53 protein-coding genes (2 of these 53 running past the window's edge) are annotated in these 56289 nt (G+C 60.3%); 19 read left to right on the top strand and 34 right to left on the bottom strand.

Translation table 11 applies throughout. The features are described from left to right. The 3 genes from EA797_RS07035 to EA797_RS07025 form a co-directional block, all read right to left on the bottom strand. Positions 1 to 215, bottom strand: the beginning of a protein-coding gene (locus EA797_RS07035) for a mechanosensitive ion channel family protein (RefSeq protein ID WP_167468776.1). The gene continues 1072 nt to the left of window position 1, outside the view; the window shows 215 of its 1287 coding nt (coding positions 1–215); the start codon lies at positions 213 to 215; the stop codon falls past the left edge of the window. Positions 216 to 345: 130 nt separating this feature from the next. Next, complete coding sequence (locus tag EA797_RS21785; protein ID WP_167468775.1) at positions 346 to 537, bottom strand: small membrane protein YohP; 192 nt, start codon at positions 535 to 537, stop codon at positions 346 to 348. A 20-nt stretch (positions 538 to 557) separates the two neighbouring features. Then, on the bottom strand, positions 558 to 1292 hold the full coding sequence (locus EA797_RS07025) for a sulfite exporter TauE/SafE family protein (protein WP_122164399.1): 735 nt from the start codon (positions 1290 to 1292) through the stop codon (positions 558 to 560). A 168-nt stretch (positions 1293 to 1460) separates the two neighbouring features. On the opposite strand from EA797_RS07025, the gene EA797_RS07020 reads away from it, so the two are divergent. Beyond that, the gene (locus EA797_RS07020; RefSeq protein ID WP_122164398.1) at positions 1461 to 2360 is read left to right on the top strand and encodes a CAP domain-containing protein; all 900 of its coding nucleotides are present in this window, start codon (positions 1461 to 1463) and stop codon (positions 2358 to 2360) included. Between the two features lie 9 nt (positions 2361 to 2369). Here EA797_RS07020 and EA797_RS07015 read toward each other — a convergent pair whose 3' ends face one another. Continuing rightward, the gene (locus EA797_RS07015) at positions 2370 to 2741 is read right to left on the bottom strand and encodes a SpoIIAA family protein (protein WP_122164397.1); all 372 of its coding nucleotides are present in this window, start codon (positions 2739 to 2741) and stop codon (positions 2370 to 2372) included. A 293-nt stretch (positions 2742 to 3034) separates the two neighbouring features. Here EA797_RS07015 and EA797_RS07010 point away from each other — a divergent pair, with 293 nt between their 5' ends. Next, positions 3035 to 4630, top strand: coding sequence for a methyl-accepting chemotaxis protein (locus tag EA797_RS07010; RefSeq protein WP_122164396.1), 1596 nt, complete (start codon positions 3035 to 3037; stop codon positions 4628 to 4630). Between the two features lie 118 nt (positions 4631 to 4748). On the opposite strand, the gene EA797_RS07005 is transcribed toward EA797_RS07010, so the two are convergent. From EA797_RS07005 to EA797_RS06945, 13 genes are all read right to left on the bottom strand, one after another. Further along, positions 4749 to 5030 carry a peptidylprolyl isomerase gene (locus EA797_RS07005; RefSeq protein ID WP_122164395.1) on the bottom strand — a complete coding sequence of 94 codons (282 nt, stop codon included), beginning with the start codon at positions 5028 to 5030 and terminating at the stop codon, positions 4749 to 4751. A 179-nt stretch (positions 5031 to 5209) separates the two neighbouring features. Continuing rightward, positions 5210 to 6178: a PstS family phosphate ABC transporter substrate-binding protein gene (locus EA797_RS07000; protein WP_122164394.1), complete on the bottom strand. Its 969-nt coding sequence runs from the start codon at positions 6176 to 6178 to the stop codon at positions 5210 to 5212. A 53-nt stretch (positions 6179 to 6231) separates the two neighbouring features. Beyond that, a complete protein-coding gene (locus EA797_RS06995) occupies positions 6232 to 6459 on the bottom strand; it encodes a hypothetical protein (RefSeq protein ID WP_122164393.1) in 228 nt (75 codons plus the stop codon). 19 nt (positions 6460 to 6478) lie between these two features. Continuing rightward, entirely contained in the window at positions 6479 to 7642 is a 1164-nt protein-coding gene (locus EA797_RS06990) for a Na/Pi symporter (RefSeq protein ID WP_122164392.1), read from the bottom strand. Between the two features lie 111 nt (positions 7643 to 7753). Then, positions 7754 to 8302: a hypothetical protein gene (locus EA797_RS06985; protein WP_122164391.1), complete on the bottom strand. Its 549-nt coding sequence runs from the start codon at positions 8300 to 8302 to the stop codon at positions 7754 to 7756. 154 nt (positions 8303 to 8456) lie between these two features. Next, complete coding sequence (gene glpD / locus EA797_RS06980; RefSeq protein WP_122164390.1) at positions 8457 to 10025, bottom strand: glycerol-3-phosphate dehydrogenase; 1569 nt, start codon at positions 10023 to 10025, stop codon at positions 8457 to 8459. A gap of 444 nt (positions 10026 to 10469) precedes the next feature. Further along, positions 10470 to 11228 carry a DeoR/GlpR family transcriptional regulator gene (locus tag EA797_RS06975; RefSeq protein ID WP_122164389.1) on the bottom strand — a complete coding sequence of 253 codons (759 nt, stop codon included), beginning with the start codon at positions 11226 to 11228 and terminating at the stop codon, positions 10470 to 10472. Between the two features lie 144 nt (positions 11229 to 11372). Continuing rightward, positions 11373 to 12884 carry a glycerol kinase GlpK gene (gene glpK / locus EA797_RS06970; RefSeq protein WP_122164388.1) on the bottom strand — a complete coding sequence of 504 codons (1512 nt, stop codon included), beginning with the start codon at positions 12882 to 12884 and terminating at the stop codon, positions 11373 to 11375. Between the two features lie 12 nt (positions 12885 to 12896). Next, positions 12897 to 13781 (bottom strand): MIP/aquaporin family protein, encoded by an 885-nt coding sequence (locus EA797_RS06965; RefSeq protein WP_122164387.1) that lies wholly within the window; start codon positions 13779 to 13781, stop codon positions 12897 to 12899. Between the two features lie 235 nt (positions 13782 to 14016). Continuing rightward, positions 14017 to 14439, bottom strand: coding sequence for a DUF1810 domain-containing protein (locus EA797_RS06960; RefSeq protein WP_122164386.1), 423 nt, complete (start codon positions 14437 to 14439; stop codon positions 14017 to 14019). Positions 14440 to 14927: 488 nt separating this feature from the next. Further along, the gene (locus tag EA797_RS06955; protein WP_122164385.1) at positions 14928 to 17363 is read right to left on the bottom strand and encodes a helicase-related protein; all 2436 of its coding nucleotides are present in this window, start codon (positions 17361 to 17363) and stop codon (positions 14928 to 14930) included. Positions 17364 to 17536: 173 nt separating this feature from the next. Continuing rightward, a complete protein-coding gene (locus tag EA797_RS06950) occupies positions 17537 to 18589 on the bottom strand; it encodes a serine hydrolase (RefSeq protein ID WP_122164728.1) in 1053 nt (350 codons plus the stop codon). 26 nt (positions 18590 to 18615) lie between these two features. After that, a complete protein-coding gene (locus EA797_RS06945) occupies positions 18616 to 19653 on the bottom strand; it encodes a serine hydrolase (RefSeq protein ID WP_122164384.1) in 1038 nt (345 codons plus the stop codon). A gap of 238 nt (positions 19654 to 19891) precedes the next feature. Between EA797_RS06945 and EA797_RS06940 the strand changes: the two genes are divergently transcribed. The 3 genes from EA797_RS06940 (at position 19892) to EA797_RS06930 (ending at position 22909) form a co-directional block, all read left to right on the top strand. Further along, positions 19892 to 21232, top strand: coding sequence for an acyltransferase family protein (locus EA797_RS06940; RefSeq protein ID WP_122164383.1), 1341 nt, complete (start codon positions 19892 to 19894; stop codon positions 21230 to 21232). Positions 21233 to 21245: 13 nt separating this feature from the next. Continuing rightward, a complete protein-coding gene (locus EA797_RS06935; RefSeq protein ID WP_122164382.1) occupies positions 21246 to 21977 on the top strand; it encodes a DUF72 domain-containing protein in 732 nt (243 codons plus the stop codon). Between the two features lie 185 nt (positions 21978 to 22162). Further along, positions 22163 to 22909: a dienelactone hydrolase family protein gene (locus EA797_RS06930; RefSeq protein ID WP_425275566.1), complete on the top strand. Its 747-nt coding sequence runs from the start codon at positions 22163 to 22165 to the stop codon at positions 22907 to 22909. 71 nt (positions 22910 to 22980) lie between these two features. Here EA797_RS06930 and EA797_RS06925 read toward each other — a convergent pair whose 3' ends face one another. Together EA797_RS06925 and EA797_RS06915 are read right to left on the bottom strand one after the other, a co-directional pair. After that, the gene (locus EA797_RS06925; protein ID WP_122164380.1) at positions 22981 to 23577 is read right to left on the bottom strand and encodes a hypothetical protein; all 597 of its coding nucleotides are present in this window, start codon (positions 23575 to 23577) and stop codon (positions 22981 to 22983) included. 208 nt (positions 23578 to 23785) lie between these two features. Then, entirely contained in the window at positions 23786 to 24649 is an 864-nt protein-coding gene (locus tag EA797_RS06915; protein ID WP_122164378.1) for an SDR family oxidoreductase, read from the bottom strand. Between the two features lie 237 nt (positions 24650 to 24886). Here EA797_RS06915 and EA797_RS06910 point away from each other — a divergent pair, with 237 nt between their 5' ends. Next, complete coding sequence (locus EA797_RS06910) at positions 24887 to 25324, top strand: hypothetical protein (RefSeq protein ID WP_122164377.1); 438 nt, start codon at positions 24887 to 24889, stop codon at positions 25322 to 25324. A 447-nt stretch (positions 25325 to 25771) separates the two neighbouring features. Then, on the top strand, positions 25772 to 26968 hold the full coding sequence (locus EA797_RS06905; protein ID WP_122164376.1) for a sugar transporter: 1197 nt from the start codon (positions 25772 to 25774) through the stop codon (positions 26966 to 26968). A 44-nt stretch (positions 26969 to 27012) separates the two neighbouring features. Here EA797_RS06905 and EA797_RS06900 read toward each other — a convergent pair whose 3' ends face one another. The 4 genes from EA797_RS06900 to EA797_RS06885 all read right to left on the bottom strand — a co-directional run bounded on the left by EA797_RS06900 (position 27013) and on the right by EA797_RS06885 (position 32106). Then, on the bottom strand, positions 27013 to 28326 hold the full coding sequence (locus EA797_RS06900) for a PAS domain-containing methyl-accepting chemotaxis protein (protein ID WP_122164727.1): 1314 nt from the start codon (positions 28324 to 28326) through the stop codon (positions 27013 to 27015). Positions 28327 to 28507: 181 nt separating this feature from the next. Next, the gene (locus EA797_RS06895) at positions 28508 to 28927 is read right to left on the bottom strand and encodes a septal ring lytic transglycosylase RlpA family protein (RefSeq protein WP_122164375.1); all 420 of its coding nucleotides are present in this window, start codon (positions 28925 to 28927) and stop codon (positions 28508 to 28510) included. A 243-nt stretch (positions 28928 to 29170) separates the two neighbouring features. Continuing rightward, positions 29171 to 29947 (bottom strand): transporter substrate-binding domain-containing protein, encoded by a 777-nt coding sequence (locus EA797_RS06890; protein WP_122164374.1) that lies wholly within the window; start codon positions 29945 to 29947, stop codon positions 29171 to 29173. A gap of 158 nt (positions 29948 to 30105) precedes the next feature. Beyond that, positions 30106 to 32106: a peptidase U32 family protein gene (locus EA797_RS06885; protein WP_122164726.1), complete on the bottom strand. Its 2001-nt coding sequence runs from the start codon at positions 32104 to 32106 to the stop codon at positions 30106 to 30108. A gap of 322 nt (positions 32107 to 32428) precedes the next feature. Between EA797_RS06885 and EA797_RS06880 the strand changes: the two genes are divergently transcribed. Both EA797_RS06880 and EA797_RS06875 read left to right on the top strand, forming a co-directional pair. Next, positions 32429 to 34549, top strand: coding sequence for a TonB-dependent siderophore receptor (locus EA797_RS06880; protein WP_122164373.1), 2121 nt, complete (start codon positions 32429 to 32431; stop codon positions 34547 to 34549). Between the two features lie 501 nt (positions 34550 to 35050). After that, positions 35051 to 37282: a TonB-dependent siderophore receptor gene (locus EA797_RS06875; protein WP_122164372.1), complete on the top strand. Its 2232-nt coding sequence runs from the start codon at positions 35051 to 35053 to the stop codon at positions 37280 to 37282. Positions 37283 to 37609: 327 nt separating this feature from the next. On the opposite strand, the gene EA797_RS06870 is transcribed toward EA797_RS06875, so the two are convergent. The 6 genes from EA797_RS06870 to EA797_RS06845 all read right to left on the bottom strand — a co-directional run bounded on the left by EA797_RS06870 (position 37610) and on the right by EA797_RS06845 (position 44138). Further along, positions 37610 to 37945: a DUF3325 domain-containing protein gene (locus EA797_RS06870; RefSeq protein ID WP_122164371.1), complete on the bottom strand. Its 336-nt coding sequence runs from the start codon at positions 37943 to 37945 to the stop codon at positions 37610 to 37612. Continuing rightward, entirely contained in the window at positions 37942 to 39507 is a 1566-nt protein-coding gene (locus EA797_RS06865) for a PepSY-associated TM helix domain-containing protein (RefSeq protein WP_122164370.1), read from the bottom strand. Before EA797_RS06865 ends, EA797_RS06870 begins: the two co-directional genes overlap by 4 nt. Continuing rightward, the gene (locus EA797_RS06860; protein WP_122164369.1) at positions 39504 to 39806 is read right to left on the bottom strand and encodes an iron transporter; all 303 of its coding nucleotides are present in this window, start codon (positions 39804 to 39806) and stop codon (positions 39504 to 39506) included. Before EA797_RS06860 ends, EA797_RS06865 begins: the two co-directional genes overlap by 4 nt. Before the next feature lie 187 nt (positions 39807 to 39993). Beyond that, positions 39994 to 41967 carry a ligand-gated channel protein gene (locus tag EA797_RS06855; protein ID WP_122164368.1) on the bottom strand — a complete coding sequence of 658 codons (1974 nt, stop codon included), beginning with the start codon at positions 41965 to 41967 and terminating at the stop codon, positions 39994 to 39996. Positions 41968 to 42105: 138 nt separating this feature from the next. After that, entirely contained in the window at positions 42106 to 43437 is a 1332-nt protein-coding gene (locus tag EA797_RS06850; protein WP_122164367.1) for a sensor histidine kinase, read from the bottom strand. After that, a complete protein-coding gene (locus EA797_RS06845) occupies positions 43437 to 44138 on the bottom strand; it encodes a response regulator transcription factor (protein ID WP_122164366.1) in 702 nt (233 codons plus the stop codon). The genes EA797_RS06850 and EA797_RS06845 overlap by 1 nt, the downstream gene beginning before the upstream one ends. Positions 44139 to 44296: 158 nt before the next feature. Between EA797_RS06845 and EA797_RS06840 the strand changes: the two genes are divergently transcribed. From EA797_RS06840 to EA797_RS06835, 4 genes are all read left to right on the top strand, one after another. Then, positions 44297 to 45142, top strand: a complete 846-nt coding sequence (locus EA797_RS06840; protein WP_122164365.1) for a CAP domain-containing protein — start codon at positions 44297 to 44299, stop codon at positions 45140 to 45142. Positions 45143 to 45282: 140 nt separating this feature from the next. Continuing rightward, a complete protein-coding gene (locus EA797_RS21780; RefSeq protein WP_167468774.1) occupies positions 45283 to 45435 on the top strand; it encodes a hypothetical protein in 153 nt (50 codons plus the stop codon). A gap of 122 nt (positions 45436 to 45557) precedes the next feature. Next, positions 45558 to 45701, top strand: a complete 144-nt coding sequence (locus EA797_RS21775; protein WP_167468754.1) for a hypothetical protein — start codon at positions 45558 to 45560, stop codon at positions 45699 to 45701. 223 nt (positions 45702 to 45924) lie between these two features. Beyond that, the gene (locus EA797_RS06835; protein ID WP_122164725.1) at positions 45925 to 46527 is read left to right on the top strand and encodes a DJ-1/PfpI family protein; all 603 of its coding nucleotides are present in this window, start codon (positions 45925 to 45927) and stop codon (positions 46525 to 46527) included. A gap of 56 nt (positions 46528 to 46583) precedes the next feature. Here EA797_RS06835 and EA797_RS06830 read toward each other — a convergent pair whose 3' ends face one another. The 3 genes from EA797_RS06830 to EA797_RS06820 form a co-directional block, all read right to left on the bottom strand. Next, positions 46584 to 46931 (bottom strand): cupin domain-containing protein, encoded by a 348-nt coding sequence (locus tag EA797_RS06830; protein ID WP_122164364.1) that lies wholly within the window; start codon positions 46929 to 46931, stop codon positions 46584 to 46586. Between the two features lie 183 nt (positions 46932 to 47114). Further along, positions 47115 to 47603: an RNA methyltransferase gene (locus tag EA797_RS06825; RefSeq protein ID WP_122164363.1), complete on the bottom strand. Its 489-nt coding sequence runs from the start codon at positions 47601 to 47603 to the stop codon at positions 47115 to 47117. A 79-nt stretch (positions 47604 to 47682) separates the two neighbouring features. Next, a complete protein-coding gene (locus EA797_RS06820) occupies positions 47683 to 48744 on the bottom strand; it encodes an SDR family oxidoreductase (protein WP_122164362.1) in 1062 nt (353 codons plus the stop codon). A gap of 87 nt (positions 48745 to 48831) precedes the next feature. On the opposite strand from EA797_RS06820, the gene EA797_RS06815 reads away from it, so the two are divergent. Then, the gene (locus tag EA797_RS06815) at positions 48832 to 49224 is read left to right on the top strand and encodes a winged helix-turn-helix transcriptional regulator (protein WP_122164361.1); all 393 of its coding nucleotides are present in this window, start codon (positions 48832 to 48834) and stop codon (positions 49222 to 49224) included. 239 nt (positions 49225 to 49463) lie between these two features. Continuing rightward, on the top strand, positions 49464 to 50240 hold the full coding sequence (locus tag EA797_RS06810) for a hypothetical protein (RefSeq protein WP_244214067.1): 777 nt from the start codon (positions 49464 to 49466) through the stop codon (positions 50238 to 50240). 116 nt (positions 50241 to 50356) lie between these two features. On the opposite strand, the gene EA797_RS06805 is transcribed toward EA797_RS06810, so the two are convergent. Next, positions 50357 to 51460, bottom strand: a complete 1104-nt coding sequence (locus EA797_RS06805) for a DUF2855 family protein (protein ID WP_122164360.1) — start codon at positions 51458 to 51460, stop codon at positions 50357 to 50359. A gap of 75 nt (positions 51461 to 51535) precedes the next feature. Here EA797_RS06805 and EA797_RS06800 point away from each other — a divergent pair, with 75 nt between their 5' ends. From EA797_RS06800 to katG, 4 genes are all read left to right on the top strand, one after another. Further along, positions 51536 to 52162, top strand: coding sequence for a TetR/AcrR family transcriptional regulator (locus EA797_RS06800; protein ID WP_244214066.1), 627 nt, complete (start codon positions 51536 to 51538; stop codon positions 52160 to 52162). 118 nt (positions 52163 to 52280) lie between these two features. Beyond that, entirely contained in the window at positions 52281 to 52727 is a 447-nt protein-coding gene (locus EA797_RS06795) for an SRPBCC family protein (RefSeq protein ID WP_122164359.1), read from the top strand. Positions 52728 to 52810: 83 nt separating this feature from the next. Beyond that, on the top strand, positions 52811 to 53554 hold the full coding sequence (locus EA797_RS06790; RefSeq protein WP_122164358.1) for a class I SAM-dependent DNA methyltransferase: 744 nt from the start codon (positions 52811 to 52813) through the stop codon (positions 53552 to 53554). Positions 53555 to 53843: 289 nt separating this feature from the next. Next, positions 53844 to 56075 carry a catalase/peroxidase HPI gene (katG, locus tag EA797_RS06785; RefSeq protein WP_122164357.1) on the top strand — a complete coding sequence of 744 codons (2232 nt, stop codon included), beginning with the start codon at positions 53844 to 53846 and terminating at the stop codon, positions 56073 to 56075. A 161-nt stretch (positions 56076 to 56236) separates the two neighbouring features. Here the strand turns inward: katG and EA797_RS06780 are convergent, their stop codons facing one another. Then, positions 56237 to 56289: the end of a GNAT family N-acetyltransferase gene (locus EA797_RS06780; protein WP_122164356.1), read on the bottom strand. It continues 640 nt past the right edge of the window; only the last 53 of its 693 coding nucleotides appear in the window; the start codon falls outside the window, past its right edge; it ends in the stop codon at positions 56237 to 56239.

The raw sequence follows: 56289 nt of genomic DNA, 5'->3' as shown, positions 1-56289 counted from the left end.
GCCGCCAGCTGCCGTTCGATCTGCCGTGCTCGCGGTCGGGCCTCGAGCTCTTCGGTCGGGCCGATACGAAACAGCGCCCGGCCATCCAGGCGTACCGTGGCGACACCTTCCTGTGCAGACACGTCCAGGCTGGGCATGAACGCTACGCACAGCAGAACGAGCAGCGCGACGGGTCGCCAGGCGAGGGGGGAAATATGCACAAGTCGGGCGATCATGGTGGGCATGATTTCAATGAACGGGCCTTGCGGAAACGAACAGGCCGCCATGGTGATGGCGGCCTGACGATGAAACTGTCCAACAAGCGGCTGTGCTTATCGAGCGGTCACGGTTGCGCAGTTGTCCGGCTCAGAAGATCAGCGCGAACAAACCAATCACGACCAGCAGACCGATCAGAAAAATGATGCCAATAGTGCTGCCCAGAAACTTCAGCATGAGGATGACTCCTTGCAGTGGGTTCATTAAATCGGACTGAGGAGGCTCTGGATCGTTCAGCGAAATGTACAGGCGGGCCTGCGCATGGCTTTGCCGCAGGTCCACCGGGCAATCGAGAGGGCAGCTCAGAGGTTCTTGAAAATCAGCTGCAGGCCGGCGAAGAACATACCCAGGCGGGCAATCCGGTAGAACCAGGTGTGATCGATGCGCTTGTGCAGCCATAGCCCGGCCCACACCCCGAAGGGCACCACCGGTGCCAGCGTGAGGCTGAGCAACAGGTTCTCCTGGTTGAACTGGCCGAGCGCCGCATAAGGGATCAGCTTGATGGCGTTTGTCATCAGGAAAAACAGGTTGATGGTGGCCACGTAGCGCAGCTTGTCCAATTGTTGTGGCAGCAGGTGCATCATGATCGGTGGCCCGCCTGCGTGGGCCACGAAGCTGGTAAACCCGGCGATGGACGAAAGCAGGGTGCCGCGACCTTGTTGCAGGGGGCGGGGTTTATCATTGCGAAAGATCAGCCCCAGCAGCACGAAGCCCACCGCAATGACGCCCATCATCAGGCCGATCATGCGTTCGTCCAACATGCCGAACGTCAGCGAGCCCAGTGCGATACCAATCAGCGCGCCCGGCATCATCACCTTCAGGTTCGCCACGTCCCAACGGCCGATGTAGGCCTTGAGCCCAACGACATCAGCCAGGCAGAGGATCGGCAGCATCACCGCAGCAGCCTGTTTCGGGGAAATTGCCAATGCCAGCAGGGGCACGGCGATGCCGCCCAAGGCGCCACCGAAACCGCCTTTGGAAAGGCCCGTGAGAAAAATCGCCGGGAGGGCGAACAGCAGAAAGTCGGATAGCGTCATGTCGATGATGGGCGTGAAGAGTCTGGGGTTCGGCTTCGACACGCATCATCGCATCTTTGCTGCTGGTAGCAGTCAGGCGGCCCTTCGGCTTGGGTCGGCTCCGGATCAAGGGGGATCACTTGCAGCGCAACGTGGTCAGCATGACTAACCGCAACTGAATGGTGACCCATGAACGCTTTCAACCCGACCCATGCTGCGGCTTTGACCAAGAGCGCTCAGCCATTGCGGCTGACCACCGCCGCGCTGCTGGCTGTCACGATGACAGTGACGGTTCAGGTGAAGGCTCAGGAGCCTGCGTCGTTGGAGAACCTGATCAACGAATTTCGCGAGACCTCGCAAGCTTGCGGCAACGGCGAAGCCAGCTCCGTCGGGCCTCTGGCACCCAATGACGCACTGGCGTTGCCCCCTGCGACCAGTGGTCAACAGCTGCAAGAGGCGCTGCAATCATCCGGTTATCGACCGGCAAAATTGCAGGCCATATCTGTCTCGGGTCCCGGCAATGCGCAAAGCGCCATGCAAGCACTGAAGCAGCGCTATTGCGAGCCGCTGCGTAGCCATGAATATGCTGAGATTGGTGTGTCCCGGGACGGGAATACCTGGCAGGTGCTGCTGGCCAAACCACTGCTTTCCCCCGACCTGGGTGACTGGCAGCAGGTCGGCCGGGACATATTGAAGCGGGTCAACGATGTGCGGGCAAAACCGCGCACCTGCGGTAAGGAGTCGTTCGGGAAAGCACCCGCGCTGAGCTGGAACGCGGAGCTAGGCAAAACCGCTCTCGCCCATAGCAAGGACATGGCCGATAAGGACTACTTCAGCCATCAGGGGCGGGACGGGAGCCAGGTCAGCGACCGAGCCAGCCGTGCCGGCTACAGCTGGCAGCGGATCGGCGAAAACATCGCGGCGGGGCAGGGCTCGGCAGAACAGGTCATGGCCGGCTGGCTCGCGAGCCCGGGCCACTGCAAGAACATCATGAACCCGGACTTCACCGAGATGGGCGCGGCCTACGCGACCAACCCGCAAAGCGCCGCCAGCAGCTACTGGACGCAGGTATTTGGCACACCGCGTTGAAGGTAACGGCTACAGCGTCGCTTCCAACCAGTTGTGCGCCTCGGTGCCCTGATGCTCGTCGAACCCCTTGATCGACAGCCCTGGAATCAAGGCGCCTTCGATTTCGCTGGCCTTGCGTACCCATTCCTTCGCGCAGACCACAGCGCAACGATCGAAGCGGCGTATGAAGCGAAACAGCTGCGGCATCCGCGATAGCTCCACACCGACTGCGCCCAGCGTCGGCAGATCGAAATCACCTATGCGAAACAGCATCTGCCCATGGCTGATGCCTTCGGATTTTCTCATCAGCTCATCGAGCGCGAAGCGCATCTCGTTGCTGTCGAGCTTGCCGGAGAAGTCCACATCGATGCGTTTGTCGCCGATTCGAGATACATGGAACATGACAGGTCCCTCGATTGGTTTCGGGTAAGCGAATAGCGCTACCGTTACCTGACCATAGTCGTGGCGGCCTGTTCAGGCTGTAAAAAAGCTGACATTCAGACACCGTCCCTTGATCTGGATCAATACCTTGCAAGCCCGCTTCTGAATGCTTGGAAACGGCTGTAAGCCGCGCCGTTACTGGTTTTTATGGTCATGACGAACGGTATAAAGTTGTCCGTCATTCGGCCGAGAAGAGGGTCAAGTGCGGCGCCTTCGATAAGGCAACGCTTTCTTCCCTGTCGTTGGATATCACCATGACCAGCACCTTGGCGAACGTCATACAGTCCCTCTTGCGTGGGCTGGGTTTGCGCACCATCAACATGCAATTCTTCTTTTCCTACAGCCTGATCTTCCTCTGCGCAGCGCTGACTGCCGGCGTGTTGTTCATGTCTGCCAAAGATGCCAGCCAGCTCGACATGGCCGGTGCGCAGCGGATGCTCAGCCAGAAGATGATCAAAGAGGCGCTGTTGGCCGCAGAGGGCATCGGTGGTCCGGCCGAGGTTGACAAGACGATTGCCCGTTTCGAGCAGTCGCACCGTCTGCTGCTCAATGGTGACCGCAGCCTGGGTATCGCTCCGGTAGAGCTGGCCAGCGCCCAGCCGCATCTGCAGCGCGTGGATCAGATCTGGCAGCGCTACCGTCCTGCGGTACTCGCTCTGGCTGCGGGTCAGAACGCTGACCTGAAGGCGGTGGCTGCTGACGCCAATGACATTCTTGCCGCTTCCAACGAGGTGGTTTCGCTGATCTCCGCTGAAGCCAATCGCAGCGCTTCGCAGCAGCTGTGGGTAGCCCTCGGTTCGACCTTCTGCATATTGCTGCTGGTCATTCTTGGCCGTATCGCGGGCATGAACTGGCTGATGATGCAGGTCGACGAGCTGCGCGGGCGGCTGGAGCGTGTCAGCCAGGGGGATTTCTCCGCGCCGCTGCAGGTGCGCCATGCAGATGACGAGATGGGCATGATCACGCTGGCCTACAACCGCTTGCTGGTTCAGGTCGGCGAGATGATCCGCGGAGTGCGGCAGGCCGCTGACGATGCCGACGATCAGTGCGTGCGCATGGCCAATCTGGCAGGTGACAGCGCACGCAATGTCGAAGCACAGCAGGCCGAGATCGATCAGGTGGCAACCGCCATGAATGAAATGCTCGCAACTTCGCAGGAGGTGGCGCGCAGCACCGTTGAAGCCGCGAACGCTGCCGATATTGCCGAGCAGGAGACCAACGCCGGCAGTGCCGTGATGAATGCCTCCGTCGGTGCCATCCGTACCCTCAGCGGCCATGTCGATGGCCTGTCCGATGTCATGCAGCAGTTGGTACAGGACAGTCGCGAGATCGGTACGGTGCTCAACGTGATCAGTGGCATCGCCGAGCAAACCAACCTGTTGGCGCTAAACGCGGCCATCGAGGCAGCGCGCGCGGGTGAGCAGGGTCGCGGCTTCGCAGTCGTGGCCGACGAGGTTCGCAGCCTTGCCAGCCGTACCCAGAGTTCAGCCAAGGAAGTCAGCGTGCTGGTCGAACGTTTGCAGAGTCAGGCTGCCCGCGCCGGCGACGCGATGGACGCGTCCCGCCATAGCAGCAACGAAACCCTCACGCAGATCGAGGCGGCCCAGCACGCTTTGGGCCAGATCGTAGGGGCGGTGCAGACCATTCGCGGCATGACCAATCAGATTGCGACTGCTGCCGAGGAGCAGTCTCAGGTCGCAGAAGACATGAATCAGTCGCTTACGCGCATCGCTCAGGTCGCCGATCAGGCAGCGGGTGCGACCCATGATACGGCTGCATCGGGCAATACCATCATGCAGAGCATGAACGGCCTCAAGGCGCTGACGGGGCGTTTCCGGTTGGAGGCGTGATCAGATCAGGCGGACGCGGGGAGGTGGACTGAGCAGCAGGTTCAAGGAATGCAGGAGTGGCCTTTGGGACAATCCCGGGCACGCGAGCCCCGCACGCGAGGTGCGGGGAGCGGAATGATCAGTCCTGACGGCTGGTCACTTCCAGCAGGTGGTAGCCGAACTGGGTCTTCACCGGGCCTTGCACTTCGTTGAGCGGAGCGCTGAACACGACGGTGTCGAATTCCTTGACCATCTGACCGGGGCCGAAAGAGCCCAGATCGCCGCCCTGGCGGCTGGACGGGCAAGTGGAATTGTCCTTGGCAACCTGAGCGAAATCAGCGCCGCCTTGGATGGCAGCTTTCAGCTCGTTGCACTTTTCTTCAGTGGGAACCAGGATGTGGCGGGCAGTGGCTCGGGCCATGGGGTGTTACTCCGTCTTGAGAAGTCGCTGAGCCTACCGCAATCGGGCCTTCATTCAAACGCCGCTGCCATGCGCGCGGCGGTGTTTGTTCGTGTTCGGCGTTGCGCCAGCCGCTGCCGACGCGGTGCGCAGCGATCATCCGCATGCACCAATCGACCGAGCAGTGCGTCACTCCTGCTTTATTGATCGCGCTCGGCAGCCAGTTCCGACTCCGGTTTTTGCTTCAGGGCTGCCAGGCTACGTCTGTAGTCCTCGGCCCTGAGCGGCATATAACCGGTGAAATGAATCCAGTTTGGCAAGCCTTCCAAATAGTGCTGCACGAATGCGCGGGTGATCGCCTTGCCTTGCAGGCTCTGCTCGTTGATGTAGAGAAACAGCGGGCGGGTCAACGGCTTGTAAAGGCCCTCCCCGACAGTGGCGAGCGTTGGGTAGACCGGCCCATTGCCGTTATCCACGGCGAGCAGTTTCAGCTCGTCCCAATGCCTGTGATAAGCGCCGATACCGAAGAATCCCAGCGCGTCGGGTTCAGCTGCGATGCCTGCGGCGAGGTGTTCTTCATCCTCGCTGGCCTCGTAATCCTTACGGCTGCGGTGGGTTGTCCCGACGATTTCCTGGGTGAATACGTCGTATGTGCCGGAGTTCTCTCCCCGACCGAAAAGCTTCACCGGTCGATCCGGCCAGCTCTCGCGGATGTGCTTCCAATGGGTGATGCGTCCTTCTGCATCTGGCGTCCATAAGCGCTTCAGCTCCTCCACCGTGATGTCGTCCGCCCAGCGATTGCTCGGGTGGACCACCACGGCGATCGAATCCATGGCGATGGGGATCTGGCGATAACTGACACCGCTGTCCTTGCAACTTGCCTGCTCCTCGGCATTGATCTCTCGTGACGCATCGTTGATGTCCGTTTCGCCTGCGCAGAAGCGGCGGAAACCGCCAGTGGTTCCGGAAAACTGCACGTCTATGGCCAGGCCGGGCCGGTCGCGCTGAAAGCGTCGAAGGGCCTCGCGGGACAGCGGATAGACAGTGCTGGAGCCATCGATCAATAACCCTTCGGACGCAGGTGCATCGGCCCAGACGGGAGCAATCAGGCTGATGGGCAGGATGAGCACGAGGCTCGCCAGCAGACGCGGACCGGGTATGACTGACATGCGCTGTTCCTATTTCTCGGGGGCGTGCTCAGGGCTGGGCTCAGTGGCTGTGCTCAGGGTTTGGTTTTCAGCCATTCCACTTTCAGCGAGTTCCAGAACAGCTGCAGGCTGTTGAAACGTGTATCCACGGCGTTGATGTAGTCGTCCAGGCGGTCAATTTCCCGGTGCTGCGCCTGTTGCTCCTGCGCGTCGATTCGCTCGAGCTGCGCTTCCAGCTCGTTCAGCGATTCACGCAGTTCGCGGATGCGGTTCTCGGTCTGGATGCGGCGTTCGTTCTGCATGAGGGAGCTCCAGGCTATGTCAGAGTTGGCTTCCGCCGATCAACAGCAGTGGCAGGCCGAAGAACACCCCACCAATGTAGGCGCCGACGTACAGCTTGCTGCGCTGCGCCATGTCGGCCAGAAAGTTGGCAATGGTCGGCGGGATGCCGCGCAAGAACGGCAGCACGTAGATGATGGTGATACCGAACAGATTGAACAGCAGGTGGACCAGGGCGATCTGCATGGCCAGCTCCGCCGTCGGCCCGGAGATGGCGGTGGCGGCCAGCAATGCCGTGACGCAGGTGCCGATGTTGGTTCCCAGGGTGAAGGGGTAGACCTGCTTGAGCGTGAACACGCCCGTGCCGGCCAGCGGCACGATCAGCGCGGTCGTAGTCGATGACGATTGCACCAGCACCGTGATGATCGCCCCCGAAGCAATTCCCGAAACCGGGCCACGGCCGACGCTGGCGTGCATGATGTCCTTGGCGCGGCCCACCATCACCTTGCGTAGCACCTTGCCGATGGCCTGAACCACGAACAGGATCAGGCCCACGCCGATGATGATTAGCGCAATGCCTGCCCACACCTTGTTAGGCAGCCAGGCCACGCTGGCCTCCAGCAGGTCCGTGGCGGGAGAGAGCAGGGTGGACATGAAGTTCATGCTCTTCATGTCAACATCGACACTGTCGTGCACCAGCAGGCCGGCAAAGGCTTCAGAAAGCCGCTGCAGTGGATGGAACAGCAGCTCCAGCGGCAGCAGGATGGTCACAGCGGTGATGTTGAAAGCGTCGTGCACAGTTGCTGCGGCGAACGCGCGATGAAATTCCTCGCCGCTGCGGATATGCCCCAGGCTGACGATGGTGCTGGTCAGCGACGTACCGATGTTCGCCCCCATGATCAGTGGTATCGCGATCGGAATCGGCAGGCCGCCTGCGACCATGCCGACGATGATCGACGTCACGGTACTGGAGCTCTGAATCAGCGCGGTAGCCGCCAACCCGATCATCAGGCCTACGAACGGATTGGTGGCGAAGGCGAACAGCTCTTTGGCGTTGTCACCTGTGGCGGCCTTGAAGCCATCGCCGATGGCGCCAACAGCCGCCAGCAGGAGATAGATCAGTGTGACGACCATTAGCCAGGACAGCCATTGGCTGGTCATTGGCGTTGAGGATTTACCCGCCAGGGCACCGGTGTTCGTGGTCATTCGCCAACTCCCGTGAGCGTCTCAATGGCTCGACGGTGGGCGCCTGTTGTGAAAACTTCGTGACCGGAACGGCAACCAGCGACGGACGGCAGTCAGCTGACTGCGCCGGATTCACCGCGGGTCGGTGAGCTTGCGCAGCGCTCGCGCGTAATCCTGGCGAGGGGAATCGAGTTCGAACCCCTGCGTCATCGAAAGCTGCTCGCCGTACAGCGATCCATACTCCATCGCGACCTCGATACGGTGCTCCGTCAGCAGCTTCAGGCTTTCATGCAGGCAAAGCGGCACGCTGACGTCCCGCATGGCAAGCAGTGCGATTTCCTGATCGACCAGTATCGCGGCGCCCATGGGCAGCCACGAGCGGGAGAAACAGCCCGGTTCGATACCGATGGCCGCCAGCGCTTCCTCCCAGAAATCGGTGCTCAGGTCGTAGGCAGTGCCATCGAAGCTGATGCTCACATTGGTGAGAAGCGCAGGCCCCAGCCCAAGGTTAACGATGTAGAGGCCATTGCGCGCGCCGGGCCCTTCGATATAGGGCGTGCTGATGACATGCGGGCGCACGGAAAGGCGGTTGTGCTCGATGAGTGTCCAGCCCTGCCACAGCGTAAAGCCGAGAGCCAGGGCCGAGATGCCGAGCGCAGCAGTGGATAGCGAATGACTCATGGCGACGGCACCCCTTGAGCGGGTTGCGGACCGATGCCAGGGCACGGCGGAAAAGTGAGCGGAACGCCGTGTCAGGCGTTACACCAATTTGACCCGTGCATCACCATCTAGTTGCTCGCGCATCAAGCGCCTGCGATCGCAGGCGCTCACAGGGTCACGCGGCGCTGCTAGGCCTGAGCTGCACGACCGGCTGCGCTTGCAGGTAGCTTTGCAGCCGGTCCTTCTCGGCCTCACTGAATGCCAGGCCAAGCTTGGTTCTGCGCCAAATGATGTCGTCTACCTCGCTCGCCCACTCTTCACGGCGCAGGTATTCGACCTCTTGCGCATAGAGCTGCTGGCCGAGATCTTCGCCCAGGGTCTCGACAGAACGAGCATCGCCGAGCATCTGCCAGACGCGGTTGCCGTAAAGCGTCGCCCAGCGTTTGGCCAGAGGACGATTTACGCCTTTGATCTTGGAAATCAGCTCTTCGGTAAGCGCTTGCGCCGTGCTCATGCCTTCTCCACCTGGCAGAGGTTCTTTCGCCGTCCAGCTCTGTCCCATGGCTGGGAAAAACGGCTTGAGCTGAGCCATGGCCGATTCAGCCAGCTTGCGATAAGTCGTCAGCTTGCCGCCGAAAACCGAGAGCAGGGGGGCCTGCTTCTCGTCGGCGGACAGCGAAAGGGTGTAATCACGAGTCACCGCCGAGGGATTATCGGACTCGTCATCGCAAAGCGGGCGAACGCCTGCGAAGGTATGGATGATGTCCTTGGGCTCCAACTGCTTGCGGAAATGAGTATTGGCGACACCGAGGACATAGGCGATTTCTTCCTCACTGATGCTCACCGTGGCCGGATCACCGTGATATTCACGGTCAGTGGTGCCGATCATGGTGTAGCGGTCGAGGTAGGGGATGGCGAAGACGATCCGCCGATCCTCGTTCTGCATGATGTAAGCCTGCTCACCCTCGTACAGCTTGGGCACGATGATGTGGCTGCCCTGAATCAGGCGGATACCGTAAGGCGAGCGCTGCTGCAGGTTTTCACCAATGAACTGTGCCACCCACGGCCCCGCTGCGTTGACCAGTGCTTTGGCGCGAAGCGAAAAACGGCTGCCATCCTGCCGCTGCAATTCCAAATGCCAGATGCCGCCGGCGCGCTTGGCGCTCAGGCATTGAGTGCGGGTGTGGATGTGGGCGCCCTTTTCGCGAGCAGCCATGGCATTGAGCACGACCAGCCGCGCGTCATCGACCCAGCAATCGGAGTATTCGAAGCCGTGTTTGATGATTGGCTTCAGCGGGCTGTCGTCACCGAAACGCAGGCCGCGCGATGCAGGCAGTTTTTCTCGCTTGCCCAGGTTGTCATAAAGGAACAGGCCGGCACGGATCATCCAGGCCGGACGCAGGTGCGGGCGATGCGGCAGCACGAAGCGCATCGGCTTGACGATATGCGGCGCTTTGGCCAGCAACACTTCACGCTCGGCCAGCGCTTCACGCACCAGACGGAACTCGTAATGCTCCAGGTAGCGCAAGCCCCCGTGGATAAGCTTGCTGCTGGCTGATGAGGTGTGGCTCGCCAGGTCGTCGCGCTCGCAGAGGAACACCGACAGGCCTCGTCCGGCTGCATCTGCAGCGATGCCTACACCATTGATGCCGCCGCCAATGACGGCGAGGTCGTACAGCTCGGAGACGGGCTCAGTCACAGGTGCTCTCCTCAAGAACGAACATTGATTTTCGAATATGAACATCCTAGCGCAGAAGCGAACATGCCTCTAGAGCAGATGTTCATTTTTTATATCAAAAGAAAATAATCGAACCGATACGAACTGCTAATTGGTGATTAACCCGGTGTTGGGATACTGCCGGTCACCGAGCACGGGCCATGAGTGTGGCCGAGAAAAATGATGGAAATGCTATTGGTGGGCTAAAGCCACCCTACTGCATCAATGGGCTGTCTGGCGCATGGTTCACGGAGTGCGGGTTATGTTGGGCTTGCAGCGGGCTGACGATCACCAAAACGAACGCTTCAACCGCTTGAGCAGGGTGGACTTCAGCCCACCAGTACCGCCCCTAGAGAGTCAGGGGCGGTCGCCGCAACTGGAGAGTAAGCGCTGGTGCGCATCAGGCTCATTGTGCAGCCGCGTGGGATCGAGATTGCTTGCAGTTCGCACATGATCACCGAAACGAACGCTTCAGCCCGTGACTTCGAGCTTCACTTTGTGGCGGGTGAGCAGTTCAAGAAAGGCTTCCGGTGGCTGGGCTTCGGTAAACAGCATGTCGATCTGCTCCAGCGAGCCCAGGCGGGTCATCGCATTCCGCCCGAACTTGCTTGAGTCGGCGGCGAGGAAAACCTGGCGAGCGTTGTTGATGATCGCTTGCGAGACGCGTACTTCCTGATAGTCGAAGTCCAGAAGGGTGCCGTCCTCATCGATGCCGCTGATGCCGATCAGCGCATAGTCGACTTTAAACTGACTGATGAAATCTGCCGTCGCCTGGCCAACCACGCCGCCGTCGCTGCGGACGTTACCGCCGGCGATCAGCACGTCGAAATCTTCTTTGGGGCTGAGAATGCTCGCCACGTGCAGGTTGTTGGTGATGATCTTGAGATCACGGTGATTGAGCAGGGCGTGGGCGATGGCCTCGGTGGTAGTACCGATATTGATGAACAGGGACGCTTGATCGGGAATGTGCTGCGCCATGGCATCGGCAATGCGGCGTTTCTCATCGCGCATCTGCCGGGCGCGCTGGGTGTAGGCGGTGTTCTGTACGCTGGAATCGTGTGCTGCACCGCCGTGATAGCGGCGCAGCAGGCCAGCTTCGCCCAGCTGGTTGATGTCACGGCGGATGGTCTGTGGCGTTACCGCGAACTGCTGCGCCAGCTCTTCAATGCTGACGTAGCCGCGTTCACGTACCAGTTCGAGAATGCTCTGCTGTCGTGGTGCCAGAGTCATGGGGCTTCCTTCTTATTCGATATGCCGAGAAGGATGCCGCAGTCTGGCCCTCGATTAAAGAATTGTTCGTTCGCAAGTGAAAGCGCCCGGCGCGGATCAGATCCGGGCCGGGCGCCAGTTCTAGCAAGATGTGGGTAGAGGTGGTTATTCCTCTTCCCAATCGCGGGTGCGGCCTACCGCCTTCTGCCACCCTTTATAGAGCGCTTGGCGCTGCGCATCGTCGCACGCCGGTTCGAAGATGCGCTCGATGGTGGCCTTGCTGCGCAACTCTTCCAGGCTGCTCCAGAAACCGGTGGCCAGGCCCGCCAGATAGGCGGCGCCCAGTGCCGTGGTTTCCTTCATTTCCGGACGTTCGACCTGAGTGCCGAGCAGGTCGGCCTGGAACTGCATAAGGAAGTTGTTGGCCACGGCGCCGCCGTCTACCCGCAGAGAGCGCAGGCGCTCACCGGCATCCTGTTGCATGGCGTCGAGTACGTCGCGGGTCTGGTAAGCGATGGATTCCAGTGCTGCGCGGATGATGTGATCGACCTTCACACCACGGGTCAGGCCGAACAGAGCGCCGCGGGCCCGCGGGTCCCAATAGGGTGCGCCGAGACCGGTGAACGCCGGGACCAGATAGACGCCGTTACTGTCCTTGACCTTGGTCGCGAAGTACTCCGAATCCAGGGAGTCATTGATCACTTTCAGCTCGTCACGCAGCCACTGTACGGTCGACCCGCCGTTGAAGATGGCGCCTTCCAGTGCGTAATTCACCTCACCTTTGGGGCCACAAGCGATGGTGGTCAGCATGCCATGCTGCGACTGAACCGCCTTGGTCCCGGTGTTCATCAGCAGGAAGCAGCCGGTGCCGTAGGTGTTCTTGGCCTGGCCCGGCTCGACGCACATCTGCCCGAATAGCGCAGCTTGCTGATCACCGGCGATGCCTGCGATCGGGATGCCGGTGCTCTGGCCAGAGCCCAGGTAGGCGTGGCCATAGACTTCGGATGACGAACGAACGTCCGGCAGCATCTCGCGCGGGATGTCCAGCGCCTCGAGCATGACCGGGTCCCAGTCAAGCTTGTGAATATCGAACAACATGGTGCGCGAGGCGTTGGTGTAATCGGTGACGTGGGCTTTGCCCTGAGTCATCTTCCAGATCAGCCAGCAGTCGACGGTTCCGAATAGCAGCTCGCCACGACGGGCACGCTCGCGGCTGCCTTCGACATGATCAAGAATCCACTTGATCTTGGTGCCCGAGAAGTAGGGGTCGATGACCAGGCCGGTGGTCTTGCGGATGTGATCTTCCATCCCGTCGCGCTTGAGCTGATCGCAGATTGCGGTACTCTGGCGGCTCTGCCAGACGATGGCGTTGTAGATCGGCCGGCCAGTGTTCTTGTCCCAGACGATGGTGGTCTCGCGCTGGTTGGTGATGCCGATTGCCGCCACCTGTTCGTTGGTGATGCCGGCCTGGGCCAGGGCTTCGACGAACACGCCACTCTGGGTTGCCCAGATTTCCATGGGGTCATGTTCGACCCAGCTCGGCTGCGGATAGATCTGTGCAAATTCGCGCTGGGCGATAGTTACCACATTGGCGTTGCGGTCCAGCACGATGGCGCGGGAGCTGGTGGTGCCCTGATCGAGGGCGACGATGAATTGCTTGTTGTTCTCGGTGCTCATGGTGTCGATTCCTTAACGAGCTTCAGGGGCAGTGACATCGTTTTTGCTGAAGGCGGCGCTCTCAGCCTTCTCTTCTGTATTGGCCGGCAGATCACAGGCTCCGCCGATGCCCGGCAGGTGCTTGCAGATCAGCGCCTTGTAGCCAGCCGCTCCAAGACAGGCGCCGATTACTGGCGCGATCAGTGGGACCAGAAAATAGGGGATATCGCGTCCGCCGGTGAAGGCGACCTCTCCCCAGCCCGCGAAGAAGGTCATCAGCTTCGGTCCGAAGTCCCGAGCCGGGTTCATGGCGAAGCCGGTCAATGGCCCCATTGCGCCGCCAATGACAGCGATCAGCAGTCCGATCAGCAAGGGCGCAAGCGGCCCGCGTGGCAGGCCGTTACCGTCGTCGGTCAGCGCCATGATCATCCCCAGCAGAATAGCGGTAATCACCACTTCCACCAGAAACGCCTGGCCTATCGACAGCGAAGCGTGAGGGTAAGTCGAAAAGACCGACGCCAGCTCGAGGCTTGCGACGCTGCCGCGAGTCATCTGCTCGGCGTGTTCGAAATCGAAAAACAGGCTGCTGTAAAGTCCATAAACCAACGCAGCCGCGCAGAAGGCGCCAGCAGTCTGAGCGAGGATGTAGGCGGGGACTTTATTACGTTCGAAGGTACCGAACAGCCAGAGCGCGATGGACACAGCCGGGTTGAGGTGCGCCCCCGAGACGCCAGCGGCGAGATAGACCCCCATGCTGACGCCGATTCCCCAAATAATACTTATCTCCCAAAGACCTAGGTCAGCGCCGCCGAGCTTCATCGCGGCTACGCAGCCTGTACCGAAGAAGATCAGAAGGGCGGTACCAAGAAATTCAGCAATGCATTGCCCCCGTAGCGTCGGGGTGGACGGGATACTCATGCGCGACCTCTCTATGGAGCTGTTGTTTTTATGATCCGAATACTGCGAGGGTTCGGAAATGTTCGGAAGCGAAAACTTAAGGTCAAATGGGTGGCCTGTCAAAGCTAAAATTCGAACATATCAACAAAAAGCTGACGGTTTGCCGTGCAACGGGCGCGTTGCGTCAGGCCTCTGACGCTATCCGAGGCGTTTTGTTTAATCGAACGAGTGTTTTAATTTGCTCGGAGCGTGCGCGCTAGAGCCTGGCGAGCGTTGCTGGGTCAGGTTGGGAACCATAGAACAGCTCCAGCACCTCCCGATAAGGTGCGGATTCTGAGGTCACTGAATCGAAGAGGGTCATGCTTGAGCGCAACTTCATGTCATCCGGCGAGCCGAGAATCTGCCGCACTGAGCGGTCAGCGTGGCGCAGCATGGCTGTGGTGCATTCCTCTAGCCGAGGGCCAAGTACGGGATGTTGGAGATAGGCGGCGGCTTCGTCGCGGCTGGTTATCGCGTAGCGCTGGGCCATTGCGCTGTGGCCCAGCCCAGCGATCTGCGGAAAGATGAACCACATCCAGTGGCTCTGCTTGCGCCCGGCCAGCAGTTCGGCAAGGGCCTGGTCGTAAGTAGAGCGCTGGGCGTCGACGAAGCGTTGCAGGTTATGAGGGTCGTCGCTCATGGGTCACCGCGCCTGTTTTTTTATCAGAGTGGCGGACGCCAAGTTGATTCAGCCCGAAGCGACCGAGCCGCTGAGTGGCTGCTGATCGCCAGCAAGCTGGCTCCTACAGATGCGATGAGCGCCGAAGCTTCTTGTTGTAGAAGCCAGCTTTGCTGGCGATCCGGACGGCACGAGCTAGTGGTTGCGTGCACCGCAGTACATCTGCTCGTGAGCAAGCTCACTCCTACAGGTCTACGCACGAAACAGCTTTCGTAGGAGCCAGCTTGCTGGCGATCCGGACGGGCACGAGCTAGTGGTTGCGTGCACCGCAATACATCTGCTCGTGAGCAAGCTCACTCCTACAGGTCTACGCGCGACAGCTTTTCGTAGGAGCCAGCTTGCTGGCGATCCGGATCGCACGAGACCTGAATTTGCGTGCACCGCAGTACATCTGCTCGCGAGCAAAATCCCACCTACAGGTCTGCGAGCGCACAGATGCCTTCAATCCCTCACCGCTTCTCGTTGAAGCAACTCTGACATAACCGGAACTGCCGCCCGGCGACGGGCATCGCCTTGCCGCATTTCTGGCATTGGCGGCTTCCTCCGGCCAGGCGTCGGCGATCCGAGCTGCGCGGTTTGCGCTGCCGCGACAACTCCCGGGTGATGGCGCCGTTGAGCAGGCTGCGATGCTGTTCGGCCTGCTCCAGTGCCGGGAAATGCGCGGGCAGAGTGCGTGCCAGATGCAGATAGGTTTCGATGACGTGTAGCGAGCTTTCCAGCGTCGCCAGGTCGGCATCGATCACCAGCCGCGGCAATGGATTCTCCTTATCTTGCGCGACCTTCTTCAGCCATTGCTGGGCAAATATTGCGGCCGGACTGTCGAGACCGCCCCGGATCGGCGTGCAGGCGAATATCCAGCGCAGCGGCAGATCGATGGTGGGGTCGTCGATCAGCTTGATCCATTCGGCCAGCTCGTCCGGCAGGATCGAGATGAATTCGTCGCCATAGTTGATATTGCGGTTGAAGGTCAGCCAGGCGCGTAGCAGGCTGGGCTCGTTCATCAGCTCAGAGATCGCCTGAAGGTGCTCGATCGAGGGGCGTACTTGAAATTGCGACAGGTCCACCGGCAGATCCTCGCTATAGAACAGACGCTTGATCGATTGCAACGTCTGCCCGTCGAGCGCGGTGATGAGGCCGCTGTCGTGATGGCCGAAGCGGCCAGCGCGCCCGCCGATCTGCTTGACCTCCTGCACCTTGAGTTGGCGATTCTGAATGCCGTCGTATTTTTCATCGGTGTAGAAACACAGGGTGTGCGCCGGCATGTTCAGGCCCATACCCACCGCATCGGTGGCGACCATGATGTCCGCCTCGCCTTCGCGAAAACGGCGTGCCTGTTCGCGGCGGACTTCCGGTGACAGCGCACCGTAGACCACCGAGACACTCTTGCCGGTCATTTCCAGCATGGCCTTGAGTTCGAGCACCGTCTTGCGGCTGAAGGCGACCAGCATCGAACCGGCGTCCAGTTGCTTGAGCGTGGTCGAACGTCGGGCCACGTCCACCGGGGAAAGACGTTTGGTGGATTGGACCACCAGATGGTCTTCGCACAGGTCGCAAAGGGTTTGCAGTGACGGCCGGATCAGCTCCGGACCCGTCATGATCAGGTCTCCGGTATAGGCGCTGACCAGCGCATCGACCCAGGCCCAGCCGCGTTGAGAGTCGGCCATCATCTGTACTTCGTCGATGACCGCCACGTCCCAGGATTCGCTGCGAAAGCGGGAAAACTCCTCCACCGTGCAGCAATAATGCGTGGCGCCTTCGCGGATGATTTCCTCCTCGCCGGTTACCAGCGAGCAGGGTACGCCCATGGACTCGATGCGCTCCTGGTTCTCCAGCGCCATCAGGCGCAAAGGGGAGAGGTAGATCGCTTTTTTGACGGCGGTCATGGCCTCGATGGCTCGATGCGTCTTGCCACTGTTGGTTGGACCCAGCAGTGCGGTCCAGGTGCGGGTGATGCGCCGTGCCGCGTACAACTTGTGGTAATGGACGAAGCGCGGGTTGTTCTCCAGCAGTACCGCGAAGGCCATCTTCTCCCGGTTGTCTTCACGGGCGAAGCGGATGGTCCGACGCAACTTCTTCGGCTCCATCATGAATATTTCGGTCAGGCGTTTTTCGCCGAGTAATTGCAGGTCGAAGTCCTGCGCTTCCTCGATCATCATCTCGAACTTGGCGTGCATCGCCTGGCGGTCTTCGTCCTTGAGATCCGCTACTTCGCGTTCGCTCAGCACATGTCCCTGACCACCGGGAATGCGCCGTTGCATGTCCAGCGTCACCTCGCCGTGGCGCAGTTCGACTACATAACGCAGCTCGTGGATCACCTCGTTAAGCGTGTCGACGGCGCGGGCGGCGAAGTCATTGATACGCGAAAGTCTGGCCGGCAGGCGATCCAGACTGCGCGCTTTCTGCTCGTCGCTCATGGTTGCGAAGGGGCGTTCGAGTACGTGAAGGCGATCGCGCACCAGGGCGCCGATTGCGGTGCACACGTTGCGCTCGAAATCCTCGATGGACGCGCTGTCGGCCAGGCGTAACGCGAAGTCCGGTTCCAGCAGATTCTGGACCGGACCGCAGTCCAGGGTTTTCTCGAGGCCGAACACGTCGATCTGGCAACTGATCTGGTTGACGTCCCGATTGAGCAGGCGGCCTATGAGCGTGGTGGGATCGCTGCCTTGCAGATTGGCCTCGACAGTGGGCTCATCGAGACCCAGCCAGAACAACCGCGCCGCGCGGCCGATCTCGGGCGGTTGATGACCCAGGTAGACGGAAAACCAATTCTCCTGGTGATTCTTCTTCGGCACGAAGTCCGGATGCCGCTCCGTTGTCCACGCCAGAAAGCGCTGAAGCCGCTCGAGCTTGACGGTATTGCGGTGTTTGACTTCGGCCTTGCGCATGATCGACGCCTCACTGATCAGATGACTACAGAAGTGTGGACAATCCGCTGCCGCAATACGAGCGAAACGGACTTCGTCATATTTGAGCGGGCCATGAGACGCAAAGTTGCCGCCGCCTGGGTCTCAGCGTGCAAAGCCGTATGTTCATGCCTTTCCCGAGATGCGCGCGGTCCTCAATCAGCTTTGCCTAGCAGGGCCTTGGTGATCGCTTTGCCGACTTGCTCGAATGCTGCGCCGGCTTCCTTGTCTTCGTCCAGTGCTTCGGCGCAAGCGACAATGACGATGGTATCGGCCTGCTTTTCGGCCAACGGCTCGATCACGCCCACATGGCATGCGCGTTCCAGCTGGGTGCCGGTTTTCTGGATGAAGGCCGCCTCGCTGGGCAGCCCGGCTTCGAGCCGATAAGCGTCGTAGCGGTCGATCTTCATGTCCTTGAACAGCAGGTCCCTGCTCGATTCGGACAGCAAGTCGCCCTGAGCCAGTTTTACCAGCAGCCTGCCGTATGACTCCAGGGTACTGGCGTTCAGATTGCGCGCGTAGTAACGCTCGTAGGCCTGCTCCATGCTGTCAGCCTTCAGCTCGCTGGTGGGGATGTTCAGGACCCGCGCCACCGCTTCGTAACGCGGCTTGCTGAACGGCGCAGAGGCGAGCTTCACCAGTTCGATGTTGTCCAGGTCCCGCGCGTCGGGGTGGAGTTCGCCGTAGACATCCCGGCGTACCTGGGTGAAGTCGGTGATTCGCTCGAAGCCTTTGCCGCCCATGTTCTTGCGGGTGCGCTCGTTCAATTCGTCCTCGCCGATCAGACGGATCAGCATGTTAGCGGCGGTGTTGTCGCTCTCGATCAGCATTTCGTTGAGCAGGCTGCGCAGCGAGTAGGCAACGCCTTCGTCCTGCCAGACCAGATCACCGGAGCCGTCGACCTTGTCGGTGGCCTGCAGGGTCATTTCCTCATCGATGCTGTGTTTACCTTCATCGATGCTCTGCAGCACGGCTACGGCAATCGGCACCTTGACTGCCGAGCCCAGATACCAGAAGCGGTCTGCATCGTGACTGAGCGACTTGCCGTCGCCCAGATGCTTGACGTAAACGCCCAACTTGCCGGGCGACTGCTCGTCGATGCGACGGATGTCCTGCTCGAGCGCCGAGCGCCAGGAGTCCGAATAGGCCTGCTCTTTGTAGGCCCAGAGCGCGAGCCCCAGGCCAACCAGAACAGGAAGGGCAAGCAGCTTTCTGTTACGCAAGCGGGGGTCATTCACAGACGTAGAACTCCAGAGGCGGTTATCGCTTCACCCGTGCCGCGCAACGCGCGTTCGGCCTTGGCGGTGGATGCGCCGCCGCGTACGCAGGCGACCACAACGATCTGGCCAGCGGGTTCGGCCTGGCGGTAGGGCGGCGGCGCGATCAGGCCCGCGTCGCAGATGCGCGAAACCTGAGTGCCGGTCTTGTGCGCGTAACCCACGGTTTTTGGCAGGCCTGCCTTGATACGTTGGGTGCCGGTTTCAACCCGATTCATCACGCTGATCAGGTATTCAGTGCTGGCACGTGACGCGGCTCTGCCTTGAATGAGTGCAGAAAGCAGATCGCCGTAGGCCTGCAAGGTCGCGGAATTGAAGGGCGTTGCGTAATAGCGCTTGTAAGCCTCAGCCAAACTGATTTTCTGGAATTCGCTCCGCTGAACGCCGATCAGTTTCGCCAGCAACGATAGCCGACCGGCTTCCTGGGGTTGTTGCTTCAGCCGCAGGAAGTCCCGACCGGAAAGCTGGCTGGCAGCGGGATGAAATTCGCCGTAGATGAGCCTGCGAACATCCGCCAGACGGGTGATAGGGCCAAAGCCCTGCGGAACCAGCTCTGCGGTGACGGCGTTGATCGCGTCGAGCCCGACCAGGCTGATCAGCAGGTCGCTGGCGGTGTTGTCGCTGTGGATCAGCATCTGGTCCATCAGGTAACGAACGCTCAGCGGCGTGCCCGGTTTGTGGCTGTTGGTGGGTCCGGCGCCATCCACGTAGTCTGATTCCATCAGGCGGACCGTCGTATCCAGGCTCATGGTCCCCTCATCAATACGCCGCATGATGGCGATGGCTATGGGCACCTTGACCGTCGAGGCGAGATACCAGACCTCGTCGCCGTGATAGGACGCCGACACGCCACTGTCCAGATCCTTGAGATAAACGCCCAGTTCGCCTGATGTCTGCTCGTCGACCTTGGCGATGCGCTCGAGAAAGTCCTCCGCCCAACTGAATCCTTCCTGAGCGAACGCATGTGAGGGCGCTGCGAAAAGCGTTGCGGCCATGAACAGAGATGCTGCGAAAGCGGAGGGGGACCTTTGCTTGAATCGAGACAACACTGCGGGCAGACCTCTCTTGTGGATGTGGATACCAGCTATTGACCCTTCCTGTCCCTGCATGTGCGGCAGAGGTGACGTGACTAAATATTTGGTTACCGAATCCACGTCTGGACTGAGCTGAGGCCCTCGTACGGGTGCGCTGGGCCATCCAGGTCATCCGCATGCCCGGTACTGGGCAGTCGGTATGCGAAACATCGAACGACTGGCCGCAGCGCAACGTCCTACTCCTTGGTGGCATTTCGCAGGCGATAAGGCAGGGCAGTGCGTGGGGCAGGTCAGTAAGGAAAAATTCATCGGGCTCGAATGGCTGCGCTTTTCGCTCGGCATGTACATCGTGTGTTTCCACACGCTTCACAACTATGCCGAGGAGTACCTGCCGGGGTGGCTGGCGGACATGACAGGCGTGGGGTTCTTCGCCACCAGCAGCTTCTTCGTGCTGTCAGGGTTTTTGCTGGCCCATGTCTACTGCCAGCAAGGCCAGCTGCGTGAGCCGGGCCGCAGCTTCCTCAGCAGGCGTTTCGCCAATCTTTACCCGCTGCACCTGTTCTCCCTCGCCTTGACCGGGGTGGTGCTGTTCATCATCGCCAAGCTCGGTATTCCGCCTGACGACGTCAAAGCGACGTTGCGCTTCGTGGTCTACGACACCAATGAAGACCTGGGCGATGCGTCACGCGAAGCGTTGGAGCACTACATGGGCAACGGTGAGCTGCTGCTCAACTTCGTGTTGCAGCTGCTCATGCTGCAGGCCTGGAATCCCTATTACCTGACGTTCAACCCGCCGCTGTGGTCGATTTCCACGCTGTTCTTCTTCTATCTGACCTTTCCTTTGCTGGCTCCTCGGCTGATGAACCTGCGACACAAGGGGCCCTGGCTAGGGGTGATTATGGTGATCTATCTGCTGCCGCCTCTGTGGGCCGTCCTGCAGCAGGAATACGGCATCCCCATCACCGGCATGCTGCACCGCATGCCTTTGCTGCGCCTGCCCGAGTTTCTCGGCGGCATTCTGCTGTACGGCTTGTTTCGCGACATGCAGATCCAGGAGCGCGTACCGCGTTTGGGCGGACGATTGTTGATGGCAAGCTTCGTTCTGGGATGTTTCGTGGCCGCGATCTGGTTGCTCAAAGGGGAAAAATACTGGTACTTCCTCCTGCATAACGGCTTGTTGCTACCCTCGCAGCTGGCGCTGATCTACCTGTTCGCGCTGATCTCGACACCGGCCAGCACAGGGCTGAATCGCTGGTCCCAGCGTCTGGGGGCCGCGTCCTTGCCGCTGTTCGTGCTGCATGTGCCGGTCTTCATCCTGTTCTCACGCTCGGAGAAGCTGCTGGGGGTGTTTTCGCCGGGCTGTATCAACGCATGGAGCGAGTGTGCAACCCAGGCAGGCGAGCAGTCCCTGTCGCTGTGGTTCTATCCGATTTACCTGCTGCTGACCGTGGCGATCTGCCTCTGGGCTCAGGAACACGCCGTGGTGCCAACTCGCAAACGGCTGCTCAGGTGGTTGCCGGTCCAACCGAAGTCGGCATGAGCGGAGCGGGGCGATGAAAGACACCCCAGCGATATATCTCGGCACCGCCGGTTGGAGCCTTCCGCGTGAGCAATGGCAAGCTTTTCCGGTCGCCGGCACGCACTTGCAGCGCTATGCAGATCGGTTCGGTGCGGTGGAGATCAACAGTTCGTTCTATCGCCCCCATCGTCCGGCAACCTATGCCAAGTGGGCAGTCAGCGTGCCGACAGGGTTCCGCTTTTGCGTGAAGGTGCCCAAGCAGATCACTCATGAGCAAAGGCTGATCGGGTGCGAAGCATTGCTCGAGCGGTTTCTGCATGAATGTGAGCATTTAGGCGAAAAGCTGGGGTGCCTGCTGGTCCAGCTACCACCGTCGCTGGCCTTCGATCCGGCGAGCGCCGAAGGTTTTCTCGACGCATTGCGAGCGCGTTTCGAGGGCTCTATCGCTGTCGAGCCGCGCCACCCGAGTTGGCTGGAGGCTGAAACCCTGTTGCAGCAGGCCCGGATCGGGAGAGTCGCTGCGGACCCTGCGCCTTTCGCCGAATCCGCAGAACCCGGTGGCTGGTCGGGTTTGCGCTATTACCGTCTGCATGGCTCGCCGAAAATCTACTACTCGGCCTACGACGCCGATAGGCTCGATTCGCTGGCTGCGCGCCTGAGTAGCGGGAATGAAGACGCAGCCTGCTGGTGCATTTTCGACAACACGGCAAGCGGGGCTGCGACGGCCGATGCGCTTGCCCTTCAAGAGCGTCTCTTGCAGAGCTGAATCCGCTACAGGCTCGTTACCTGTGAAACCTTTACCCGCTGCCATCGCTTCATGGGACATATAACGAAACGGTCCCGATGTGGACGGCATCGGTATGTTCGTAATTTTCCGCTACTGTTGAGAATTCATCTCACCGCAGGAATGGATCCATGAACAAGACATGCATTGCCCTGGCGCTGGCCGGGATGGTCGGTGTTGCCGAGGCGGCAGTGGTGGTCAAGCCGCACGCTTATGAAATAGACGGTGAGGCCTTCGAAGGCTTGATCATCTATGACGATGCAGTAACCACCCCGCGGCCAGGCTTGATGATGGTCCCCAACTGGCTGGGGGTGACCGAACGGTCGGCGGAAAAGGCAGCGCGCGCGGCTGGCGACAAGTATGTGGTGTTCATGGCCGACATGTACGGCAAATCAGTACGACCTTCCAATCCCGATGAGGCCAAGGCTGCTGCCACATCGGTGCGTAGCGATCGCGCGCTGATGCGCAAGCGCGCTCAAGCGGCAGTGAAGGCCTTCGAGGCGCAAAGCGTCGTGCCGGTGGATACCGCGAAAATGGCTGCTATCGGCTTCTGTTTCGGCGGTGGCGCGGTGCTCGAATTGGCGCGCTCAGGCTCCGAACTCGATGCTTTCATCTCGTTCCATGGCAACCTCGATACGCCAAACCCCGACGATGCCAAGCAGATAAAGGCGCCTGTGCTGGTGTTGCACGGTGCCGATGACCCGGCTGTTCCGCAGGAGCAGGTCGATGGGTTTGTCGCCGAAATGAAAGCCACTGATGTGGATTGGCAGTTGGTCAGTTATGGCAATGCCGTTCATTCGTTCACCGATCCCTACGCCAATGTACCGGGTCGCAATGAGTACCATCCAGAAGTGGCGAAGCGAGCATTTCAGGCCATGAATGATCTGCTCGATGAGAGATTCGCTGCGCAGTGACACAGAGCGGGGCCTGACGGTAATTGGAAACGCGGGCTCAGTATCTTCGCAAGCCCGCTGGCCGCATCGACCTAACGCGGAATGATCCGTACCCGCCCAGCGGTGTTGTCACGCCCCGCAGCCTTCTCGTTTTCCGCACGGCCCGGGATGTTGCCATTGTCAGCGCCGCGATCCGGTGTGGCCATGCCGTTGAGCTTTCGCTCGTCTTCACTGATGGAGGAGGCGTCGGGATAGCCGGTGGTCAGGGTTTCGGTACTGGCGGTGACTGGCGTTGCATCATCGCTGCCCCATGTGGCACTGCGCTCATCGATGTCGATAGCACCGTTGCGCTCCATGACCTGCTCGACCATCGCGACCTGGCTATCGTCGTCCAGCGTGACGGTGACTACGGTGGAGCCGCGGCGCGCTGCCTCCGGATAGCGGCCGGCATGCTTGCTCGAATCATCACCAAAGACCTTGCTGAAGAAGCTGCCGAGTTTATCGGCGACCGTGGCGTCTTCGTCTGGCTCTTCGCCTATGACTTCGACGCGGCTGCTGTCGACCGTTTCAGGGTTGGATGAGGCGGATATCTGGATGGCGCCACTGGCAATACCCTGGCTCAGCAGCTCGGATTTGACTAGTTCGGCTTCGGCGTATCGGTCGAAGGCCGCGATGAGAATCTGGGTCATGTATGTACCTCAAGGTGTGCAGCCGAGGCTGCGTTGACACATGTAGCAAGCGCCTGGATCTGATCAATCAGACGCACGCCGTCCTGTCTATTGGGCGCAGGGGGCGGGGCATTGGTTCCGGTCGTTCTCATTACCCCATGATTCGTGAATCGGGTCTGGCTCAGGCCGCACCGTCCTGGCGCGGCTCCCTGTTACGGCTGCACGGCTTCTAGCCGTTGACGACTTTTCCGCCGTTGATATGAATGGTCTGCCCGCTGACGTAAGAGGAGTCCTCGCAGGCCAGGTAGACGTAGGCGGGGCCGAGTTCGGATGGTTGTCCGCAACGGCCCATGGGCATCTGGCTGCCAAAATCCTCCAGTAGCTGCGGGTCGTGCTTGCCAAGGGTGGCCGGTTGCAGCGGCGTCCATATTGGACCCGGCGCGATCTGGTTGACGCGGATATCGCGTTCGATCAGCTGCTGTGACAGGGCCCGGGTGAATCCGTCGATGGCGCCTTTGGTCGAGGTGTAGTCGACCAGCATCGGATTGCCGATGAATGAGTTGATCGAGGTGGTGTTGATGATCGAAGCGCCGGCTTTCAAATGCCGCAGGGCCGCGCGGGTGAGGTAGAAGTAGCCGTGGATATTGGTGGCGAACGTCTTTTCCCACTGCTCGTCGGTGATGTCTTCCAGCCGCGTCTGCACTTCCTGGCGGCCAGCGTTGTTGACCAGCACATCCAGGCGGCCAAAGATCTTCACGGTTTGCTCCACGGCATCCTTGCAGTAGCTGCTGTCGCGGATGTCGCCGGGCAGCAGCAGGCAACGCTGGCCCTCGGCTTCGATCATGCGCATCGCGTCTTTGGCATCGTCGTGCTCGTCCAGATACATGATGGCGACGTCCGCGCCTTCACGGGCGAAGTGCACGGCCGCGGCACGACCGATGCCGCTATCACCACCGCTGACCAGCGCAACCTTGCCAGCCAGTTTGCCGCTGCCCTTGTAGCTGTCACGAATGAATTCGGCAGGTGGCTGCATCTCGCTTTCCAGTCCGGGTAGACGGTCCTGCTTCTGCGCGTGAATCTTCGGGTAGCTCATACAATCTCCAGTCGTGTGAATGCTTGCTGTAGATACGGCCGGTGGCTGAGAGGAAAAGTTTCGGCAGGACGCCGAGCGGTGGTGAGCGCCTATCGACGAGCATAGGCTCTGTTTCGATAGATGGCGCTTGGCCATATGCGTTCGCTGGCCTATAGTGCCGCCCGCCAAGGACGGCCGCCGCACCCCAGCGAAGGGTGGGTAAGGCCGTTCACGCTTACCACCTACAAGGGAATGACGATGAAAACCAAGCAACTCCTGGCACTGCCACTGATCGCGGTACTGCTTTCCGCCTGTACCGCTACCACCTCGCTGCGCTCCAGCGACCCGAGCCTTGCCGTCAAGATCAACGACGACGCGCCGCTGGTGCTCAAGGCTCCTGTCACCAAGACCTACAAGGCCACCAGCTTTGGCCAATACCGCTTCCGCGCCACCCAGGAAGGCATGGAGCCGATGTACGGCCTGGTCCCGCTCAAGTTCAACAGCGGCTACCTGGTTGCAGACATCCTGTTCTTCGCGCCGGCTGCCTTTTACAACCTGCGTGAGGTCTACCCGTTCTACGAATTCGATGTGGCGCAGGGCGTGGTGCGCTACAAGAAGAAAGAGCAGGACCAATGGACCAGCTACAAGCCCACTGCGGCCGAGGTCGAGCGCGCGCGCGCCTACTTCAATCAATAATCGACACGCCTGAACCGTAGCAAGCGCCACGACATCTTCGCTGGCGTCCCATGTAGGAGCCAGCTTGCTGGCGATCTTCTCTGCACCGCGCAGGCGTGGATCGCCAGCATGCTGGCTCCTACAACAGCATGATCCGCGGCTTGTCCATGCCGTAGGGGCCGCCCAGTTCGCTACAGATTCGGTGCCGGTCTGCCATCGGTCGCCATATGCTTTCACGGCCTGACAATCGATCGACTGCACGCGTAGAATCCGCGCCGCTCCAGCTGTTCCGCATCACGCCCTCCAATTGCTATCGCTGCCATCCCGCGTGCATTACTGCATGGCGGGCGATCTGCGTTGTGGCGGGAAAGGGAATAGGGATTTCTTACATATTGTTCGTCAAGCTGCACGGTGCCGTCCTGGCGCGTCGCGGTTGACGATTGAACAGCAGTTTCAGATATCGCCCACATGAACGAATCGCAAAGCTCCCACGGCGGGAGTTGGCTCAGCGTTGTCGCGCTGGCCCTGGCCGCTTTCATTTTCAACACCACCGAGTTCGTCCCGGTCGCCTTGCTCAGCGACATCGGTCGGTCATTCGATATGCCGCCGTCACAGGTCGGCCTGATGCTGACAATTTATGCCTGGGTGGTAGCCCTCATGTCGCTGCCGATGATGCTGATGACCCGCAACATCGAGCGGCGCACGCTGCTTATGTTCGTTTTCGCGGTGTTCGTCGGTAGCCACCTGGTGTCCAGCGTGGCGTCGAGTTTCGGCATGCTGATGGTCAGCCGTATAGGTATCGCGCTTTCTCACGCGGTGTTCTGGTCGATCACCGCCTCGCTGGCGGTGCGCGTTGCGCCGCCAGGCAAGCAGGCTCAAGCACTTGGGCTGCTGGCTACCGGCAGCGCGCTGGCGATGGTGCTTGGGATCCCGTTGGGTCGCGTGGTGGGGGAGGCGCTGGGTTGGCGCACAACGTTCCTGTCGATCGCCGGGATCGCGGCGCTGGTGGTGCTGGTGCTCGCGCGGACGTTGCCGCTGTTGCCAAGCCAGAACTCCGGCTCGCTGCGCAGTCTTCCGGTGCTATTCAAGCGCCCGGCCCTGGTTGCGACCTACGTGTTGACGGCGCTGGTGATCACCGCCCAGTTCACCGCTTACACCTACATCGAACCCTTCGCGCAGACCATTGCACACCTGAGTGGTGACATGACGACCGTATTGCTGCTGTTGTTCGGCGGCGCGGGCATTCTCGGCTCCTTCCTGTTCAGCCGCTACAGCGGTCGGTATCCGAAAGGCTTCATGATTGCAGCCATTTCGGTCATGGCAACCTGCTTGTTGCTGTTGCTGTTGCTGCCAGCCGCTCGTAACAGCTCGCTGCTGGGCATGCTGGTGGTGGTATGGGGAATCGCCGGCATGTGCTTCGGTCTGGCGCTGCAAACCAAGGTGCTGAATCTGGCGTCCGACGCGACTGACGTCGCCATGGCGATGTTCTCGGGTATCTACAACATCGGTATTGGCGGTGGCGCGCTGCTGGGTAGCGTAGTGACTCAGCAGTTGGGGCTCAGTAACGTGGGTATCGTGGGTGGTTTGCTGGCGGTCAGCGGGGTGTTGCTCTGCTGTTTCGCCACCTACCGTTTTGCGCGGCCAATGGATAGCGCTGCAGCATAGTGACGGCGGAGCGATCTGCTCCGCCGGGGTGACATGCCAGTGTTTTACTTGAGTTCGCTGGCGAAGCGGCCGACGGCGCTGACTACCTGCTTGGCGCCGTCCTGAATCTCGACGATCACTTCACCGGCCTGATTGGCCAGGGCCAGGCCCTCCGAGGCCTGCTCACGGCTGTTGGCCATTTCCCGTACCGCGTCGTCCACCAATGTCTGGTTTTTCTGCACGACCGCGATGATCTCTTCGGTGGCCGCACTGGTGCGGCCTGCCAACTGCCGCACCTCATCGGCCACGACGGCGAAACCGCGACCTTGCTCACCCGCACGAGCCGCTTCGATGGCGGCGTTGAGCGCAAGCAGATTGGTCTGCGCAGCAATGCCGCCGATGGTCTGCACGATGGAGCTGATCAGATGCGATTGCTGCCCGAGTGCTTCGATACCCTGAGTGGCCGATTCAACTTCTGCAGCGACACGCTGCATGGTCAATACGGTGTCCTTCACGACAGCGGCGCCGCGTACGGCAGCGGTGTCTGTATGGCGTGAAATGTCGTAGGCAATACTGGCCGCCTCACGGACTTCTTCCTCACGATTGACCTGATCGGTGACGACACTGGCGAATTTGACCACCTTGCAGAGGTTGCCTTCGGGGTCATAAACCGGGTTATAGGTCGCTTCCAGCCATAGGTCCCGGCCGTGGCTGTCAACGCGCTTGAAGCGGTCTGAAACGAACTCGCCACGATTGAGCGTCTGCCAGAACTGCTGATACTGCGGCGAGGCGGCGTCGGCGGCAGTACAGAAGATGCTGTGATGTTTGCCCACGATCTGGTTGAGCGAATACCCGGTCGCCTGCAGGAACTGCTCATTGGCGGTCACGATCTTGCCGTCGAGGCTGAACTGGATCACCGCCGTGGAACGGAACAAGGCATTGATGAACGCCTCGTTTTCCTTCGATAGCTGCAATTCTTTAGTGATCTCGCGGCCGAAGCCTCGAATCTCGGCCAACTCGCCCCGGTCGTTGGTGATCGGATACCAGTCGATATGAATCCACTTCAAGCTGCCGTCCACGTGCAGGAAGCGGTAATCGTCATCGACGGGCTTGCGATGAGAAACGGCGCTGATGAAACTTTTGAAGCAGGGTAGGTTTTTGACGTACGCCGGAACGATATCCAGCATCGCGCGACCCTGCAGCTGGTCGACCCGGTAGCCAAGGGTCTGGGCACACTTTTCATTCAACGAGACCATGCGGAACTCGGAGTCCAGCGTGATGGCGAGCATCGTAGCTGTCATCTGGTCGTGCATTTGGCGCAGCGGGGACAGTTCCGCGCTTTGCTGTTGAAGTTGTTCCTTGAGTCGGCCGTTGAACATGGGTGCACCGAAGCGATTGAGTTGACGTTCCTTGCTATCGGCGTCATTTGCCACGGCTTTAGCAGCTGGCTGGTAGTCGATTCCTGCCGCTCGAGTTTGAGTAAGGTGCCCATCCCATTCCTCGGCTTATCTGCGTCTGGATAGGCTGTCTCGCCGCCTCTCGCTGCGGCAGTCGACTCCTCTATTCGACCCGCTCCAACCGCACCCGGATGACGCCTGAACGGGTGCTGCCGATGCGCTCGAACGCCGCTTTAGACAGGTCGATGATTCGGCCACGGACGAACGGGCCGCGATCGTTGATACGCACGACGACGCTTTTGCCATTGCGGATATTGGTCACACGCACCTTGGTGCCGAAAGGCAGGGTGCGATGAGCTGCAGTCAGGGAGCCTTGGTCGAAGCGCTCGCCGTTAGCGGTCTGCTTGTTGTGATGCTGACTGCCGTAGAAGGATGCCTTACCCGATCCGAGCTGCTCGCTGGCCGAGGTTGATGGCGTTGGCGATTGCGGCGATGTAGGCGTTCTTTGCGGCTGGCTCGTGCACCCTGCGATGAAAGCGACCAATAGCAGGGCAGCTGTCCAACTCACGGACTTTCGTAGCATGTTCGATCCTTGTGTCATGGCGGCGCTCCCCATCCTCTACTCGTTACGACGGGCACGGTGCCAGTAAGAGTGTCGTATCGCCATTAAGTTTTCCTGGTAAGCGAAACGGTGGGCGTTCATGGATAGAAACCGTCCTACAAGAAATCTTCCGGTGGGCCAGGCCATGCCGCGGCTCCCTAGCCGTCAATGGCACGAAACTGCGGGCGGCAGCGCTGCCGCCCGCTCAACGAGCGATTCGACTTTTTACTGGCTGGGCTTTGCGAGCCATTTGTCTGCGATGCGCTTGTATTCGCCGGTGGCCTTGGTCAGGTGCAACCACTGATCCACGTAAGCCTTGAACGCCATATCGTCACGTGGGAGCAGAAAAGCCTTCTCGCTGTATTGCAGCGGACTTTCCGGGTTCACCGCGCAAAGGGTCGGGTAGTTACGTTGCTGATACAGCGCCTCGGATGAGTCGGTGATCATCACGTCGGCCTTGTTATCGGCGACGGATTTGAATATCACGGTGTTGTCGTCGAAAAGCTCGAGCTGCGCCTTGGGCAGCTCTCGGTGCACGAAGGCTTCATTGGTACCGCCCGGTGGCTCGATCAGGCGCACCGAAGGCTGATTGAGTTGTTCGATGGTCTGGTATTTCTCCACCTCGTCGCAACGCACGAAGGGAATCTTGCCGTCCACGGCGATCGGCTCACTGAAGAACGCTTTTTTCTGGCGCTCCAGCGAAATAGAGACACCGCCCACCGCCATGTCACATCGAGCGAGGAAGTCCGGCATCAGGGTTTTCCAGGTGGTCGGCACCCACTCGACTTCAACGCCGAGACTCTTGGCGAGCGACTCGGTGAGCGCGATGTCGATGCCTTCATACTGCTTATCGTCGCGCAAGAAAGTGTAGGGCTTGTAGTCGCCGGTGGTGCAAACCTTCAACGCTCCGCGCTGTTGGACTTCATCGAGCAATGAAGAAGTGGGCGCCGCGATGGTCGCGCCGCTGGCCAGCAAGATGCCAGCCGCAATCAAAGATCTCATGGTGTTTCCTTGCTTGAGCACGCCTGGATAGGCAGCGGTTATTGTTCTGGCCCGTTTATTTCGGGCATGTCGAACCTACCGGACGGCAGACCGGGCTCACAAGGATTAACTGAGCGGGGATTGGGCGCAGCTGCTCTGCCGCAGCCGCGCGGTATGCATCAGGCGTGCGGCTTGCTACGAATGGTCTTCATCAGGTCGGCCGGCGTGATGTGCCCAACCACGCCGCTCGTGCTACCCGGCTGCGGCAGGTTGAGGATGTTGCCCTTGATCTTGCCGATCACGTGCATCTCGCAGGGCTTGCAATCGAACTTCAAGGTCAGCACCTCATCGCCGTGCACCAGTTGCATGGGGGCGACCTTGGTGCGTACGCCCGTCACGCCCTTGGCCTGTTTCGGGCAGAGGTTGAAGGAGAAGCGCAGGCAGTGCTTGGTAATCATCACCGGCACCTCGCCTGTTTCTTCATGGGCCTCGTAAGCTGCATCGATCAGCTGCACGCCGTAGCGGTGATAAAAGGCCCGCGCTTTCTCGTTGTAAACGTTGGCAAGAAAGGAGAGGTGCGCTTCCGGGTAGACCGGCGGCGGCACGCTGACGGCCTTGCGACTGCCCAGTGGACGCATGGTTTCACGGGCTTCGGTGACTGCCTCGATGGCTTCACGGCGCAAGGCCTTGAGCTGCGAATTGGGGATAAAGAAGGCTTGGGGTGCATCCACCTCGACTTCTTCGGCGTGGTAGATCGTGGTGCCCAATTGGCTCAGCAGATCGGCAATCTGGCCGGGCACCTGCTCGGGCTTTTTTGCTTCGCCGAAGGGGCCGGCCAGCGAGACGGTGGCGTAGGCGCCTTCTTCGCTGGTGACGTGCAGCTCTAGCTCGTCGGCACGCAGCTTGGCCAGCCAGCGTACTCCGATGCGGCGCTCGGCCGAGGTCTTGAGCAGCGCGTTCTGCCAGTTATGGTCCAGATTGCGGTTCAGCGGATGGTTCGGTCGCAGCTGGCGAAGGGCGGCGGGCATCTCGTTGGGCTCGACGCGGTACTTCCAAAGCGCCTGGCCGTCTTCTTCGGACTGCCCCAGTGGCTCCACCACGCTGGCGCGAAAGCCCACTACCTCGCGCTTGACCAGCACGTTGAGGCCGTCACCATTGGACAACGGCTCGCGCGTCTGCACGGTGAGGTCGTACTTGCCGACCTTGAGCACTTCACCCACCGCTAGGCCGGTGAACGTTGGCGAGTCGAAAGCGCCGATGTCGATCTTGCGGTCAGTGACGAAGTAATCGGTGCTTCCGCGATGGAAGGTTTTGTCCGGGTCTGGGACGAAGAAATGGTCGGTACGGCCGCTGGATGCGCGTTGCAGGTCGGTTCGGTCCTCGAGAATCTCGTCAAGGCGCTGGCGGTAGTAAGCGGTGATGTTCTTCACGTAGCTCACATCCTTGTAACGCCCTTCGATCTTGAACGATCGCACGCCAGCATCGACCAGCGCTCGGAGGTTGGCGCTCTGGTTATTGTCCTTCATCGAGAGCAGGTGCTTGTCGAAAGCAACGACGCGACCCTGGTCGTCCTTGAGCGTGTAAGGCAGCCGACAAGCCTGGGAACAGTCGCCGCGGTTGGCGCTGCGACCGGTCTGCGCGTGGGAAATGTTGCACTGACCAGAAAACGCCACACAAAGCGCGCCGTGGATGAAGAATTCGATGGCCGAATCCACCTCATCGGCGATCGCACGAATCTCCTGCAAGTTCAGCTCGCGTGCGAGCACAAGCTGCGAGAAGCCAGCCTTGGACAGAAAGCTGGCCCGCTCCAGCGTTCGGATATCGGTCTGGGTGCTGGCGTGCAGTTCGATCGGAGGGATGTCCATTTCCATCACGCCCATGTCCTGCACGATCAGCGCATCGACGCCGATTTCGTAAAGCTGCCAGATCAGCGCCCGAGCGGCTTCCAGCTCGTTGTCATGCAGGATGGTGTTGATGGTGACGAACACCCGCGCATGGAACAAATGCGCAAAGGTCACCAGCTCAGCGATGTCCGCCACGCTGTTTTCAGCATTATGCCGCGCCCCGAAACTCGGCCCGCCGATGTACACCGCATCGGCGCCATGCAGGATGGCTTCACGTGCAATGGTCGTGTCCCGAGCAGGGGAGAGCAGTTCGAGGTGATGTTGGGGCAAGGACATGAGCGCGGACCGGGTGTAGATGAAGGCGCGCATTGTAAAGGCTAACGGGCCGTTTGGGACTGGCCGCCGGGCGAGTCGTATACACGTCTCGTCATTAAACGTGTCAGCACCTTTTGATTGTGGCTTGACCACAGAAAGCGAGGAAGCTGCGCAAGCTATTCTGGGTCTTTAAACGCGAAAGTTTTTCGTTCACGCAAATAAATGATTCCTTATCCTATTCGCGATTGATTATTATCCGTTGCCCGCGGATTCGTGTGACCTGATGTAACAAAAAATCATAAGACTCGCGGTTGCCACCACCTAACAACAGAGGACCTCGAGTATGACTGGTAGTAAGGCCGGGCTTTGCAAGACACAGACACCTTGGCGACGTACCACCACCGCGTTTCTGTGCTGTGCGGTAGCCGCTCCCCTGAGCGTCAACGCACAAGAGTCGGCCCGCAAGGAGAGCGACGAACCGTTTCGCCTGGCGCCCATCATCGTCAACGCCAACGCATCTGCCGGTGATGATTCCAGCACTGTTGTCGCTCAGGAGCTCTGGGTTGGCGGTAAGGTACCCACCAGCATTCTCAACACGCCCGCTTCGGTTTCGGTGGTGACTCAAAAGGAAATTGAGCAGCGCAGTGCCAGCACCACCGAAGAGGTTCTGCAGTACACGCCTGGTGTTATCACCGATTTCTACGGTACTGACGACCGCAACGACTATTTCAAAATTCGCGGTTTCCAGGCCACAACCTACCGTGACGGGTTAACCCTCGGCTCCATGCGCGGTGTGCGCGAAGAACCCTTCGCCTATGAACGTATCGAGATCCTGCGTGGCGCCAACTCCACGCTGTTCGGCCCGGCTGATCCAGGCGGCTCGGTGAACTTCGTGAGCAAGAAGCCGCGTTTCGATAAGTTCGGTCAGGGCTATGTGACTTACGGCTCCTTCAATCACATTGAAACAGGCATCGATGTCGGCGATTCGTTGAACGAAGACCAGACACTGGCCTACCGGCTGACCGGAAAAATCCAAGACAGCGATCGCGAGTACGACCATTCTCAGGACGATGACAAATTTGTGATGGGCGGGCTGACCTGGGCACCGACTGCCTTTACTTCAGCCACGGTCATCGTCGACCACCTCAAGCGTGAGGGCACCCCGAATAGCGGTGGGTATCCGCTGGACAGGGAATACGACCGTAAGGATTTCTTCGGCGAGCCTGACTACAACTTTCACGACGTCGAACGCACCAGCATCAGTGGCAACTTTACTCACGACTTCGACAACGGTTTCATCGTGCGCAGCAACCTACGCTACAGCGAACTTACCGATGATTTCGGCTACGTGTATCTAAGTGATTTTGCGGGACTCACCGGGACCTCGGTCAATCGCTATCTGTTCGGTACTGACAGCGAAGCGGACCAGATCAATGGCAACTTGATGCTGCAATACGATGCCCGCTTCGAGAATATCGACAGCAGTACTATCGTTGGGGTCGAATACCGCGATGCGTCGTCGGAGGATAGTTCCGTATACGCGGTGACGTCACCGATCGATATTGCGAACCCGGTGTACAGCGGTGCTCCGGCTGCGGTTGCACCCTATAGCCGCAACAAGCAGGACTACACCACCAAGTCAGTGTTCGTGCAGCAGAACCTGTCCTTCTACGAGCGCTTTATCGTCACAGCCGGTATGCGCAACGACTCGCTGGACCTTACGAGCACCGATATCACTAATGTGAAAGCCTCTGACAATTTCTCGGAAAACTCCATTCGCGGTGCGCTGACGTACCTGGTCAATGACGAAATTTCCACCTACATAAGCATGGTCGAGTCCGTCGCTCCGCCTCAGATCGGCGTCACGCCTGAGCGCGGTAAACAGTACGAAGTAGGCGTGAAATACTCTCCCGCAGGGATGAATGCGCTGTTCTCGGCAGCAATTTACGACCTGACCCAGGAAGACATCACTATCGCGGTCGTACAGCCCAGCGGCGCAATCGAGCGAGAAACCGTTGGTGAATCGCGGGTACGTGGCCTTGATCTTGAAGCCAAGGCTGAAATAACTCAGAACCTGAGCCTGATCGGCGGTTATTCCTATATGGAGTCAGAGGTTCTTCGTGGAACGTTGCGCAGTGGCGCGCCGCTCAAAGGTAATGAGTTTGAAGCGGCACCGAAGCACTCCGCGTCGCTGTGGAGTTACTACACCTTGCCAGGCACTGAAATGAGCGTTGGCCTTGGTGCTCGCTATACCGGTGCCTATTACTTCAACCCTGCCAACACTGCCAAGAGCGAAGCAGCTACGTTGTTCGACGCGGCTTTCAATTACCGGATCTTCCGAGATACTGATCTGGCGATCAACGTCAGTAACCTGCTGGATGAGCAGCACGTGGTGGGCTCCGGTACCGCGGACTACTACAACCCAGGCCGCGAAATCACCGCAAAGGTTAGTTATAACTGGTAAGCGAGGAGGGCATCATTGTCCTGGCGACCCACATGGGTTGCCAGGTTTGGCCCTGTACCTTACGGCTCGCTTCTCCGAGTTGTGATTGCGCTAACAAGCGCAAGTCCTATTCAGCTATTGCGTTCAGCCGAACGGCTACCCGCCGTCCTTGCAAAGCGAACGCTCTTGGTACGGTATGAATGTCCGGTAGCCAGCCGTTGCCCCGCTACCGTCGCGTCTTTGGTCCATTGCTCAAATGCTCTTCTGCGACCGGCTACGCATCATCGATGCCCCACCCATACCACGTGGGTACCAAACAAGGGTCAGCGCCAACCGGCTTCTGCGCTCCGGGCTGTCCATTTGAATTGACCAATGCGCTCCGCCTGGTTTGCGTTCAATCATACAGATCTGCCGTTAAGTGGCAGGCCAGGTTTTAGGCAGGTAAGCCTTCCAGACGACCTTGGTTGTTACGTATAATGCGAACGATTCGCATAATCAATAACATTCCATGGACGCTGACAGATGTCGATCAACACGCTTGCCCAGCTAGCCCCAGCCGCTCAACCGAAACTCACCTTCCGACCGCTCGCGCTGGTCGTTCACCTACTCGCAGCTGGCGGGGTCGCCGCAGGCACGCCTGCGTATGCACAAGTGAGCGCGCCAACCGAAGCGGAGGAGACGACCACCCTCGAAACTGTCACCGTCACTGGTGAGGCGGTGCGGGAGGTGACGGAAGGGACTGGCGCTTATACTACCGGCGCCGCGCGCACCTCCACGCCTCTCAGCATGTCCCTTCGCGAAACGCCGCAGTCTGTCAGCGTTGTAACGCAGCAGCGTATGGAAGATCAGGACATGCAAACCATCCTGGATGTGGTCAATAACACCACCGGTGTTTCGGTCAGCCGTTATGAAACCGATCGAGCACAGTTCAATGCACGTGGCTTTGCGATCAATTCATTGATGATCGATGGCGTGCCGACAATCTGGGAGCAGCCCTGGAGCTCGGGCGAAATGTTCAGCAGTCTGTCGATGTATGACCGCGTGGAAGTAGTGCGCGGCGCGAATGGACTGATGGCGGGGGCGGGCGATCCGTCTGCTTCGCTCAACCTGGTACGCAAGCGTGCAAACAACCGCGAGTTGACTGGCTCGGTCGGAGTCAGCGCTGGGAGTTGGGATACCTATGGCACCGAGGGTGACCTGTCGTTCGCGCTCAACGAGGCGGGCACGGTGCGAGCCCGCTTGGTGGGTGAATTCAACGAAGGCGACAGCTGGATCGACCTGAAGGCCAAGCAACGTGAAACCTTCTACGGCACCGTGGACGTCGACCTCTCTTCGGATACCACGCTCTGGTTCGGCTTGAGCCGACAGCAGAACGACTCCGACTCGCCAATGTGGGGCGGCCTGCCAATCTGGTATGCAGACGGCAGCCGGACGAACTGGAGCCGCTCCAAAACCACTTCCGCCAAGTGGAGCAAGTGGGACAGCACTTATGAAACCTACTTCATCAATCTGGACCACCGCTTCGCCAACGACTGGGAACTCAACCTGAGCTACAACCGTGGCGAACGCGATTCCGACTCTTACCTTCTGTACCTTTCGGGGAACCCTGGGCGGGACGGCAGCTCGGCGATGTCGTCATTTCCTGGCTCCTATAAGACTGAAACCGTGCAAGACGACTACAGCATCCGCCTTGGCGGGCCTGTGATGCTGTTCGGGCGCGAGCATGAGGTCGCCTTCGGCTACATCTATAGCCAGCAGGATTTCAATGCCGACTCGCGCGCTGCGCAGGGCGGCTTTGGTGGCGTCGCCAATTTCGATAGCTATGACGGCAACTTCCAGGCGCCGATTTGGAGTGGGTTGACGCCATACAGTTACGGCGACTTGACGCAAAAGGGCTTGTACGGCGTGACCCGTCTGAATGTGACCGACGATTTGAAGGTGATTCTAGGGGCGCGCGACAATCGCTACGAGAAGACCAGCGACGACACGCCATTCACATCGCCCTCCCGACTGGACGAGCATGAACTGACGCCATACGCCGGCATCGTCTACGACCTCACCGAAAACTTTTCGGCCTACGCCAGCTACACCGATATCTTTCAGCCCCAGGCCCGGCGGGACATCAGCGGTCAGCAGCTGGCATCGGTCATTGGTGAAAGCTACGAGACGGGCCTCAAGGCTGAGTTCTTTGAAGGTCGGTTGAACGCTTCTGCGGCGATATTCAAGATCAAGCAGGATGGCCTAGGCGAGAGCACGGGGGTGGCCATTCCCGGTGGAATGGCCGGTGAGTTTGCCTACGAGGCCATCGACGTGACCAGCGAGGGCTTCGAGCTGGAGGTTTCCGGCGAGCTGGCACCGGGTTGGAACCTCATGGCGGGCTACACCCAGTTCGAGGTCGAAGACCCGGATGGTAATGCCCGCAGCACGCGTTTCCCGACCAAGCTGCTGCGCACCTTCACGACCTATCGCATGCCTGGCGCCCTCAGCAAGCTGACCATTGGCGGTGGGGTTAACTGGCAGGACAGCATTTATACCTATGCCACCAATCCGGCCGGCACCAGGGAGAAGATCGAGCAGGAAGCCTATGCGCTGGTTAACCTGATGGCGCGCTACGAGGTGACGGACAACCTCACCGCGCAGCTGAACGTCGACAATCTGACCGATGAGGAGTACTTCGATATGTTCGAGGCTTATGGCGCGCTGACGTATGGAGCGCCTCGTAGTGTCACTGCTTCTGCGAAGTACCGCTTCTAATCGACGCGGTTGAACGCCAGCCGACCAGGCGTGCTCATGTAGCGCTCAAGGAAAGCCCCGGCCGAGAGGCCCGGGCTTTTTCGCTACGGATCGAAGTGCTCGCGACTTTCAACGCTGTAGCAGGTAATGCTTAAGGCCCGGCCGGGCGTGCTATTCACAGGCGTTCCTATCGGTCGTCCACGCTCAGGGGGCTGCGCCCAGGCGCGCATCGAAAGGCCTGGAGCCTCGACTCGTGATTTCTCATGGATGGACTCGTGCAGCGCAGTGCGGCTTAGCCATCTGTACAGGCGCACAACGCGCAATGATGCGATGGCAACCTTAAAGGGGTCAGGCCAGCGCGGCGGCTGACCAGATCAGTCCGCCTATCAAGGGCAGGCCCACCGCCAGACGCGGCGCGTAGGGCAGCAACAACAACAGCGCAAACCCAGTCAGCGAAATAAGGCCGAACCAGCCGACCACCGCCATGCCGCCAGGCCAGACCTGGGCGGACGCATAGGCGGCCAGCCCGAGCAGAAGAGCGCCTGACGGGCCACAAAAGTGTCTGGCCAACGCCGGCACGCTCGGGTTGACCAGCTGTTTCCAGTGGCGCTCCTTGGCGAGGCAAAACCCAAGCATTCCCGCATAGGCAAGCAGAAGGCTGGCGCACAGGGCTGATCCATTCATGACGAAGCTCCGGCGACCGGGTGATCGAGTCGAGCCGAGCGGGCCTTTCGCGCGGCAACCACTGTTGGGATTTTCCATACGGTCCATCCCAGTAACAGCCCGATCAAGGCAACGCTACCGAGCAGCGAAAGCCGCATGGCATCCAGCGAAGCGTGGGTCGTCCAAAGGTCCAGCACCGGCAGCGTGAAGGCCATCAATGCGGCGGCCGAGAGCTGCTCGCGCCAGGCGAATAGCGGCTTGCGCAGCCAGGCGTGAAGCCAGCCCAGTGCCCAGATGCCGAAGAACAACCGCAGCTCCCAATCCTGGCGCCCAGCCAGCTCAGCCGGCAGCAACCGGTTGCCCCACAGAAGCGCAACACAGGCCAGTGAAAGCCCTGCGATCACCGCAACGTTCAGGCTCTCCACAACCCGCAGGAACTGTGGATTGGCCTTGGCCTGCTTGCGTTGCTTGACCGCGTAGAGCACCAGCCCGGTTCCAATCATGGCGCAGCTGATCAAGCCGCAAATGAAATACAGCCAGCGCATCGGATAGCCGCCGAACTGCGCAAAATGCAGACCGGCAATCACCCGTTGGGTCAGCTGGCTGGTGCGTGACGGTTCAGGCGCCTGGAGCAGCTCGCCGTTGGCGCCGTTGAAGATAATCCCGTCGCCCTTATTGAGCTCGATGCGATTGCCCAGCACTGGGCGCGCCAGGACTTTGGCATCGGAGCGGCCCGGGTTGAGCACGGCCAAGCTGCCGATCATGCCTGCGCCGTAGTGGTCCTCGGCACGGCTGACGAAGTCACCCAGTGGCAGCAAAGCCGCTGTTGGTGCCGAAACCCGTTCGCCACCACGGCCTTCGCCGCGTAGTGCTTGCTGTGCCGCCCATGCCGGTTGCGCTTCATTGAAAAATGCCTGGGCATCACCGTCATACAGCGCATCCACCGCAGCAGGCATATAGAGCACAAAGAAAATCGCCAGCCCTGTGTAGGTGATCATCAGGTGGAACGGCAGCAGCAGGACGGCACTGGCATTATGAGCGTCGAGCCATGAGCGCTGTCCTTTCGCTGGGCGAAAGGTGAAGAACTCCTTGAAGATTTTCTTGTGGATGATGATGCCGCTTAACAGCGCCACCAGCATCGCCATGGCCGCGAATCCCACGACCCATACTCCCAGCGTGCGCGGCAGATGCAGGGTGTAGTGGAAGTGGAAGAAGAAGTTGCCGCCTATGGTTTTGCGCGGCTCGATCGTCTCTCCGGTCAAAGGGTCGAGATGAGTGACGCCTTCACCACCACGGCGTCGTTCACCGACCGAAACGGCCAGGTCAGGCACGCGTGCGGTTGGCAGGCTGATGTTCCAGTTCGTTTCGTCCGCGTGTCGCTCGGCCAGCCAGCGCTGGGCCGCATTCGCCGCCTCCGCTGCCGGTTGTGCTTGATCTGTCAGCTCCGGCTGCATCCACCAGTTGATCTCCTTGTCGAACACCGCAAGCGTGCCGGTGAGGAAGATGGCGAATAGCATCCAGCCGATCAGCAACCCGCACCAGGTGTGGAGCCACGACATGGATTGCGTCAGGCTGCCTTTCATCCCAGCACCTCCATCAGTTGCGGCCAGAAACCGATGATCGCCAAAGGAATGGCGACCCCTACACCCGTCAGCACCCGCCGCAGTGAAGTCGCTGCGTACGCCCAGAGTATGAACAGCAGATACACCACGAACGACAGCAGAGAAGCTGTGGTAACGGCGTCCACCGGGTCGGCCGGCAGCAATCGTGCGAACGCAGCGGTAAAGGCATAGGTAAAGGCGTAACCGCCCAGAAGGGCCAGCCCAGTGCGGGCCGCGATGGCAGGCCAGGCGCTTCGCGATTGAGTGGCAGAACGAGTCACGACGGGTTTCCGAGTAAGGTTTATACGATAAATGCCCAACCGTGTTTAAACGGCCGGGCATTGTTGATTTGATGAACGCGCTGGGCCTAAGCCCACACGCTATGCCCTAAGGGACATATCGTTAACGCAAGTCTACTGGGACCCAGCAGGGCGCACTGCCTGGCAGAGATGTCTTTCTCATCTCGCCTCAGAATGAGACGTTCATCCCGACCGTGTACCGACGTCCATCAAGGACGGTTTCATGACTGGTGTATTCAATCTGCTCATTGAAAATGTTGTAAACGCCAGCGAGCAGCTTGACGTTGTGGGTGACGTCGTAGGTACCGCCCAGGTCGACCAGCGTGTACGAAGGGGTGCTCTTGGCCATGCTTGTGCGTGACAGATATTCGGATGTTTCGCTGCGGTAATTGAGTCTCGCCCAGGTGCCGAGGCGGTCGCTGGTTTGCCAGTCCAGCGTGGTGTTGAACATGTGCTTGGGCATCTGGTTGAGAGGCTCGCCGCGGAACTCGCCGCTGCGCTGTTCCGATTCGGTGTAGGTGTAGTTGGCACCCAGGGAGACACTCTCTGTGATCGCCCAGTCGAAGGTTGCCTCGACGCCGCGCATGCGAGCCTCGTCGACGTTCACTCGGTCACTGATGAAGCGGTACGCCTCGCCGTTGGCAATGCACTGGCCGGACGCGTTGCCGGTGGTATCCGAGCAGCGGCGAAGCTCGGTGATCTTGTCCTTGAAGTCGGTGTTGAACAGTGTCACGCCAGCCGACAGGCCGTTCAGGCTGTCCCATAGCACGCCGATTTCCTGGCTCAGGCTCTCTTCTGGCTTGAGCGCCGAATTGCCTACGATCACCGCCGGGTCGCCCCGGCCCCCACCCGTGATCTGTCCCCAGTTATCTACCGCCGAGCGAATGTCTGGCGAACGGTAGCCGCTGGATACACCGCCTTTGATCGTCCATTGCTCTGCCGCTTGCCATACGCCATAGACGCGGGGGGACCAATGGGTGCCGTAGTTCTCGTCACGATCCATTCGCAGCCCGGTGGTCAGCGCGAAACTGTCGGTCAGGCTCCATTCGTCCTCGGCAAACAGTGCCCAGGACCAGCGTGTCAGCCGGGTCAGGTCTTCGGCACCGGCCAGCTGATTACCCTTGTCCGAAAGGTCCTCGTACTTGTATTGGCCGCCGAGCGTGGCGACGTGGTCACCTAGAAACAGGGAAGTCTGGGTATTGAATACGCTGTTCTCCAGCTCCATCTCGCGGCCAGGGTTCTCGATGCGCTCCTGCTGCACATAGCTCTCCGACTGGCCCGACTCCCAGCGGCCTGTGTGGCTGATGGAGTAATGAGTACGGTCATAATCCGATAGTGAGTCGCTGTTGCTTGTACCAGATCTGCCTACGCTGGCGTTGCGTTCCTGCTCGGTCCTTCCCACCTCCAGCACGAGGTCGTTGGCCTCGTTCGGCGTGAAGGACAATTTGGCCGTTCCGCTATCGGTCTTCTGCTCGTTGAAACCGCGAGGAATGTCATCTTCGTCGCGCCGCGACGTCTGTCCGTATACCTGGAGCCCCAGCAGGCCGTCGACCAGAGGGCCGGACAGGTGCCCGTTGAGGGTGTGGTAGTCGCCGGAGTCGGAGCGGTCCTGGAAGGTCTTTTCCGTCCGCAGGCCGCCGTGCCAGGTGTCGGCGACCTTGCGTGTGATGATATTGATCACACCGCCCATGGCATCCGATCCGTAAAGCGACGACATCGGGCCACGCACCACCTCGATCCGCTCGATGGCTTCAAGCGGCGGCGTCCAGCCCTGCTCGATGCCTGGCCCATCACTGTTGGGGCGCGTTGCGCGCGACTCCATGCGTTTGCCGTCGATTAGGATCAGGGTGTACTTGGACGCCATGCCGCGAATGCTGATATCGCTGGAGCTGGCGCCGCCAGTGACAACGACGCCGGGAATGTCGCGAAGCGCATCTGTGACGTCACGGTAGGATTTCTTTGCCAGCGCCTCCCGAGTAACGACGGAGATGGAGGCGGGCGCCTGCTTTACCTGTTGCTCGAAACCCGATGCAGTTACGACGACATTCCCTAGCTCGACCTGCTCCTGGGCGTTGACCGGTGCGCTTATCCACGTTGTAACTGCAATAGCGCAAGCCAGCCGATGTCGATTGAAGGTCACCATGTACTGCCATCTCCGTGAGAAAACTGAGGTCAGCTGCAGCCACGAGAGCGCGGCCCTATGCGTGTGCTTAACGACTTGAGTCGCCAAACCGAGCGTAATGCTAAGCATTCTCATTTGAGAGTAAAGCGCATTTACAATCTATACACTTCGCAGCTGAATCGTCATCCGCAGGCCTGGTTCGCTGTTTTCAGCCCAGATGCTGCCGCCTTGCATCAGCACCATGCCGCGCGCGATTGCCAAGCCCAGTCCGAAGCCGTCGCCGCCAGGTCGCGCGGCGCTGAGCCGGGCGAAAGGTCGGAAGATCACCGGCAGCTGATCCTCGGGTACGCCGGGCCCCTGGTCTTCGATTCGCAATCGCCAGGATTCGCCGTCGCGCTCGGCCCACAGACAGATGGACGCCCCGGCGGGGGAGTAGCGAATGGCATTTCGCAGAATGTTTTCCATTGCCTGAGCCAGAGCGTTGAGGTTGCCGAGCACCCGGCAGTCATCGGGCACTCTTGCCTGGATACGCTCGCGCGGCCAGCCCGCTTCGAAACAGGCGTTTTCGCAGAGCAGGTCCCAAAGCGCTGCCACTTCCACCGGTTCGCACTCGAAACGAGGCTGTTCTGAGTCCAGCCAGGCGAACTCCAGGGTGCTGTCCACCAACTGCTGCATGCTGGTGATTTCCCGATCTGTGCGGCGGCGCATTTCATCCGCGTTCAGGTCGCTTTCGCAGGCCACACGCAATCGGCTGAGCGGCGTGCGAAGTTCGTGGGAAAGATCGCGCAGCAACTGCTGTTGCTGGGTAATGGAGTCGCGCAGGCGCCGCGTGAGGTATTCCAGCGATCGGCCAAGCTCACCGAGTTCATCGCTGCGCCGCGCAATCGAGGGCGGCAACAGGGAATCGAGTCGGTTGCTTTGTAGTGCATTGGCCTGTTGGCGCAAACGGTCCAGCGGAGAAACCAGAAGGCGGTAGAGCAACCAGCAGAACAGCATCGACAGCAGGATCAGCGGCAGATACACCCCGCCAGCGGTCAGCAGTGCATGATTGCGCCAAGGCCGGAAGCGCTCCGGCAACCGCATCATCAGCTGCGCGCCGGTGCCCTCCAGCGGTATCGAGACCAGCGGCAGCCCCTCGTAGCGGCGGCTCATCGGCCAATCGTAGTGCCGAACGAAGGTGAGCATCTGCCGCTCCTCGTCGCTCAGCTTCTGGCCGCCCAGCGGCTGCAACTGATCATCCACGACGACCAGCCAGCTCGACTCTCGCGCCCGCATATCCGCCAGCCATTGTGCCAACGCCTGTGGCCCGATCTGCAGAGCTGTGCGTGCCTGGTCGGCATAGCCGGACAGGGTATTTAGCGCCTCATCGGAGAGGTAGGAGCTGGTACGGTCGATCTGACGTCCCACGTATCCGCTGGCCCAGATCATCGAGAGGCAGAAGCCGGCGACCAGCACCACGAGACGCCAGAACAGTGAATGTCGGTTGGGCATCAATTGGTCTGCACCTCCAGCACGTAGCCCTTGCCCCATACCGATTCCAGGCGCAACGGCAGGATCTGCTCGCGGGCGAGCTTCCGGCGGATATTGCTGATGTGCATGTCCAGGCTGCGGTCATGTTGTGAGTAGCCACGTCGCAATGCCTGCTGATAGAGGAAGGGTTTGCTCAGCACTTCGCCAGCGGCCTCGTGAAGCACCTTCATCAGCCGGAATTCGGTGGCCGTCAGCCCGACCCAGCGCCCCTCGAAACGCAGGTCGCAGCGCTGATCGTCGAAGCGCATCGACTCGTTGTCCGCCGCAGCAGGGGCGCTGCGTTCGTAGGCCACGCGGCGCAGAATGGCGGCAATGCGCACCTGTAATTCCGCGATGCTGAATGGCTTGGGCAGGTAGTCATCGGCGCCGCTGTCGAACCCCTGAATGCGATGCGCTTCGTTGCCCAGTGCCGACATCATCAGCACCGGCGTACGGCTGTGTGCCCGCAGGCAGGTGAGCACGTCCATGCCGCTGAGTTCGGGCAGCATCACGTCCAGCAGAATCAGGTCGTACGCCGACTCACGCGCGAGTGCCAGTCCAGTTACGCCGTTATCTGCGAGCGTGACCTGAAAACCATGGCTCTCCAGTGAGTTCTTCAGATGGGTGCGAAGAATCGGATCGTCTTCGATGGCGAGGATCTGTCGCGTTGCTGCAGCAGGCATGCGGGGTCCAGTGCAAATAAGAACGATTATAGATTGCGAGGGTGATGCGTCGGCAAGAGGCTCAGCACTCTTACCGCAAGGTGCCGCGCGACACTCGACTTGTGTGCCATTGGCGGTGCATCTTCACCAGATCGCCGAACCTGCTTACTGGAGCCTCCATGCGTCAGCTGTCATTTCTCGCCCTTTCACTGGCTCTGCTGTGCGGCAGTGGTGTCGTCTTGGCTGCCGGAGAGCAAACGCAGTTGATCGAGTCGATCAATGCCTACCGCAGCCAGGTGCAGCGCTGCGATGACCGCGCCAGTGAAGAACTCACGCCATTGCAGCCAGATGCTCGGCTGGTCCTGCCCGCGACAGGCGCCGGCGATCTGCAAGGCGCGCTTGCCCGTGCCGGTTACCCGATGGTCAACGTGCAGGCGGTCAGCCTGTCCGGCCCTCGCGACCCTCAAGCGGCGATGCAGGCGCTGAAGACGAGTTTTTGCCGCGTGGTGCTCGATCCTCAATATTCCGAGATTGGCGTCAGTCGCGAGGGGCGTGATTGGCGCATCGTCGTCGCGCGACCCTTGCTGGGCGGGCATCTGAAAGACAGCCAGAGTGAGGGACAGGGATTGCTTGCAGAAATCAACCGAGTTCGTGCTTCCGCTCGCCAATGCGGCGGCAAGCCTTTTGCGGCGGCTCCGCCGCTGAGCTGGAACACGGCCCTTGCCAGTCTCGCTGAAATCCACGGTCGCGCGATGGCCAACGGCAATTTCTTCAGCCACCTCGACGCGGATGGCCGCACGCCGGGAGACCGCGCAGAACTCGCCGGCTATACCGGTTCGCCTGTGGGGCAGAACATTGCTGCAGCACTGGACCGGCCCAGTCTGGTTGTCGATGGCTGGCTCGCCAGCCCAGGCCACTGCGCTAACCTGATGAATCCACAGTTCAGCGAGATGGGTGCCGCCTACGCCGTCGATCCGCGCAGTGATGCCGGCATCTACTGGGTCGGGATGTTTGGCGGGCAGTGAGCCTAGGTGTCGTCAATCCAACAGGGCTGCCGATCGTCCGAACGAATGCTGCTGGCGCGTGCTCGAAATTGCAGGCGTCGAGCAGTGATTCGATAGCCAACGGCTGGAAACTCCCCCATCACTCGAAGGAGATCGCAGACATGATTGACCCAAAAGATCCGCTCAAGGATGGCGTGACCCCACCTGACCACGGTGAGTACGGCGACGTGCCGGACTCGGCAGAGGGCACCGATCCGGATGAGCGCGGCGACGTGAAGAACGAACCGAACCCAGGCGAGAGCCCGCTCGGTTAGTGCCCGCGAGCGCCGTGGGTGTGACGAGTGCACGCGGCCCGCTGGACAATAATCGCCTCAAGCCCTAAAAAGACGCGCGCTGTGCCCGGCGGTAATGATCGTTCCGGCACCCAGGCTCATCAATGAGGCAGTGGATTGTGAAAAAGAAGAAGTCCGTGGACCCCGTGCGTCAGGCTGAAAAGAATCGTGCACACCGGATTGGCTGGGTGATTGCGCTGGCGGGAATCGTAGCTGGGTTCGTGCTGCTCATGATGAAACAGGCCTGATCCTGCGCGGCGCGGGCTTCGGCGCAGCATCATCTTGCCTGGCGAGGTAACCGATTGAGTAGCAATCGCCGCAGCCCAATGCTCCGAATGGCAGCGGGCGACTTGTGCGACCCACCGAATAGCCTGTACTGGTCACGCGTTCAACAGCTGTGCCTGTCTCTTGCAGGAACCGCCGCTGAGAATGACGCCATCTAATCAGCCGCTGCCTCGCACCGAGCCCTGCATGCACATCGCCATTTTGACGTTCGACGGTTTCAACGAGCTGGATTCGCTCATCGCCTTGGGCATCCTCAATCGCATCAAGCAACCGGAATGGCGGGTTTCACTGGCCTCTCCCTGCGAGATGGTCACCTCGATGAATGGCGTCCAGCTGCATCGACATGTGCCATTGGATGGGATACATAACTGTGACGCCGTGCTGGTCGGCAGCGGCATCAAGACCCGCGAGATCGCAGAGGATGCCGCGCTGATGCAAATGCTGGCGCAACTCGATTCGACACGGCAGCTGATCGGTGCGCAATGTTCCGGCACCTTGTTACTGGCAAATTCCGGCCTGCTGAACGGAGTCCCCGGATGTACCGACCTCACCACTAAGCCGTGGGTGCAAGAGGCTGGGATCGAGGTGCTGGAGCAGCCGTTCTTCGCGAGGGGCAATCTGGCGACAGCGGGCGGCTGTCTCGCCTCCATTTACCTGGCAGCCTGGACCATTGCCCGCCTGGCTGGTCGAAAAGCTGCGGCCGAGGCGTTGCACTATGTTGCGCCGGTTGGGGAGAAGGGCGCGTACGTCGAGCGCGCGATGGGCAACATCGAACCCTATCTGCCGTAGTGCCTGAGACGCAGAGATTCCCACGCCGCGCGTGGGAATTCTCGACAGCAGGGCGATCAGGCGAACACGAAGTACTTACGCACGGTTTCGACGACTTCCCAGGTGCCGGTCATGCCCGGCTCTACCACGAAGATGTCGCCAGCCCTGAGGTGGATGGGCTGCATGCCGTCTGGGGTGATGATGCAATAGCCTTCCTGGAAATGGCAGTACTCCCATTTGACGTACTCAACACGCCATTTCCCGGGTGTGCAAATCCAGGTGCCCATGATCTTGCTGCCATCATCGGAGGTATAGGCGTTCAGGTTCACGGTATGCGGGTCGCCTTCTATGCGCTCCCACTTGCAGGCGTCGACGACGGGCATTGGCTGAGTGTCACGAAGTACGGTGATAGGTGCGTTGGCCATGAGTGCTCCGGGTGAGGGTATGGGCCGCTCACGTTACAAGGGGGCTACCTTGGCCAATTGTCTGGGGTCGACACCTTGATGCTCATCTGCGCTGTAAACCGGGTGCGGATGCCGCTTCACTGACCGCCTGCCTTCGTGCGCGACAGGGCGGCCTCAGCAATGAACCGCGGAACGATCAACGCCTCAGCAAGGTTTGCGTGCTGCGCCAAAACCGGGGCCGGAGCGGGTGTTGTTGCCCTTCGCCAGGCGGTCGTACAGCACTACGTTGACCGTCGCCGCGAGATTCATGCAGCCGTTCGTGGGGATGTACACGACGTCTTCGCACCAGTCACGGATCTCCTTGCTCAGTGACCCATCTTCGGCACCGAAGATGTACAACGCGCGATCTGGGTGCGTGTACTCGGGAAGGGCGCGCGCACCCTCGACCAACTCCACCGCAACAGGTACGCAACCGAGTGGCAGAATCTTGCGCAGGTCATCGATATTGATCAGCGGAATGTCCTGATGGACTTTCTTGGTGTCGGTGACGAAATCCCTGGCGCGGTCATAGCGAGTCCCGGTGTAAAACACCGATGCCGCGCCGTAGCAGCCAGCGGCACGCATGATCGCGCCTACGTTGGAGGGCGATTTCGGGTTGCTCAGGCCGATGCAGGCGTATCGTTTGTTGCTCACGGGGCAAGACTCGCGCGGAAAACACGCGAGTATACGGGACAGCCCGGGTGTCGGTCGGCGCCGAGGCGCCGGGCCGCGATCAGGGGATCAGTTTGTTGGCGCGCAGCTTCTCGAAAACCTCGAAGAAGGCTTCGTCACTGGCCTGGTAATCCGTGAAACCGAGCGTGCGGCTCTTCGACATGTCCGTCACCACCTCGATGGGGCGCCCCAGATCGGCATCGGTGTGCCACGGCGAAATGAGTTTGCCGATGTCCGCTTCGGCCAGCCCGGACTGTCTCGACAGCTCTGCCCAGACTTCCGCATCGTTTGCCATCTGCCGTTCCAGCGGAGCCGGTTGACCGTCGAACGGTGCTGCTTCGATGCCAAACCATTGGGCGATGCGTGACCACATCCACTTCCAGCGGAACACGTCGCCATTGACGATATTGAAGGCCTGATTCGCTGCTGCCGGTGTGGTCGAGGCCCAGCGCAGATGCCGAGCCAGCTGACCTGCATCGGTCATGTCGGTCAGGCTGTTCCATTGCACCTCCGAACCCGGGAAACGGAATGGACGGCCGGTGAAACGGCAGATCGAGGCGTAGACGGCCAGCGTGGTCGCCATGTTCATCGCGTTGCCCACCGCCATGCCGGTAATGGTGTGCGGCCGGTGCACACTCCAGGTGAAGCCGTCCCGGTCGGCTGCTGCAAACACCTCGTCTTCCTGGGCGTAATAGAAATTCTCGACGTCGAGCCGCCCCTGTTCCTCACGAAACGGCGTCTGCGGTAGTGAGCCCTTACCGTAGGCTTCGAACGGGCCGAGGTAATGCTTGAGGCCGGTAACCAGCGCGACATGGCGAACCGAGCCGGATGCTCGGACGGCTTCGAGCACGTTGCGAACCATCTGCGCATTGACGCGGATGTTCTCCGCCTCGCTGGCTTGCCGAGCCCAGGTGGTCAGAAAGATATGCGTGGGCGAAACCTCAGCCAGCGCCGAGGCTAGGGCCTTCGGGTCCAGCAGGTCCGCGCTGATCGGCGTGACACCCGATTCCTGATTCGGTCGACGGGCCAGCCCGGCGACCGCCCAACCTTCATCGGCCAGCAGGCGAGACACCGCACTGCCTACAATGCCGCTCGACCCGACCACCAGTGCTTGATTTGTCATACTCAGACCCCAAAAAGCGAAACAGACCTGCACCTTACCCACTCGAAAATGCCGATCCAAGTCGGCACCAAATGGTAACCATCCCCCATGCAACCCGGATCTGACGAAGAACAATGGCGCGAAGACTGCGCGCCAAGGCGCGTGCTCGAGATCTTCTCGACCAAGTGGACGAGCATGATTTTGCATACGCTGCACGCGCGCCATGACGGCATAGCGCGGAGCGGGGCGCTGCATCGCAGCCTCCCGGGAATCTCCAAGAAGATGCTGGTGCAAACGCTGCGAGAGCTGGAAGCGAGCGGCCTGATCGAGCGGCACACACTGGACTCGGTTCCCCCAGCGGTCAGCTACGCACTGTCGCCGCTTGGCAAACTCATGGTTCAGCCAATCGAGATGATTTACGAGTGGGCCCGGCAGAACGCCCCCGCGCTGGACCAGCTGCAGCCACGAAGCACGTCACGCAGGCGGGGCCAATCCGAGTAGCTGAAACGTTACGGCAGGCGCTCGGCCATCTACGAGCGCCCCCGCACGCTGTTTTATGGTGTATCGCTTCACACTTTCTACACCCGACGCCGCCGCTTTCGACTCCTGCAAGGTTCGAGAAAGGTAGGGCGAATTCAATGGCGAGCTGAGCGGCGCATCAACGCGATTATTCGTGGCGGGGCTCAGGCGCTGACCGCACAAGCGGCCTGCGCTCATCTTCAGACCAGAAAGGATTTACCGTGTTGATCAAGAAATCTCTGCGCGCGCTGCTGTTGGGTTGCAGCCTGCTGAGTGCGACGTGCTGGGCGGATATGGCGCCCCTGGAAATCATGAACATGGCGGGCCTGCAGCGCAGCCTGGGGCAGATCGTGGCCAAGGACTACCTGATGATCGGCGCGGGCGTGAAAGTGGACGAAGCCACCGAACAACGTAACGCGAGCCTGGCGCTGTTCGAAGATCATCACGCCCAGCTAAAAGCGGCTGCGCCCAACGACGCCATCCGTGTCGCGTTGAAGGAAGTGGAGCGCACCTGGGCCGATTACCGCGCCCTGGCGGCCGGTACGCCCGACAAGTCACAGGCTCCGGTCGTACTGGCGAAGGCAGAAGAACTGGTCCGGCAGACTCAGCAGGTCACGGATCTGTTCGAGCAGCACAACGGCGACGCCGCTTCGCATTCGATCAACCGCAGTGGCTGGAACCGTGTGCTGACCCAGCGCACCGCAATGTTTTACATGGCCCGCGCCTGGGGCGTGCAGGACCCGGATCTTGAAAAGGAGTTTGCAGCGTCGGTTGAAGAGTTCGGCGTGATCATGAACGAGCTGCAGGCAGCCGATGCGCCCAATGCGGAAATCGCCGAAGCCTTGCGCAAGACTGATGCCCGCTGGAAGTTCGCGAGCAAAGCGTTCACCTCCAAGCAGTTCGTGCCCACCATCGTGGCAGTAAATGCCGAATCGATGTTCCGTCAGCTCAACGAAATGACCCGCCTCTACGCTGGCTTGCACGACAACCGTCTGTAAATCTTGTCATCTCGCGCCTGAGCAACAGGCGCGCCCTGACTGGCGGGCTGTTCGGCCTTCGCCAGCCAACCTCAGCTGCATTCGGCAGAGGCTACATGCGCAGAAGCGTTTCGTGATCAATCGAGGATCACGGCGTGGCCCTCCAGTGGATTGATATCGCCTTTTATCAAGGATTCAGCCAGTGCCTTGGCCGCTTCAATGCCGTCGTGCTCGTTCACCTGCATCCACGGCTGCTGCTCATCGCTTACCCGGTTGATGAAGGCCAGCTGTGCCTCGTTGAAGCGGCGTGTCACCTCGGCCGGGCCCCAGTCAGCGTTGCGCTTCTTGATCTGATAGGGCGCGAAATAGGGCTGCGGCTGCGGACCTGCCAACGTCTGGTCACGTTTGCTGTATTCATGGCTTTGGGCAGACCCGGCGTAGCAGTCGTACACCAGTGCGTCCTTGAAGTGCCCGTGAATCTGCTGGCGAAGGCTGGCGCTACCGGAGAAGTCCACGTAGAGCGTGGGCACGCTCGGGTCCAGCGAAGCGAGCTGGTCGTAGGCCAACGCTTGGCGGTAGCAGCCGAGACGCTGCACGAAGTCAGTATTGCCGGCCGATGTCAGGCCGATGACCTGCACGGCGGGATTGCCCTCCAGACAGAACGCAGTGCCGTATGCCGTCTTGCTGGAGGCGCTGGAGATCACTACCTGACGCGCTCCAAAAAAGGCGTTGTCATCAAGGAAGTCGGCCAGCATGAAGGAGGTGATGAATAGCGGGCGCAACAACATCTGGTAGTTCTCGCTCTCGGCGCGGTAGGCGTCGTCGCTGCTGATGCGCTGGTACTGGTTGTAAGCCGAGGTGAGTTCGAGTCGATGCTCGGCACCGTCGTAGAAACCGCGCTCGGAGACTCGCACCGGTTGCATGACCAGATGGCTGGCGATCGGCCAGAAGCCATAGAAGCGTTCGCCCTTCGCCAGGCCGTCGACGGTGCTGTCCATTACCTCGGCAAACCCCCAGGCGGGCATGTGGAACCACTCGGCATCGCCGGTAGAGAAGAAGTCCCAGTAGCGCAGATGAGGGGTTTCACCGAATGCGGCGTAGGTAACGTTGTTCGTGGTCAGTGCCAGTCGGCTGATACGCAGCAGGGCTTCGCCGGACTTCAGCTCCGGCATCTCCAGGGTATGAATGCGGGTCTGCTGCATGTCTTTCTTGTTGTTCTGCAACTGGCGGATGACGCTCATCGATGGCACCTTGGTTTCGTAAAAATGGACGTCTTCGACTGTAGCCCTTTCGTCTCACTGCCGGGTTCGGATTTCATGAGCACACGATTGCCAAGCGCCAAGCCGCTCAAACGGCCCACTCAGCAGCGTGCCAAGGCCACCGTTCAGGCGATTTTCGATAGCTATGTTCGGATTTGGCAGCGTGACGGCTGGTCTCGAATGACGACCCGCGCGGTTGCCCTGGAAGCGGGGGTGGCCATCGGCACCCTGTACGATTACTTCCCCAACAAACACGCGCTGCACTCGGGCTACGTGCGTTATTGCGTCGAGCAGCTGCTGCGCGCCATCGACGCGCAAGCGGTAGCGCCAACCGCGCTTGCCTGGCCCGAGCGCATTCGCCGACTGGTGCGCGCGCTGGCCGGGGTCGAGCCGCAGCTGCCATGGTTTCATCCGGACATGCTCGAGCTGGAGATGCTGGTGGCCGAGCCCAAGCACCAGCGCCGGGTCTATGAGGACCTGCTGGGAGCCTGGCAGCGAGTCATCGACGTGGCGACCGATATGCCGGCGCGGCCCTCTGCTGACACCCTTGAAGCATTACATCTTTCGGTCTGGGGTGGCCGCCGCTACGCCATGCTGGTGCAGCTCGAAGCGGATCGTATGCACGCCTGGGCCGGCTGCATGGAGCAGCTGTGCCTGCGCGCACTCGCGGGCGATACAGCCTGACCCCTCGCACGGCTAGCGATCACCAGAACGCATGAGCGATCGCAAAATTGCTGTCTGACGTCGAAATTCTTCTCTTTTGTTCGACTATCAAGACAAAGCGAACCAGAGGAGAACAGCAATGCCTAGCACTATCCGCCTTCACCGCGTCTTGAAAACCACGCCGGATCGCCTCTACCGGGCCTTTCTGGATGCTGACGCCAAGGCCAAATGGATGCCGCCGAACGGCTTCACCGGCAAGGTGCATGAGCTCGATGCCCGTGTTGGTGGCCGCTACAGGATGTCCTTTACCAATTTCACCACGGGCACCAGCCACAGCTTCGCAGGCCAGTACCTCGAGCTGTTGGAAAACCAGCGAATCCGCTATGAAGACACCTTCGACGATCCGTCCCTGCCGGGTAGCATGCAGGTGACAGTGACCTTAACGCCGGTTTCTTGCGGCACCGAGCTGAACATCGTCCAGGAGGGCGTCCCGGATCCGATTCCAGCTGAAGCCTGCTACCTGGGCTGGCAGGAATCACTGTCGCAGCTGGCCAAGCTGGTCGAGCCAGAGATTCCGGATGAATGATTGCCGGCATGCATGAGGATGATGGCGGGCTTGAGATATGATGCGCGCCCGCCAACGCCCCCACACCCGGAACATCAGCCCACATGCCCGGCAATGCGCTCTATACCGACCTGTCGGGTTACTACGACCTCATGTGCGCCGACATTGACTACAGGGCGCAAAGCCACTGTATTCATCGGCTTCAACAGCTGCTCGGCAACGGCGCAAACCGGCACCTGGATCTCGCCTGCGGGACCGGGCCGCATGTTCGTCATTTCATCGACGCGGGCTATCAGAGCAGTGGTCTCGACATCAACCAGCCCATGCTGGACAGAGCGGCGATCCGCTGCCCGCAAGCCTGTTTTTCCCGACAGGACATGTGCAGTTTTACGTCGACTCAGCCGGTCGACCTGATCACCTGCTTTCTTTATTCCATCCACTACAGCGCCAGCATCGAGCGGTTGAAAGCCTGTATCGCCAGCGTGCATGCCGCGCTGGTGCCCGGTGGACTGTTCTGCTTCAACGCCGTCGACAAGCACACCATCGACAATCGTTCTTTTGTATCGCACAGCGCTACGCACGCCGATGGATTGTTCACTTTCAGTTCTCGCTGGCATTACGCAGGCGCGGGTGAAAGTCAGCTGCTCAAGCTTCGCATCGAGCGAACCGTTTCCGGCCAAAGCCAGGTATGGCAAGACGAGCACCCTATGGTTGCCGTGAGTTTCAGCGAGCTATCAGAGCTGCTCCAACCCTACTTCGAGGTCCATGTGCTCGAGCATGATTATCAGAAGATCGCTCCCTGGGATGGTGTGTCGGGGAACGCGCTATTCGCCTGCGTCAAGGCGTAACAAGCAGCGACGCAGCCGCTCTCGTCACTGCTGACCCCTCATTTAGAAGCGATGACCGAAAGCGGCTATCGGTCCGATAGGAAAATTCGATAAAGACGCCTCAAAACGGGTGCCAGGTGCCTGCATGCCCCGTAATCTGGCCATCTCTGGCGTATCGGTTTATCAGTCAGGTGGTTCAATAGGCCTTTTCAGCCAGATGGGCCGTTTGTAGAGCATCTTTCCCGCTGCTAGTTTTGCTGCAAAGCCGTCCACGCGACGGCGTTGTGACAACAACCGTGAGGAACCGTAGATGAACGCCGAGTCTGGAGAAAACGCTGGTGGCGGATGCCCATTTGGTCATGGTGCAGGCGCGCCGCGCAAGAAACCCGGCAACCGGGATTGGTGGCCCGAGGCTCTGAGCCTTACGTCTCTTAATCAGCATTCGCCGCGATCCAACCCATACGGTGGCGATTTCGACTATGGCGCGGAGTTCAGCTCGCTCGACCTCGATGCAGTGATTGCCGATCTGCATGCCCTGATGACCGATTCGCAAGACTGGTGGCCGGCAGACTTCGGCCACTACGGCGGGCTGTTCATCCGGCTGGCCTGGCACAGCGCCGGGACCTACCGCATCACCGACGGCCGCGGCGGCGCAGGCGGTGGCCAGCAGCGCTTCGCACCGCTCAATAGCTGGCCGGACAACGCCGCGCTCGACAAGGCCAGGCGTCTGCTGTGGCCAATCAAGCAGAAATACGGGCGCAAGCTGTCCTGGGCTGACCTGTACGTGCTCACCGGCAACGTCGCGCTCGAATCCATGGGCTTCAAGACCTTCGGTTTCGCCGGTGGTCGCGCCGATACCTGGGAACCGGAAGAACTCTACTGGGGCCCCGAAGGCACCTGGCTGGGCGACGAGCGTTACAGCGGCGAGCGCCAGCTGCACCCGGGTCTCGGTGCGGTGCAGATGGGCTTGATCTACGTGAACCCGGAAGGCCCGAACGGCAATCCCGATCCCAAGGCGTCGGCTCACGACATCCGCGAAACCTTCGCGCGCATGGCGATGAACGACTATGAAACCGTTGCGCTGATCGCCGGCGGCCACACCTTCGGCAAGACCCACGGCGCAGGCGATCCCTCGCTGATGGGGCCGGAGCCGGAAGGCGCTGTGATCGAAGATCAGGGCCTGGGCTGGCGCAGCCGGTACAAGACCGGCGTAGGCGCCGACGCCATCACTTCCGGCCTGGAAGTGATCTGGAGTCAGACCCCCACACAGTGGTCGAACTACTTCTTCGAAAACCTCTTCAACTTCGAGTGGGAACTGACCAAGAGCCCGGCCGGCGCGCATCAGTGGCAAGCCAAGGATGTCGGGGAAATCATTCCCGACCCCTTCGATCCCAACAAGAAGCGCAAGCCGACCATGCTGACCTCGGACCTGGCCCTGCGCTTCGACCCTGAGTACGAAAAGATCTCGCGGCACTTCCTCGAGAACCCGGATGAGTTCGCTGATGCTTTCGCCCGTGCCTGGTTCAAGCTCACCCACCGCGACATGGGCCCCACCGGCCGTTACCTCGGCCCACTCGTGCCCAAGGAAACGCTGATCTGGCAGGACCCGATTCCCGAGTGTGACCACCCGTTGATCGACGACGCCGACATCGCCTCCCTCAAGCAGAAGCTGCTCGGGATGGGCTTTTCCGTATCGGAACTGGTGTCAGTGGCCTGGGCATCGGCATCGACTTTCCGCGGCTCGGATAAGCGTGGCGGTGCAAACGGTGCGCGTATCCGCTTTGCCCCGCAGAAGGACTGGGAAGAGAACAACCCGGCGTTGCTTGCCCGTGTGCTCGAGAAGCTGACCAACATCCAGAACGAGTTCAATGGTTCGGCCACTGGCGGCAAGAAGGTCTCCATGGCGGACCTCATCGTGCTCGCCGGTTGCGCTGCAGTCGAGAAGGCCGCTCAGGAAGGCGGCGTTACCATCAAAGTCCCATTCACCCCTGGGCGAATGGATGCACTGGAGGAATGGACCGACATCGAGTCATTCCAGGCTCTGCGCCCGGTCGCGGACGGCTTCCGTAACCACTACTACGACGCCCACTTCATGGCGCCCGAGGAAGCGCTGGTGGACAAGGCGCATCTGCTTCGCCTCAGCGCACCGGAAATGACTGCACTGGTCGGTGGCATGCGGGTGCTGGGCACCAACGCCGATGGCGGGAAGGAGGGCGTCTTCACCCATCGGGTCGGAACGCTCTCCAATGACTTCTTCGTCAACCTGCTGGACATGGGCAACGAGTGGGTCGCGACCGAGCACAAGAACCGTTACCAGGGTCTCAACCGCAAGACCCGCCAGCCGACCTGGACGGCGACTCGGGTGGACCTGATCTTCGGGGCGCAATCGGAGCTGCGTGCCCAGGCCGAGGTGTATGGCATGGCCGACGGCAACGAGAAGTTCGTAAAAGACTTCGTCGCCGCCTGGGACAAGGTGATGAACGCGGACCGGATCGATATCGGGACGGCAGAGGACAAGTTCAGCCAGAAGCTTTCTGCCTGAGTCTTGCGGCGGCGCCATAGGGTGCCGCCGACCCGACGCAAAACAGTCATTGGCCCAGCCTGTGGTTGGGACAAAAGTCAGGGCTAACGAACGGACCGGGCTCAGTGCCCGGTCTTTTTATTTCTGTGCAAAAGATCAGCGGCCAGCGGTAGCCAGATTCCCTAGTGCAATCGCGCTGTTGATGATCGCTGCGCCAACTCGTTCGCCTGCTGTG

Origin of the sequence: Stutzerimonas zhaodongensis (assembly GCF_003696365.1) — a bacterium.
GTDB lineage: Bacteria > Pseudomonadota > Gammaproteobacteria > Pseudomonadales > Pseudomonadaceae > Stutzerimonas > Stutzerimonas zhaodongensis.
The sequence above is the reverse complement of the archived record's forward strand: the minus strand, read 5'-3'. Positions and strand labels throughout refer to the sequence as shown.

Excerpts from the sequence above, each read along its gene's own strand:
- EA797_RS07025 (WP_122164399.1), bottom strand. The coding sequence starts at position 1,292 with ATGACGCTATCCGACTTTCTGCTGTTCGCCCTCCCGGCGATTTTTCTC.
- EA797_RS07020 (WP_122164398.1), top strand. The coding sequence starts at position 1,461 with ATGAACGCTTTCAACCCGACCCATGCTGCGGCTTTGACCAAGAGCGCT.
- EA797_RS07015 (WP_122164397.1), bottom strand. The coding sequence starts at position 2,741 with ATGTTCCATGTATCTCGAATCGGCGACAAACGCATCGATGTGGACTTC.
- EA797_RS07010 (WP_122164396.1), top strand. The coding sequence starts at position 3,035 with ATGACCAGCACCTTGGCGAACGTCATACAGTCCCTCTTGCGTGGGCTG.
- EA797_RS07005 (WP_122164395.1), bottom strand. The coding sequence starts at position 5,030 with ATGGCCCGAGCCACTGCCCGCCACATCCTGGTTCCCACTGAAGAAAAG.
- EA797_RS07000 (WP_122164394.1), bottom strand. The coding sequence starts at position 6,178 with ATGTCAGTCATACCCGGTCCGCGTCTGCTGGCGAGCCTCGTGCTCATC.
- EA797_RS06995 (WP_122164393.1), bottom strand. The coding sequence starts at position 6,459 with ATGCAGAACGAACGCCGCATCCAGACCGAGAACCGCATCCGCGAACTG.
- EA797_RS06990 (WP_122164392.1), bottom strand. The coding sequence starts at position 7,642 with ATGACCACGAACACCGGTGCCCTGGCGGGTAAATCCTCAACGCCAATG.
- EA797_RS06985 (WP_122164391.1), bottom strand. The coding sequence starts at position 8,302 with ATGAGTCATTCGCTATCCACTGCTGCGCTCGGCATCTCGGCCCTGGCT.
- glpD (WP_122164390.1), bottom strand. The coding sequence starts at position 10,025 with ATGTTCATATTCGAAAATCAATGTTCGTTCTTGAGGAGAGCACCTGTG.
- EA797_RS06975 (WP_122164389.1), bottom strand. The coding sequence starts at position 11,228 with ATGACTCTGGCACCACGACAGCAGAGCATTCTCGAACTGGTACGTGAA.
- glpK (WP_122164388.1), bottom strand. The coding sequence starts at position 12,884 with ATGAGCACCGAGAACAACAAGCAATTCATCGTCGCCCTCGATCAGGGC.
- EA797_RS06965 (WP_122164387.1), bottom strand. The coding sequence starts at position 13,781 with ATGAGTATCCCGTCCACCCCGACGCTACGGGGGCAATGCATTGCTGAA.
- EA797_RS06960 (WP_122164386.1), bottom strand. The coding sequence starts at position 14,439 with ATGAGCGACGACCCTCATAACCTGCAACGCTTCGTCGACGCCCAGCGC.
- EA797_RS06955 (WP_122164385.1), bottom strand. The coding sequence starts at position 17,363 with ATGCGCAAGGCCGAAGTCAAACACCGCAATACCGTCAAGCTCGAGCGG.
- EA797_RS06945 (WP_122164384.1), bottom strand. The coding sequence starts at position 19,653 with ATGGCCGCAACGCTTTTCGCAGCGCCCTCACATGCGTTCGCTCAGGAA.
- EA797_RS06940 (WP_122164383.1), top strand. The coding sequence starts at position 19,892 with ATGCGAAACATCGAACGACTGGCCGCAGCGCAACGTCCTACTCCTTGG.
- EA797_RS06935 (WP_122164382.1), top strand. The coding sequence starts at position 21,246 with ATGAAAGACACCCCAGCGATATATCTCGGCACCGCCGGTTGGAGCCTT.
- EA797_RS06930 (WP_425275566.1), top strand. The coding sequence starts at position 22,163 with ATGGTCGGTGTTGCCGAGGCGGCAGTGGTGGTCAAGCCGCACGCTTAT.
- EA797_RS06925 (WP_122164380.1), bottom strand. The coding sequence starts at position 23,577 with ATGACCCAGATTCTCATCGCGGCCTTCGACCGATACGCCGAAGCCGAA.
- EA797_RS06915 (WP_122164378.1), bottom strand. The coding sequence starts at position 24,649 with ATGAGCTACCCGAAGATTCACGCGCAGAAGCAGGACCGTCTACCCGGA.
- EA797_RS06910 (WP_122164377.1), top strand. The coding sequence starts at position 24,887 with ATGAAAACCAAGCAACTCCTGGCACTGCCACTGATCGCGGTACTGCTT.
- EA797_RS06905 (WP_122164376.1), top strand. The coding sequence starts at position 25,772 with ATGAACGAATCGCAAAGCTCCCACGGCGGGAGTTGGCTCAGCGTTGTC.
- EA797_RS06900 (WP_122164727.1), bottom strand. The coding sequence starts at position 28,326 with ATGTTCAACGGCCGACTCAAGGAACAACTTCAACAGCAAAGCGCGGAA.
- EA797_RS06895 (WP_122164375.1), bottom strand. The coding sequence starts at position 28,927 with ATGCTACGAAAGTCCGTGAGTTGGACAGCTGCCCTGCTATTGGTCGCT.
- EA797_RS06890 (WP_122164374.1), bottom strand. The coding sequence starts at position 29,947 with ATGAGATCTTTGATTGCGGCTGGCATCTTGCTGGCCAGCGGCGCGACC.
- EA797_RS06885 (WP_122164726.1), bottom strand. The coding sequence starts at position 32,106 with ATGTCCTTGCCCCAACATCACCTCGAACTGCTCTCCCCTGCTCGGGAC.
- EA797_RS06880 (WP_122164373.1), top strand. The coding sequence starts at position 32,429 with ATGACTGGTAGTAAGGCCGGGCTTTGCAAGACACAGACACCTTGGCGA.
- EA797_RS06875 (WP_122164372.1), top strand. The coding sequence starts at position 35,051 with ATGTCGATCAACACGCTTGCCCAGCTAGCCCCAGCCGCTCAACCGAAA.
- EA797_RS06870 (WP_122164371.1), bottom strand. The coding sequence starts at position 37,945 with ATGAATGGATCAGCCCTGTGCGCCAGCCTTCTGCTTGCCTATGCGGGA.
- EA797_RS06865 (WP_122164370.1), bottom strand. The coding sequence starts at position 39,507 with ATGAAAGGCAGCCTGACGCAATCCATGTCGTGGCTCCACACCTGGTGC.
- EA797_RS06855 (WP_122164368.1), bottom strand. The coding sequence starts at position 41,967 with ATGGTGACCTTCAATCGACATCGGCTGGCTTGCGCTATTGCAGTTACA.
- EA797_RS06850 (WP_122164367.1), bottom strand. The coding sequence starts at position 43,437 with ATGCCCAACCGACATTCACTGTTCTGGCGTCTCGTGGTGCTGGTCGCC.
- EA797_RS06845 (WP_122164366.1), bottom strand. The coding sequence starts at position 44,138 with ATGCCTGCTGCAGCAACGCGACAGATCCTCGCCATCGAAGACGATCCG.
- EA797_RS06840 (WP_122164365.1), top strand. The coding sequence starts at position 44,297 with ATGCGTCAGCTGTCATTTCTCGCCCTTTCACTGGCTCTGCTGTGCGGC.
- EA797_RS21780 (WP_167468774.1), top strand. The coding sequence starts at position 45,283 with ATGATTGACCCAAAAGATCCGCTCAAGGATGGCGTGACCCCACCTGAC.
- EA797_RS21775 (WP_167468754.1), top strand. The coding sequence starts at position 45,558 with ATGAGGCAGTGGATTGTGAAAAAGAAGAAGTCCGTGGACCCCGTGCGT.
- EA797_RS06835 (WP_122164725.1), top strand. The coding sequence starts at position 45,925 with ATGCACATCGCCATTTTGACGTTCGACGGTTTCAACGAGCTGGATTCG.
- EA797_RS06830 (WP_122164364.1), bottom strand. The coding sequence starts at position 46,931 with ATGGCCAACGCACCTATCACCGTACTTCGTGACACTCAGCCAATGCCC.
- EA797_RS06820 (WP_122164362.1), bottom strand. The coding sequence starts at position 48,744 with ATGACAAATCAAGCACTGGTGGTCGGGTCGAGCGGCATTGTAGGCAGT.
- EA797_RS06815 (WP_122164361.1), top strand. The coding sequence starts at position 48,832 with ATGCAACCCGGATCTGACGAAGAACAATGGCGCGAAGACTGCGCGCCA.
- EA797_RS06805 (WP_122164360.1), bottom strand. The coding sequence starts at position 51,460 with ATGAGCGTCATCCGCCAGTTGCAGAACAACAAGAAAGACATGCAGCAG.
- EA797_RS06800 (WP_244214066.1), top strand. The coding sequence starts at position 51,536 with ATGAGCACACGATTGCCAAGCGCCAAGCCGCTCAAACGGCCCACTCAG.
- EA797_RS06795 (WP_122164359.1), top strand. The coding sequence starts at position 52,281 with ATGCCTAGCACTATCCGCCTTCACCGCGTCTTGAAAACCACGCCGGAT.
- EA797_RS06790 (WP_122164358.1), top strand. The coding sequence starts at position 52,811 with ATGCCCGGCAATGCGCTCTATACCGACCTGTCGGGTTACTACGACCTC.
- katG (WP_122164357.1), top strand. The coding sequence starts at position 53,844 with ATGAACGCCGAGTCTGGAGAAAACGCTGGTGGCGGATGCCCATTTGGT.